We start from the raw sequence: 55687 nt of genomic DNA, 5'->3' as shown, positions 1-55687 counted from the left end.
CTGGTATTACTGGTTCCCGAAGATGAGCGGCTACATGTACTCCGAGTTCCTCGGCAAGCTGCATTTCTGGGTGATGTTCGTCGGCGTGAACCTCATCTTCTTCCCGCAGCACTTCCTGGGTCTCGCCGGCATGCCGCGCCGCTACATCGACTATCCGGATGCCTTTGCCGGCTGGAACATGGTATCGTCCTACGGCTCCTACATCGCCGCCGCCGGCGTGCTGATCTTCCTCTACGGCGTCGCCGAGGCCTTCGCGAAGAAGCGCGTTGCAGGCGACAATCCGTGGGGTGAGGGCGCCAATACGCTCGAATGGCAGCTGTCCTCGCCGCCGCCGTTCCACCAGTGGGAACAGCTCCCGCGGATCAAGTGACGGACAACGAACAGAAGCCGCCGGTCACGGCGGCTTCTCCCCGCCGGCCTTCCGGCATGATGCGGCTTATCCGGCCGCAGCAAGTTCAGGAAAGAGACATGACGCTCATAGACAATCACGAGGCAGTCGGCATGGAAGGCGCCCCGCGCCTGTCCGAAGCCTCTGCGCGCGATTACTTCGAGCTCCTGAAACCGCGCGTCATGTCTCTGGTCGTCTTCACGGCCTTTGCCGGGCTCGTCCTCGCGCCCGGTTCCATCAATCCCTTCATCGGCTTCATCGCCATTCTCTGCATCGCCATCGGCGCCGGCGCCTCCGGTGCGCTGAACATGTGGTATGACGCCGACATCGATGCGGTGATGAGCCGAACCGCCAAGCGTCCCATTCCCGCCGGCAAGATCCTGCCGCAGGAAGCGCTTGCCTTCGGGCTCACCTTGTCGGCCTTTTCCGTGATCATCCTCGGACTCGCCGTAAACTGGCTCGCAGCCGGGTTGCTCGCCTTCACGATCTTCTTCTACGTGGTCATCTACACGATGTGGCTGAAGCGCTCGACGCCGCAGAACATCGTCATCGGCGGCGCCGCCGGAGCGTTCCCGCCGATGATCGGCTGGGCCTGCGTGACCGGTGGCGTGTCGGTCGAGAGCATAGTGCTCTTCCTCATCATCTTCCTCTGGACGCCGGCCCATTTCTGGGCGCTGGCGCTTTTCAAGATGGGCGACTACGGTGCCGTCGGCGTACCGATGATGCCGAACGTCTGCGGCGAGGCGACCACCAAGCGCCAGATCGTCGTGTATGCGCTGCTGACGGCGCTGAGCGGCATCTGTCCCACGCTGCTCGGCTTTGCGAGCATTGGATATGGAGCCTTCGCGACCGCCCTTGGCTTGGGCTTCATCTGGTATTCGCTCGCCGTGTTGCGCATGCCAGACGCCGACAAGCGGATGCTGCCGGCCAAGAAGCTCTTCGCCTTTTCGATCGCCTATCTCTTCGCGATCTTCTCGGCGCTGCTCATGGACCACGTGATCGCCCATGTCTGGCTCAACGCCGGAGGTGTCATCTGATGGAAACCGTCAAACTCAGCGAAGCCCAGAAGAAGTCGCGCCGCGGCCGCAACATCGCGCTCGGCCTGGTGCTCGCCGGACTTGTCGCGCTGTTCTATGTCGTCACGCTGATCAAGTTCGGCGGCGGCATGGCCCACTGAAGGTACGGCGCATGACGAAAACCCCGCAAACGCCCCGGAACCAACGCGCCAACGGCGCCATCGTCGGTGCCTGCCTTGCCTTCGCGGCAGGCATGGCCGGCATGGCCTATGCGGCCGTTCCGCTCTACGACATGTTCTGCCGGGTGACGGGCTATAACGGCACGACGCAGCGGGTCGAGCAGGCGTCCGACGTCATTCTCGACGAGAAGATCAAGGTGACCTTCGATGCGAATGTCGGGCCCGGTCTGCCATGGGATTTCGGGCCGGTCCAGCGTGACATCGACGTCAGGATCGGCGAGACCGTGCAGGTGATGTACCGCGCGAAGAACCTTTCGTCGAAGCCGACGACCGGCCAGGCGACGTTCAATGTGACGCCGATGGCGGCGGGCGCCTATTTCAACAAGGTGCAGTGCTTCTGCTTCACCGAAACGACGCTGCAGCCGAGCGAGGAAATGGAGATGCCCGTCGTCTTCTTCGTCGATCCGGAGATCGTAAAGCCGGTCGAGACCAAGGACATCAAGACACTGACGCTATCCTACACCTTCTATCCGCGCGAGCCGTCCAAGCCGGTCGCCGCGGTGAAGGACGAGGAAACTGACAACAGACTTTGAAAGGAGCGCCGTTTCGGCTATGCCGGGCGGGCGACAAGAGAGGACTATCGGGGATTACTGACATGGCCGGAGCGCATCAGAAGAATCACGACTACCACATCATCGATCCGAGCCCGTGGCCGTTGCTCGCCTCCATCGGCGCCTTCGTCATGGCCTTCGGCGGCGTCGGCCTCATGCGCTACGCTGCCGGCGGCTCGTTCAAGCTGTTCGGCCTCGAACTCGCCAATCCGTGGATATTCGCGATTGGCCTTGCGATTATCCTCTACACGATGTTCGGCTGGTGGTCGGACACGATCAAGGAAGGCCGTGAGGGTCATCACACCCGCGTCGTGTCGCTGCACCTGCGCTACGGCATGATCATGTTCATCGCCTCCGAGGTCATGTTCTTCGCCGCCTGGTTCTGGGCGTTCTTCGATGCCAGCCTGTTTGCCGGCGAACCCATCCAGGCCGCCCGCGCCGCCTATACCGGCGGCGTCTGGCCGCCGAAGGGCATCGAGGTCCTCGACCCGTGGCACCTGCCGCTCTACAACACGGTCATCCTGCTGCTTTCCGGCACCACGGTTACCTGGGCGCATCACGCGCTGCTGCATGGCGACCGCAAGGGCCTCGTCTCCGGTCTGACGCTCACCGTGCTGCTCGGCGTGCTCTTCTCCTTCGTCCAGGGCTACGAATACGCGCACGCCCCGTTCGCCTTCCGCGACTCGATCTATGGCGCCACCTTCTTCATGGCGACCGGCTTCCACGGTTTCCACGTTCTCGTCGGCACCATCTTCCTGCTGGTCTGCCTGTTCCGGGCGCTGGGAGGCGGCTTCAGCCAGCAGCATCATTTCGGTTTCGAGGCGGCTGCCTGGTACTGGCACTTCGTTGACGTGGTCTGGCTGTTCCTCTTCTTCTCCATCTACATCTGGGGGGGATGGGGAGCGCCGATCGCCCACGGCTAATGCCGGCGCGGTGCGATGATAAGGGGCGGCTGCGGCGACGCGGCCGCCCTGTTTCGTTTGAGAGCGATGGTTGGGCGATGAAGAACGCGGGTGTGTGGCTACTTGCTGCAGCATTTTTCCTGGCCGCGCCGTTTCCTATGGCGGCTGCCGAAACGGCGGACAAGGTTGTCGTCTACAAGGAGCGTCGCGTCCTGCAACTGTTCAAGGGCGAGCGGCTGCTGCGCGAGTTTCCTGTCGCGCTCGGCGGCGATCCGGTGGGAGACAAGGTACAGGAAGGCGATCGGCGGACACCGGAGGGGCGCTATGTTCTGGACTGGCGCAACGACGCGAGCAGTTTCTACCGCTCGATACACATCTCCTATCCGGCCCACGAAGATGTTGAGGCCGCGGCGGCCAAGGGCGTGCAGCCCGGCGGCATGATTATGATCCACGGACAGCCCAATTATTTCGGCTGGCTGGCCTTTTTGACGCAGATGTTCGATTGGACGGACGGCTGCATTGCCGTTACCAATGCCGAGATGGACGAAATCTGGGACATGGTCCCGAACAACACGGCGATCGAGATCAATCCATGAATGATGACAAGGCGCTATATCCGCCGGTTGACCCGATCCTGACAGGGGTCAAGGGACTTTGCCCGCGCTGCGGCCAAGGCCGCGTCTTCGATGGTTTCCTGAAGGTTCGGCCGGCCTGCGAGAGTTGCGAACTCGATTATCGCTTTGCCGACGCCGGCGATGGCCCCGTCGTTTTCGTCATTCTGATTGTCGGCTTCATTGTCGTAGGGGCTGCGCTGTGGATGGAGGTCAACCTCAATCCGCCGCTATGGCTGCACTTCCTGCTCTGGATACCCTTGGCGACGGTGTTCAGCCTTGTCCTGACGAGGATGTTGAAGGGCGTGCTGATCAATCTGCAGTATCGCAACAATGCGCGTTCGGGCGAAATTGATCGTGGCTGAGGCGCATGAGTCGACTTCACGCGGCCGCTTCGGACCGATTGCCGGTCTCGTCCTTGTCGCGATCGCCTTCATCGTGCTCATCGCGCTCGGCACATGGCAGGTGGAGCGCCTGCAATGGAAGGAGGCGCTGATCGCGGCGATCGCCGAGCGGCGGTCGGCGCCGCCGGTCTCGGTTGAGGAGATCGAGGCCATGACTGCGGCTGGCGAGGACGTCGACTATCGCACCACGCGCGTGTCTGGCGTCTACGATCACGACAAGGAGCGGCACTTCTTTGCCACGCATGAGGGGCGTACCGGCTATTACGTATTCACGCCGCTGATGCTGGCGGACGGCCGCGCCCTGTTCATCAATCGCGGCTTCGTGCCGTTCGAGAAGAAGGACGCCGCGACGCGGCCCGAGGGCGAGGTTACTGGAAACGTGACCGTCGATGGCCTGGCGCGGCCGCGACTTTCGGGTAAGCCGTCATCGCTGGTGCCCGATAACGATGTCGCCAAAAACATCTTCTATTGGAAGGATCTCGACGCGATGGCCAGCGCGGCCGGCCTTGCCGCCGATCGCGTCCTGCCCTTCTTCGTCGATGCGGATGCTTCGGCAAATCCGGGCGGCCTGCCGATTGGCGGGGTGACGCAGTTCGACCTGCCGAACAACCACCTCCAATATGCGCTCACCTGGTACGGCCTCGCGGCGGCGCTCCTTGTCGTGAGCGGAGCATATCTTTATCGCCAGCGACACAGGGATACTTCCGAAAGGTGACATGGGGAACGAATGGGTATTCTCGCCGCCATCCTGATCGCGCTTACCGCTTTGCTGCACGTCGACTTTCTCGTGCTCGAAATGTTTCTTTGGACGAAGCCCCAAGGCAGGGCGGTCTTCCGGATGACGGCGGAGCGGGCCGAGACGACGCGGGTGCTCGCGGCCAATCAGGGGCTCTATAACGGGTTCCTGGCCGCGGGTTTGCTATGGTCGCTGCTCCAGCCCGAGCCACCCTTTGCCCTGCAGCTGAAGGTGTTCTTTCTTGTGTGCGTGATCGTTGCGGCTATATATGGCGCATGGTCGGTCAAGCCCCGCATTCTCCTCGTGCAGGGCGGCCCGGCAATGCTCGCGCTCCTGTTCGTACTACTGGCGTCCTGATCAATGGCCTCATCCACGGCAGCAAAATCCCCGATCACCATACGTCTGTGCGGGCCGCGCGGCTTCTGCGCCGGCGTCGACAGGGCCATCCAGATCGTCGTGCTCGCGCTCAAGGAATTCGGTGCTCCGGTCTATGTCCGCCACGAGATCGTACACAACCGCTATGTCGTCGAGGGGCTGGAAGCGAAAGGGGCAATCTTCGTCGAGGAGCTCGACGAAATCCCGCCGGAGCATCGCAAGCAGCCGGTCGTCTTCTCCGCCCATGGCGTGCCGAAGTCGGTGCCCGCCGATGCCGATCAACGCAATCTCTTCTATCTCGACGCGACCTGTCCGCTGGTCTCGAAAGTGCACAAGCAGGCGATGCGCCACCACCGGCTGGGCCGCCATGTGGTGTTGATCGGCCATGCCGGGCATCCCGAGGTCATCGGCACGATGGGGCAATTGCCGGAGGGGGCGGTCTCCCTCATCGAGACGGTGGAGGATGCCGATGCCTATGTGCCGCCGGACCCGGACAATCTCGGCTTCGTGACGCAGACGACGCTGTCCGTCGACGACACCGCGGGGGTCATCAAGCGCTTGCATGAGCGTTTCCCCAACCTGACGGCGCCGGCGGCCGATTCCATCTGCTACGCCACGACCAACCGGCAGGAGGCGGTCAAGCAGGCGGCCCCCGGCTGCGACCTGTTCCTGGTCGTCGGTGCCCCCAACTCGTCGAATTCCAAGCGGCTCGTCGAAGTGGCATTGCGGGCCGGGGCGAAGCATGCCGTCCTCGTGCAGCGCGCCTCGGAGATCGACTGGGATGGCCTCGGCGAGATCGCCACGGTCGGGCTGTCGGCCGGCGCGTCGGCGCCGGAAGTAATCGTCAACGAGATCATCGAGGCGTTCCGCGAACGCTATCACGCGGCCGTCGAGCTCGCCGACACGGTCGAGGAGAACGAGAATTTCCTGGTCAACCGCGAGCTCCGCCATGTCGAATTGACCGTCGCCGATATGGCCTTCGTCAACGGAGAATAGGGCGCGACGATAAAGCGTTCCGCTCCACCCCTTGGAATCCTTTTCCGGAAAGTAGCACGCCTTGGCAGTTTACACCGATATCACGGAAGACGAGTTGACCCGCTTTCTGGCCGCCTATGACGTGGGGGCGCTGACCTCCTACAAGGGCATCGCCGAAGGGGTGGAGAACTCGAACTTCCTTCTCCATACGACCAAGGGCTCCTACATCCTCACGCTTTACGAAAAGCGCGTGAATGCCGATGACCTGCCGTTCTTCCTGGGGCTGATGCACCATCTCGCGGAAAGGGGGCTTTCCTGCCCGCTTCCTCTGCCGCGCGCCGATGGCGCGCTCCTCGGCACGCTGTCCGGCCGGCCGGCGGCCGTTATCTCCTTCCTCGAAGGCATGTGGCTGAGGAAGCCCGAGGCGCAGCATTGCCGCGAGGTAGGCAGGGCGCTCGCGTCGATGCACGAAGCGGCCGAAGGTTTTCCCTTGAAGCGGGCCAACGCGCTCTCCGTCGGTGGCTGGCGGCCGCTCTGGCGGAATTCCGAGGCCCGCGCCGACGAGGTGCAAGACGGACTGAAGGAGGAGATCGCGGCGGAACTCGCCTATCTCGAAGAGCATTGGCCGAGGAGCCTGCCGGCCGGCGTGATCCATGCCGATCTCTTCCCGGACAACGTCTTCTTTCTCGGCGACCGCCTTTCAGGGCTCATCGACTTCTACTTCGCCTGCAACGATTTCCTCGCCTACGACATTGCTGTCTGCCTGAACTCCTGGTGCTTCGAGAAGAACGGCTCCTACAACATCACCAAAGGCATGGCCTTGCTTTCGGGCTACGAAAGCGTGCGACAGCTGACGGCGGACGAGGTCGCGACGCTGCCGCTGCTGGCGCGCGGCTCGGCGCTGCGCTTCTTCCTGACGCGCCTCTACGACTGGCTGATGACGCCGGCCGGCGCGCTGGTGGTCAAGAAGGACCCGCTCGAATATCTGACGAAGCTCCGCTTCCATCGTGCCGTCACCTCGAGCGTCGAATACGGCCTGAGACGCCAAGAGGCTTGGCAATGAAGCACGTCGACATCTTTACCGACGGGGCCTGCTCGGGAAATCCTGGGCCCGGCGGCTGGGGTGCGGTGCTGCGCTACGGCGAGGTGGAGAAGGAGATGTTCGGCGGCGAGGCGGATACCACCAACAACCGCATGGAACTGATGGCCGCAATCTCGGCCTTGAACGCGCTGAAGCAGCCCTGCGAGGTCGATCTGCACACTGACAGCAAATATGTCATGGACGGCATCTCGAAATGGATTCACGGCTGGAAACGCAACGGTTGGAAGACGGGGGACAGGAAGCCGGTGAAGAATGGCGAGCTCTGGCAGGCGCTCGACGAGGCGAGGGGCCGCCATCAGGTGACCTGGCACTGGGTCAAGGGGCACGCCGGCCATCCGGAGAACGAGCGCGCCGATGAACTGGCACGCAAGGGCATGGAGCCGTTCAAGAAGGTGCGCCCGACGGATGCGGTGAAGTAGCGCCGCACGGCCAGGATCACTTTTGCGAATACAGGATTGTTGGGCGATTGCCCCTCACCCTAACCCTCTCCCCGCAAGCGGGGAGAGGGGACTTGCAGCGGCGCCGCGTGTCCCTTCGCCCCGCTTGCGGGGAGAAGGTGCCGGCAGGCGGATGAGGGGCCGAGACGGCGCGATGCGCTATAACTCAGAGCTGCTCCAACATCGCCGCCGCGCCGGAAACCGTCGCCTGACCGGGCGCGTCCTCGACATTCAGCGCCTTGACGACGCCATCCTCGACCAGCATCGAATAGCGCTTCGAGCGGATGCCGAGCGTGCCGGCCGAGAGATCGATATCGAGGCCGAGCGCCTTGGTGAAGGCAGCGTTCCAGTCGGACAGAAAATGGATCTTGCCCATGCCGCCCGACGCCGTTGCCCAGGCACCCATCACATGCAGGTCGTTGACGGCGACCACGGCGATATCGTCGACGCCGCGGGCGAGGATCGCGTCGCGATTTTCGAGATAGCCGGGAAGATGATTGAGCGAGCAGGTCGGGGTGAACGCTCCAGGCACGGCGAAAAGAACGACGCGCTTGCCCTTGAAGAGCTGGTCGGTGGTTACCTCGACCGGGCCGTCGGCGGTCTTTTCCTTGAAGGTTGCGTTGGGCAGCTTGTCTCCGACAGCAATGGTCACGGGGTCTCTCCTCGATTTCACTTCGCGGTTCGGCAATGGGGTTGCCGAGCCTGCGAGCGACTATAGGAGCGCGTCAGTCAAAGGCAAGCGTGGTTTCCATGCTGCGATCGCCGGCGCGCACGGTGAGAGCAATTGGTTTTCCGGCAATCGTCCGGTCCTTGCCGGCGAGCTTAACCGGAATGTCCACACGGCGATCTGCGCCGGTCAGGTCTCCGACGACCGATGGTCCGAAGGAGACCCCCGCGGGGCCGGCGAGGAAGATCTCCGGCTTTCCCGCACCTTGCGGAAGCCGGAGATCGAGGTGAATGGTGCCGGCAGCCGCGTCGAAGACCGCCTTCGCAATCCTGAAGTCACCCGATGGCGGCTCCGGAAGCGCTGCGACGGCCTTCTCAATGCGGGCGCTGTCCAGCGGATTGTCGAAATCGCCGCTTTTCAGCGCCAGATCGAGCGTCCCCTGAACCGGGATACAGATGTCCTCGCAAACGCCGAGGAACACGGAAGCGCGGACCGCCAGATCCTTTTCGTCGCTCACCCGTTTCAGTACCAGCGGGAAGGCGACCGAACTGTCGTAACCCGCATAGCGCCCCGGTCCCTCGCCAAAGGTCTTCGGTGCGGGAAAGCGGATCGCCTCCAGGGCGATGCCGCCGGCCGGATCGAGCGTGACCTGCGGCGGTATTCCGCTCGCGCCCGGGTCGCGCCAGTAGGTCTTCCAGCCGGGCTCGAGCTTGATCTCGAGAATGGCGGGAATGGAGCCATCCGGTCTGGGCTGGGAGGCGACGATGCGGATTGCGCCGCCGGGAGAGGTTACCCATGCGCTGGCGGCCGCCTGGGCCTGGACCGGCAGAAAAATAGCGACGAGAAGACTTGCCTTCGCGAGGTGCTGAGCCATCTTCTTCCTGGTTCGGCGTCTGGTCATCACCTAGCACTAGCGCGTTTCGGCATCAGTCTCCAGCCGCCGCGAGAGGCTCGCGATCATATCTGCTTGATCGGCCCATGTTGGATGATGTGGTTCCGCCCGTTTCCGGGCTCTAACTTGCGTTTCGATTAGCTTCTTGATCGTTGGGGCTCGAAATCAACGCGAAAGAGCGTCGTGCGTGCAAATTTCGGCCCGCGCCACGTAGAGGCGCTTTTCATTTCGTGCCGAATTGGTAGGCTATCTTCATTATGGCAACAAGCGTGCAGCAGAAGATACGCGAACGTGGTTTCCTTGACGGTCAGTTCCTGATCGCCATGCCCAGCATGTTCGATGCCAATTTTGCCCGCACGGTCATCTTCGTCTGCGCTCATTCGGAAGACGGCGCGATGGGCTTCGTGTTGAACCGGCCTCAGCGGCTGACCTTTCCCGACGTGCTCCTGCACCTTCAGCTGCTTGACCCGGACGAAGCGATCCGGCTGCCTTCGGCGGCCCGTGAATTCCAGATCCAGGCCGGCGGGCCCGTCGAAACCGGCCGTGGCTTCGTGCTGCATTCGGACGATTACCTGAGCGATTCGAGCATCCCGGTCAGCGACGATATCTGCCTGACGGCGACGCTCGACATCGTCAAGGCGATTTCGCGCGGCGAGGGACCAATCAAGGCCACGATGCTGCTCGGCTATGCCGGCTGGGGACCGGGGCAGCTCGAAAACGAAATCTCCAGCAACGGCTGGTTGACGTGCCCGGCGCGCGAGGAGCTGATCTTCAGCCGTGACCTCGACGAGAAATACGATCGAGCGCTTGCGATGATGGGCATTTCTTCGGCTATGCTCTCCTCTGACGCCGGCCACGCCTGACAGGCATCCTGCCGCTTTCCGCCCTTACGCCCTCTTCATGAGCGGAAACCGCTCCTTAAGGAGCCGCAGGATCGATTCCGACCCGACGGGTGGTCCGAACAGGAAGCTCTGGCCGTAGTCGCAGCCCATCTGCGCGAGCTGGATCGCATCCTCCTCCGACTCGATGCCTTCGGCGACGACCCGCATGTCGAGTTCGCGCGCCATGGCGATCACCGATCGCAGCACAACGCCGCGCTTGTCGCTCGGATCGCGCACTAGCGCTTTGTCGATCTTGATCGTGTCGAAGGGGAAACGGGTCAGATAGGAAAGCGAGGAATGGCCGGTGCCGAAATCGTCGAGCGCGAGCCGCAGTCCCGCTTCCCTGAGCTTTTCGAGAACGAGACGGGCCTGTTCCGGATTTTCCATCACCAGCGATTCGGTTAGCTCCATCTTCACCTTGGCCGGGTCGCAGCGGTTCTTGTTGAGGATGGCGCGGACGTCGTCATAAAGGCCGCTGTTCAGGAGCTGCGCGCTCGACAGGTTGATCGAGACGAAGATCGGCAGATCGCCGGTCTGGATCTGCCATTCGGAAAGGTCGCTCGTCGCCCGGTCGAAGGCGAACATGCCGAGCTGGTTGATGATGTCGGAATTTTCGGCGATCGGGATGAATTCGGTCGGCGAAATATTGCCGCGCTTCGGATGGTCCCAACGCATCAGCGCCTCGAAACCGGCGACCTCGGCGTCGCTGAGACGCACGATCGGCTGGTAGACGAGCGACAGCTCCTTGCGTTCGATCGCCCGCTTCAGATCCGCTTCGAGCTGAAGGCGATCCGATCCGGATGTCCGGAAGGCTGGCCGGAAGGGTTCGACGCGGTTGCCGCCCTCCTTCTTGGCGCGGAACATTGCAAGCTCGGCATCGTCGAGCAGGCTTGCGGCGCTCTGCTCCTGATCGAGCCAGGATACGAGGCCGATCGAAGCGGTGAGGTTGATTTCGCGGTTGCCGTAGTTGAGCGGTACCATGATCGCCTTGCTGACCGCATCGGCGAAATCGGCGATCTTCGCCGGGTCGCGTTCGGACATGAGGATCAGCCCGAACTGGTCGCCGCCGAGGCGGGCGAGCGTGTCCTGCGGGCGCAGGAGCCGGCGCAGCCGCCGCGTCAGCGCGATCAGAATGTTGTCGCCGGCGGCAATCCCGAGCAGGTCGTTGACCTGCTTGTAGCGGTCGATGTCCATGGCGAGAACCGTCGGCCGCGTCGCCGCGGCGCCGTCGGACATCAACAGGATCGCCTGCAGGCGGTCGAGGAAAACCTGGCGGTTCGGCAGGCCGGTGAGGTTGTCGAGGAGCGCGTTCTGCAGGAGCCGCTCGACCGAATTGCGCTGTTCGGTGATGTCGACGATGGTGCCGACGCAGCGGATGATCTCGCCATTGGCGCCCAGTACCGGCCGGGCCCGGATCGACAGCCAGTGATAATGGCCGTCCTCGGCGCGCGCACGAAACTCATGGTTCAACCGGCCGCGCCTGTGTTCGAGAAGCACATCCAGCGTTGCCCGGAAACGGTCGCGGTCATCCGGATGCAGCCGCGGCACCCAATTGCGGACCGGTCCGCTCATCGTGCCGAGCGAGAGGCCGAGCTGGTGCGAAATATCCGGGATCGTGACGACCCGGTCGCGCGCGACGTCCCAGTCCCAGACGGTGTCTCCCGAACCGGTCAGCGCCAGCGCCTGCCGCTCGAGGTCCGAGAAGAGGCCCTGCTGGTAGGCGCCGCCGGCGAAGGCGTGCTGCATGACCGTGAAGCCGATTAGCAGGACGATCAGCACGAGGCCGCCGCCAAGCGCCGGCTGGACGATATCATTGGCGAGCTGGCCGGTAACCGCGAGCCACGCGCCGAACAGCCAGACGAGGATCAGGAGCCAGGCCGGAACGAGGAGGATGGCGCGGTCGTAACGGTTGAAGCCGAGATAGGCGATCAGCGCGATACCGGCGGTCGCGGTCAGCGCGAAGGAGAGGCGGGCGATGCCGGAGGCAATGGCCGGGTCATAGACGGCGACCCCGAAGAGCAGGCCGAGACCGAGAATCCAGGCGAGCGTCGCATAGCCGAGATGCTGGTGCCAACGGTTGAGGTTCAGATAGGTGAAAAGGAAGATCACCAGGCCGGCCGCCAGGAAGACCTCCGTTCCGGCTCGCCATATGCGCTCGTCATCCGCCGTTACGCTGATCAGCTTCGAGAGAAAGCCGAAGTCGACGCAGATATAGGCCAGAACGGCCCAGGCGAGCGCCGCCGTTGCCGGCAGCATCGAGGTGCCTTTGACGACGAAGAGAATGGTCAGGAACACTGCGAGCAGCCCGGCGATCCCCAGCACGATGCCGCGATAGAGCGTAAAGGCGTTGACCGTGTCCTTGTAGGCGTCCGGCTGCCAGAGATAGATCTGCGGCAGCTCCGGCGTCGCAAGCTCGGCGACGAAGGTGATGACGGCGCCGGGGTTGAGCGTGATGCGGAACACATCTGCCTCGTCGCTCGGCTGCCGGTCGAGGGCGAAACCTTCGCTCGGCGTGATCGACAGGATGCGTTGCGAGCCGAGATCCGGCCAGAACAGTTTCGAATTGACCAGCCGGAAATGCGGCGCGACGATCACCCGCTCGAGCTGCTCTTCGGAAACATTGGCAAGCGCGAAGACGGCCCAGTCGCCCTGGTGATGCTCCGTGCTCGATCTGACTTCGATGCGCCGCACGATGCCGTCCGTTCCGGGGGCGGTGGACACCTGGAAAGCCTCGCCGCGGCCCGAGTAGATTTCCGTCGTGGCGGTCAGGTCGAGCGCGGTGTCCTCGCGCGAGATCTTCACGGGCTCGAGCGCATGGGCGAGGCCGCCCGCGACGCCGAAGATGAAAACGGCGAATGCGACCAGAAACGCCGCCAGCCTTGCGGCTGGCCATGCGAACGGCTTGCGGGTCAGGGGCATCAAAGGGGCATATTCCTGTTCGGTACGGCATCCGCGGACAGAAGCGAAAACATCAAGTGATCGCGCCACTGGCCGTTTATCTTCAAGTACTGTCTCAAGTAGCCTTCGCGCTCAAAGCCGGCCTTTTCAAGGAGCCGAATGCTCCGTGTGTTTTCTGGAATACAGGCTGCTTCGATACGGTGCAACTCGAGGGTCGAAAAGATATAGGGGATCGTCAGCCGCAGCCCCTCGTGCATGTGCCCCCGACCGGCGAATTTCTGCCCCATCCAGTAGCCTATCATGCAGTTCTGCGCCGCGCCCCGACGAATATGGCCGATCGTCAGGCCGCCAAGCAGGGTCTCGTCGGATCGGCGGAACAGGAACAGCGGCACCGCCTGGCCGGAGGCATATTCCTGTTCGTTGCGGATGACGCGGCTGCGAAACGCTCCCTCGGTCATCTCGTCGGTCCGCCAGGTCGGCTCCCAAGGTTCCAGGAAGGCGCGGCTTTCGCTGCGCAATTGGTACCACTGCCGGTAGTCGGCGTAGCGGGGGAGGCGGAGAATGTAATCCTTGTTGGCGATCTCGACCGATTCGGGCTGCCGCGACAGGAACCGAAAAACCGATCGTGCCATATACGCCTCCGGGCCCATATTCGCATGCCGGCGGGTGGAGATCGGCTTAATGCTCTTTCCCATCCCGCTCAGGTCAACTTACGCAGCCGGGCCGAATGGCAGCCCGGAACACGCCATCATTCCCAAGGATCTCGAAGGCGCTGTCTCATTGCGAAGCGTTGCACAAGTCAGCGCCTAAATCGAATCCGATTTTAAGATTGTGCAAGAAAAACACGGTTCTCGCGGGGGCTCGGCACGCGATCCCGCGAACTACAGCGCCGTGCGTCTTATCAGACGCACAAAGGACGCTGTAGCACTTTGAATCGCTGCATGTTTTTTCCTTAAATCGGCTACGATTTAAGGAAACATGCAGTAGGATGTGCCGCTAACCGGCGAGGGCTTGGACGGCGGCGGGCTTGGTGTTGAGAGACGACAGAATGTCGCTCATCGGGGCGAGCTGATCGAGGGGGCCGATGGCCGAAAGGGTCGGGACCGTATCGAAGAAGAGCCGACCGGCAAGGTCGGTCAGCCGCTCTATCGTGATGCCGGACAGCCGTTCCATCAGTTCCTCATTGGGAATGGGACGGCCATAGAGCATCATCTGGCGGGCGATCTGGCCGGCGCGTGCCGCCGGGCTTTCCTGCCCCATCAGCAGTTGCGCCCGGATCTGCGCACGGGCACGCTCGATCTCCTGCTGGTCGATGCTCGTCGAGGACTTGCGCAACTCCTCGATGATCACCGGCATAAGTTCGGGCAGGTTCTCGCCGCCCGTTGCGGCGTGGATGCCGAAGATGCCGGTGTCGGAAAAGCCCCAATGGAAGGCGTAGACCGAATAACAGAGGCCGCGACGTTCGCGCACTTCCTGGAAGAGGCGCGAGGACATGCCGCCGCCGAGGATGTTGGCAAGGATCTGCGAGCAGTAAAAGTCCCGGGCGTGATAGGCCTTCCCTTCGAAGCCGAGCAGCACCTGCGCGTCCATCAGGTCCCGGCTCTCGCGGCTGTCGCCGCCGGTGTACTGCGCCGTATCGAGGACCGGAGGCGACAGCGGCGCGACGGGCAGGGCGGAAAAGCGCTCCTGCACCTGACGCACGATCGTATCGTGGTCGACGGCGCCGGCGGCAACGATGAACATTCTGTCGGTCGTATAGTTGCGGCCGAGATATTGGCGGATCTGGTCCGGTGTGAACGACATCACCGTTTCGGGCGTGCCGAGGATGGGGCGCCCGACGGTCTGGTCGCGATAGGCGGTCTCGGCGAAGCGGTCGAAGACGACATCATCCGGCGTGTCGTCGGCCGCGCCGATCTCCTGCAGGATGACGTGCTTCTCGCGCCTGAGCTCTTCCTCGTCGAAAGTGGATTCCGTGAGGATGTCCGCAAGAATGTCGATCGCCAGCGGCACGTGGTCCTTGAGCACCCGGGCGTAGTAGGAGGTCGTCTCGGTGGAGGTGGCGGCGTTCACCTCGCCGCCGACGTTTTCGATCTCTTCAGCGATCTGGCGGGCGCTGCGCCGCCTCGTCCCCTTGAAAGCCATGTGCTCCAGCAGATGCGCAATTCCGTGTTCATCCACGGTCTCGTTGCGCGAACCGGACTTGATCCAGACCCCGAGCGCCACGCTTTCCAGATGCGGCATTCGCTCGGTTACCACCGTCAGCCCGGAAGGGAGCCGGGTGCACTCAACTTTCATCATCCGTTTCTTTCGTTCTTCTAGTCCCGAACGCGGGTACGCTCGCCGATGAAGGTTTCGACGCTTTTCAGCTCCGCATCCAGGATATCGAAACGCTCCGCCCTGGTCATGAGATCAGCAAGCCACGTCGGAAGCGCGGGGTCAATACCACTTGCCGATTTTACCGCGTCCGGAAATTTCGCGGGGTGGGCGGTCCCGAGCGTCACCATCGGCGCCGACGATTTCTCGTGCTTGGCGGCGACTGAGACGCCGATTGCCGTATGCGGATCAAGCAGATAGCCCGTCTTCTCGAAGGTCTTCCGGATCGTCGCCGCCACCTGCTTCTCCGAGGCGCGGCCGGCGCGGAATTCCTTGCGGATTTTTTTTAGTGCGCCCTCATCGATCGCGAAGGAACCGGATTGCTTCAGGCTTGCCATTGCGGCGCGCACCCCTGCCGCCTCGCGCCCAAAGGCTTCGAACAGGAGCCGCTCGAAGTTGGATGAGATCTGGATATCCATCGAGGGTGAGGTTGTCGCCTTGACCTCGCGCATCTCGTAGCGGCCGGTCTTCAGCGTGCGCGCCAGAATGTCGTTTTCGTTGGTGGCGATGACCAGCTTGTCGATCGGCAGGCCCATACGCTTGGCGACATAGCCGGCGAAAATGTCGCCGAAGTTGCCGGTCGGCACGGTGAAGGAGATCTTCCGGTCCGGGCCGCCGAGCGCGATCGCCGTCGTGAAATAATAGACGATCTGCGCCATGATGCGCGCCCAGTTGATCGAGTTGACGCCCGAGAGCTTCACGCGGTCACGGAAAGCCGTGTCGTTGAACATGGCTTTGACGAGATTCTGGCAGTCGTCGAAATTGCCCTTGATGGCGATCGCATGGACGTTCGCCGCACTGGCGGTCGTCATCTGCCTCTGCTGCACCGGCGAAACCTTGCCGTGGGGGAACAGGATGAAGATGTCGGTCCGTTCGCGGCCTGCAAAGGCGTCGATCGCAGCACCCCCCGTATCGCCCGAGGTTGCCCCGACGATCGTCGCCCGTTCGCTGCGCTCGGCGAGCACATGGTCCATGAGGCGGGCCAGCAATTGCATGGCGACGTCCTTGAAGGCCAATGTCGAACCGTGGAAGAGTTCCATGACGAAGGAGTTGGGGCCGGTCTGGACGAGGGGCGCGATGGCCGGATGGCGGAAAGTGGCATAGGCCTCGTCGATCATCTCGCGGAATTTCGCCGCCGGGATTTCGCCGTTCGTGAACGGTTCGAGAACGGCGAAGGCGACTTCCTGATAGGACTTGCCGCGCAACGCCCGGATTTCCTTTTTCGGAAAGGTCGGCCATTCCTTCGGCAGGTACAGGCCACCGTCACGAGCAAGTCCCGCCAGGAGAGCGTCGCAGAAACCGAGGGGCGCCGCTTCCCCGCGCGTCGAAATATACTTCACCTTCTTCATCCTTCGTTACCGCATCTCAAAGTTACAGCAGGCAGGTGGGCGGACGATCCGCACCCTCACCGCGCTATCACGCCGGCGTTGCATATCCTTTAAGGGAGAGCCGCCGCCCAGCCACCTATTTGTTCCAGCTCGCCGAATATCGCGCGGACATTCTTGTCACCATGGCAAATTTCCGAGCCTCTTCGGAATTTGGGGCTGACAACGGCCGACCGGTCGATTTTTCGTTTTGCCGCTGCTATAGACGATGCCCGGTGGCCAAGAAAGGCCTTCATCGAGTGTCGGTCTGGAGGAGGAGGGGGTTGCGCATGGGTTCCTGCTCCGGCCGTGGAAGGGATCGCGACAGCTTCGGCCTCTCAGGCCACAACTGCCGTGATCTGGAAGTTTCACCAGTTCAGTAGGGGTTGTGCAACGTGTCTGGCAATGTGTCTCGCCATCTTCTCGCAATGTCTATCCTTTTGGTCGTCGCCGGCTGTAACAAGACGCAAGACGGCGGCTCCATCGAAGCGGGCGGCAATGCGAACGCGCCGACGCCGGCCGTGATCCAGGCGGCCTGCCCGCCGGTGACGCTGAGAGACGGCACCGCCTCCTATCGCACCTATGCGAAGGGCGGCAAGGACGACCCGACCAAGGTCGTCTACCAGGCGTCCCTTGCCGATACCACGCGGCAATGCGTGCAGAGCGCAGACTCCCTGACCGTGACGGTCGTCGCCCAGGGCCGCGTCGTGGCCGGCCCCGCCGGCGGTCCGGGCAAGCTGACCATGCCGATCCGCGTGGCGGCGACCGACGGAGAAAAGACGCTCTATTCCGAACTGACGCAATATCCGGTCGAGGTCCCGCCGGGCAGCACGAACACGCAATTCGTCTTCACCAAGGCGGATGTCACGCTCCCGGCCGGCGCCGGATCGGACGCCAAGATCTTCATCGGCTTCGACGAGGGACCGCAGAAGGCGAAGCAGTAGCCGGTTCGGGGCCCTGCGAAATCAAATCGCAGGTTTCTGCTCATCCCACGCTTGATGCGCAACGCCGGAGCACAGCCCCGGCGCTGCATTTTCCGTTGACGCTCGCTCACTCCGCCGCGACGCTCTTGCCGGCTTCCCACTTGTAGAGCGAGAAGCTCGGAGAGGTGAGGTCGCCGGCTTCGCCGTAGGTCAGCTTGCCGATGGCGGTGTCGATCGCCTCGCCGGATTTGATCGCAGTCGCAACGGCTGTCGCGTCCTCGGCGGAGCCCGCCTTCTCGATGCCAGCCTTGATGACCTGAACGGCGGCGTAGGCATTGAGCGTGAAGGCTTCGGCGGGAATATTCTTGGCATTCAGGGCCTCGATCACCGGGGCTGCGGCCGGGTGGCGGGTCGCGTCGCTGGCATTCGTGTAGATCGTCCCCTCGGCAGCGTTTCCGCCGATCGCCCAGAACTCGGTATTGGAAAGGCCGTCGCCGCCGATCAGCTGCGCATTGACGCCCTGGTCGCGCATCTGGCGGATCATCAGGCCGGCCTCGGCGTGATAGCCGCCGAAATAGACGACGTCGACATTCTCGGCCTTGAGGCGTGTGACGATGGCGCTGAAGTCCTTCTCGCCGGGGTTCAAGCCTTCGTAAACGACTTCCGTGATGCCGCCTGAATTGATTGCCGCCTTGAAGCCGTCGGCAAGGCCCTTGCCATAGGCACCCTTGTCGTGCAGCACGGCGATGCGCTTGTCCTTGAGGTTCTTGACGACATAATCGGCGGCGACGACGGCCTGCTGGTCGTCGCGGCCGCAGGTCCGCAGCACGTTCCACAGCCCCCGTGTGGTCAGGTCCGGCGTGGTCGCCGTCGGCGTGACCATCAGGATGCCGTTCTCGGCGAGCACGTCGGATGCCGGCATGGCGGTGCCGGAGAGCACCGGCCCGACGACATAGCGCACCCCTTCGCCGGCAAGCTGGTTCGAGACGGAGACGGATTGCTTGGGCTCACCGGCATCGTCGACGATCTTGATGACGATCTTCTCGCCCTTGATGCCGCCGGCGTTGTTGATGGCTTCGACGGCTGCTTCGGCACCGTTCTTCACCTGCTCGCCAAAGGCCGCGACCGGGCCGGTGAGCGGCGTGATCACGCCGAGCGTGATGTCGGCATGGGCGAGGGGCGCGAAGGCGACACCGGCAGCCAGGGTCATTCCGGTCCATAGTGAAAGGCGCATGGTGCTTCCTCCTTTGAAAATTGGCTTCGATGATAGTCTTGATATAGCCCGCGCGAGCCGTCCGAAAAGTCGCTGATTTTTGGAGAACGCCATACGTCTTCGACGCGGCATGCCCGTCGTTTCGCGCGCCGAATCTTTGACTGGCGTTCACGGTCGTTCGAACGCTCTTGGCGCTGGCGATCGCCGGAGCAAAACGCGATGGGGCAGGTGATCGGTGAGGATCAGGCCGTCAGGGACTCGGCCCATTCGGCAAGCGCGGCAATGACGCCCGGCAGAGCGGCCATCCGCGAGATGACGGTCTCGGCGCCGGCCTCCGTCAGCTTGTCGGCATGCGCCGGATAGGTGTGCGCGCCGCCCGTGAAGCCGACGACGCGCATGCCGGCGGCGCGGGCCCCATGGACGCCATGCACCGAATCCTCGATGACGAGAACGCGTGCCGGATCGGCGCCCAACTGGACGGCACCATGCAGGAAGATATCCGGTTTCGGCTTGACCCGGTCGGGGCCCAGATCACGCGCCGAATAGATGTGTTTGCCGAAATGATCCTTGATACCGACCTTCCCGAGCATCGTCGCCAGCCGTGCGGAGGTCGAGTTCGAGCAGATGCAGTGCGGCAGCGTCAGCTGCAACAGCATGGGTTTGACGCCGTCGATGATCTTGACGTCGCGGGCGAGCCGTTTGTCGAGGATGGTGTCGACGCGGTCGATCAATGAGGCGGAAAGCGGGATACTGGCTTCCTTCTCGATTGCCAGCAGGGTGTCGCGCCAGGTCATGCCGGCAAAGCGCTCGCTCATCTCTTCGACGCTGATCGGGTAACCGGCCTCGGTCAGAAGTGCGGCCTCGACTTCCGAGGCGATGATTTCCGAATCGACGAGAACGCCGTCGCAATCGAAGATGATGAGGTCGAAACCGGTCATTTTGCATCCTTGGGAGAGGCGCCGCCGGCAGGGGAGGAGGCTGAATGCGGCGCGGAAATAGGGTTCCGGCAGATTTATATGATGGCGGATCAAAGCTCAACCTTTGGAAATCGCCCTGCGGAAGTTGTGCCTTGCTCGACAGGCCCCGGCTGCGCCTCTATCTGTAGCGCATGACAAACGAACGCGACGACACGATTGCAAGCCGGATCAGCCGGGCGCTCGCCGAGAGGATCATCTCCGGGACGCTATCTCCGGGCGAGCGGTTGCGTCAGGACCATGTTGCCGAGGAGTTCGGCGCCAGCCATGTGCCCGTGCGCGAGGCCTTCCGACGCCTGGAGGCGCAAGGGCTTGCCGTCAGCGAGCCGCGCCGCGGCGTGCGTGTCGCTTCCTTCGATCTCAAGGAGGTGCGCGAGGTGGCCGAGATGCGCGCGGCGCTGGAGGTGCTGGCGCTCCGGCATGCCATACCCCACCTGGCGCCGGTCATTCTCGATCGCGCCGAGGCGGCCACCGCCGCGGCGGACAGATCCCGCGACGTGCGCAGCTGGGAGGCGGCAAACCGCGCTTTTCACCGCCTGATCCTCGAGCCCTGCGCCATGCCGCGGCTGCTTGCCGCGATCGACGACCTTCATGCGGCAAGCGCCCGTTTCCTCTTCTCCGCCTGGCGCTCCAGCTGGGAGGCGCGCACCGATCACGACCACCGCGCCATACTCGCGGCCCTGCGCCAGGGCAGGGGCGAGGAGGCTGCCTCGATCCTCGAGCGCCATGTCGGCTGGATCGGCAAGACGCCGGTCAAGACCGCAGGCGGGGAAGTCCGTGAAGCCTTTTCTATCGTCGGATAGCCCCGACCTGCCGTAGACTGCGAGTTTGGATATCGGTTCGAGGTGCGACATTCCATGGTTCGCTTGCGCGGCCATCATCTCCTGTGCCTGCTGACCTTCGTCGGCGAGGGCTACACCCCCGCGTTCACCCGCAACTATCTTAGGATCGCCGGCCGCATATCGTCCGGTGAGGCGATCGAAATCGTCGAAGGACCGGACGATATCTGCGCTCCTATGCTGGATGTGCCCGAGGCCCATTGCCGGAACGACAGCACCCTTGATCGCGACGAGAAGGCCCTGGCCGCCGTCGCCGACTTGCTTGGCCTGTCGCTCACACCCGGCTCGATACTTCGTCTAGACAGCGAGCGCTTGGAGCGCTTGCGTGCCGCGTTCGCTGCAGGCTCGGTCCGCGCTGCCTGCGAGGAATGCGAATGGGCGCAGTTTTGCACACGGATCGCGCGCGACGGCTTCGCCGACGCGCTCGTCAAGGCCAAGCGGTTATAGCGGAAAGAGCTCCAGGAAGGCTTTTTCGCCCCTATCCGTGAAGCGGATGGCGCGGCTGTTCTGCTCCCGCTTGGCCCAGCCCTTGTCGATGAAAAGCCTGAGCAGCGCCTCGCCGAGCGAGCCGGCGAGATGCGAACGGCGTTCACTCCAGTCAAGGCAGGTTCGGCAGATCGGCCGGCGGGATTTTTGAAGCGCGGGATAGTCGATGCCGAGCGCCTCGATCCGATCCCGGCCTGCATCGGTCAAAGCGAGGTCCTCTCCGGTTACTTCGATCTGACGGGCGGCGATCAGGCTGTCCAGCAGGCGCACGCCATAATCGCCGGCGAGATGATTGTAGCAGACGCGCGCCTTGCGCAGCGCCGGGTCCTTCGGCCCCGGCCGATGCCGCGTCAGACCGCGGCTCGCCGCGAAACCCATGAGGCTTTCGAGCATCAGCCCGACCTCGTCTTCCGCCAAGGCGTAGTAGCGATGCCGTCCCTGCTTGCGCTGCGTCAGCAATCCACCGGCCTCGAGCTTGGCAAGATGCGAGCTTGCGGTCTGTAGCGTGATGCCGGCATGAGCGGCAAGCTCGGTCGGCGTCAGCGCCTGGCCGCCCATCAGCGCGGTCAGCATGTTGGCGCGCGCCGGATCGCCGATCAGCGATCCGATGAGGGCAATGTCAGGACCTTCCTTCATGCTTCGATCGTAGTCGAAGCATCCGGGCGCGACAAGCGGGCATGATGCTACTGCATGTTTCCTTAAATCGTAGCCGATTTAAGGATAAAAACATGCAGCAAATCAAAGTGCTACAGCGACCTTTGCGCGTCTGAAAAGACGCGCGGCGCTGTAGTCATCAAGAAGGAGAAAACCATGCTCACCTGCTTCATCCGCTACGAGATCGACCCGTTCCGAAAGGATGATTTCGCCACCTATGCCCGCAACTGGGGCGAGGCCATCCCACGCTGCGGCGCCGATCTCATCGGCTATTTCGGTCCGCACGAAGGCTCGGCGACCACCGCCTACGGCGCGTACAACATCGAAAGCCTCGCCGCCTACGAGGCCTACCGGGCGCGTCTTGCCGCCGATCCGCTCGGTCGCGAGAATTACGAGTTCGCCCGGCGTGAGCGCTTCATCCTCAAGGAGGATCGCATCTTCCTGAAGAACGTCTCGCTGCCGCATGGAAAGGAATGACGCGATGATCGCAGTGATTTTCGAGGTCCTGCCCGCCGAGGAGAAGCGCGACACCTATCTCGGCCTTGCCGCCGACCTGCGACCGCTTCTGGACGATATCGACGGCTTCATCTCGATCGAGCGGTTCCAGAGCCTTGCCGATCCGAACAAGCTGCTGTCGCTCTCCTTCTGGAGGGATGAAGAGGCGGTGAAGGCCTGGCGAAACGGCGCCGAGCATCGCGCGGCGCAGGCGGCGGGGAGGGCCGGCGTCTTTGCCGACTATCGGTTGAGGATCGCCGCGGTCGTCCGCGACTATGGCCTCAATGAGCGCCACGAGGCGCCGGAGGACAGCCGGCAATGGCATGAGGGGAACGCGGCTTGAACGAAGAGGCGTGGGCAGCGCCGCAAATTTTCCCGGACGGCCTTCAGGCTTTGGTAACCATCTTCGGTAACCATAAGTGCTATAGTCAGTCCCGAGTAAGCGTATTTGCGAGTTGCCCATGTCTTCAGTTGTTTCGCTTGCCGAAATCTCCCGCACCGCCCGTCCGTTGAGCTGGCTGGACAGCATCATCAAGGGCGATTGCGTGGCCGCGCTGAACGCGCTTCCCGACAATTCGGTCGACGTCGTCTTCGCCGACCCGCCTTACAACCTGCAGCTCGGCGGCATGCTGCACCGGCCCGACCAGTCGCTGGTCGATGCCGTTGACGACGAATGGGATCAGTTCGCTTCCTTCGAGGCCTATGATGCCTTCACCCGCGCCTGGCTGCTTGCCTGCCGCCGCGTGCTGAAACCGACCGGGACGCTATGGGTGATCGGCTCCTACCACAATATCTTCCGGGTCGGCGCGATCCTGCAGGACCTGCATTTCTGGATCCTGAACGACATCATCTGGCGCAAGACCAATCCGATGCCGAACTTCAAGGGCCGCCGCTTCCAGAACGCCCATGAGACCCTGATCTGGGCGACGCCGAATGCCAAGGCCAAGGGCTACACCTTTAATTACGAAGCAATGAAGGCCGCGAACGACGACGTGCAGATGCGTTCCGACTGGCTGTTCCCGATCTGCTCCGGGTCCGAGCGGCTGAAGGGCGATGACGGCAAGAAGGTGCATCCGACCCAGAAGCCGGAAGCTCTGCTTGCCCGGATCCTGATGGCCTCGACCAAGCCTGGCGACGTTGTGCTCGACCCGTTCTTCGGCTCCGGCACCACAGGCGCCGTCGCCAAGCGCCTCGGCCGCCATTTCGTCGGCATCGAGCGCGAGCAGGATTATATCGATGCTGCCGCCGAACGCATCGCCGCTGTCGAGCCGCTCGGCAAGGCGACGCTCTCGGTCATGACCGGCAAGAAGGCAGAACCGCGCGTCGCCTTCAATACGCTTGTCGAGAGCGGGCTGATCAAGCCGGGCACGGTTCTGACCGACGCCAAGCGCCGCTACAGCGCGATCGTGCGCGCCGACGGTACGCTTGCCTCCGGCGGCGAGGCCGGTTCGATCCACCGCCTCGGCGCCAAGGTGCAGGGCCTCGATGCCTGCAACGGATGGACGTTCTGGCATTTCGAAGAGGGGAACACCCTGAAGCCCATCGACGAACTCAGATCCGTCATTCGAAATGACCTGGCAAAACTGAACTGATCAACCAGTTCCGCTCAGGTCCTTCGAAAAGCGCTCCTTCCGGTTTTGTGCCTTCAGTCCCGGTCGGAGAGCTTTAAACGCCCGGAATCCGAGGAGGATTCCGGGCGTTTGTATATGATGTGCCGCGAGGATTTGCCCCTCATCCGGCCTGCCGGCCACCTTCTCCCCGCAGGCGGGGAGAAGGGGCATGCCGCGCCGCCTCGTCCCCTCTCCCGCCTGCGGTAAGAGGGCTAGTCCTCGGGTTAAACCCGAGGAGAGGGGCAATCGCACACGCGTCGGCTACAATCAAAGGAAGAAATCGTCGACCCGCAGGCTGGTGACGCCGTTCACCTTGATCTGGAAGTCGGCATAGCCGTCGCCGTTGACGTCGCCGGACAGGATGCCGGAGCGGAAGTTCAGCTGGCCGGCGTCTCCCGAAAAGGCGCTGCCGCCGATGAAGGTGAATTGCTGGTTGCCGCTCCAGGTCGTGTCGGCGTCGATCGTCGACAGGTCGATCACGTCAAATTCCGAACGGTGGAAGTCGCTGATCACGTCGCGCCTGGTGCCGACCACCGATTCGCCGATCGAATTGAAATCGAAGCTGTCGGTGCCGGTCCCGCCGACCAGGTAGTCGAAGCCCGTGCCGCCGCGCAGAATATCGGCGCCGGAGCCGCCGTAGAGGTCGTCGTCGCCGCTGCCGCCGTCGAGGAAATCGTCGCCGGCGAGGCCCTCGAGAATGTCGTGGCCACCGAGGCCGCGCAGCGTGTTGGCAACAGAGCTGCCGGTGATGTCGTCATGGCCGTAGTTCGTGCCCGTGGCGTTCTCGATGCTGATCAGGTCCTCGCGCCGGCCGCTGCCGGTGGTGGCGTATTTATAGCCGAGGTCGATCGTGACACCCTTGCCGCGCTCCGAGCTCCAGTCGTCCTGGAACTGATAGCTGATCGCGTCGATGCCGGTGCCGCCGTTGAAGTAGTTGTTGAAGCCGGCCGAGAGGAAGGTGTCGTTGCCGCTCTCGCCGTAATAGTCGCTGGCATAGCCGTCGATCTCGAAGCGGTCGTTGCCGCTGCCGCCATAGACGACGTCGTAGGAGCTGGTGTCGCGGGCCCGGATGTCGGCGACATAGATATCGTTGCCGGCACCCATGTAAATATCGTTGCCGCCTTCGTAGGAGTTCACCACCAGGTCGTGGCCGTAGCCAGCATCGACATAGTTGTATCCGCCGTAGCTGTCGGTCCTGTTCAGGTAGATGTCGTCGTCACCGTCATACCCGTAGATTTCGACCTCGATATAGCTGTTCTGCTTGAGGATATCGGCGTAGTTCGTACCGTAGATGCGCGTGACCATTGCTCGACCTTTCTAGTGAAGGCGTTGAAATCTAACGCGGATCATGGAGCAATGAAGCTGAATGGTGGGTGAACCGATTGCGGCGTTTTCGTGAATTGGCCGGGGCCTTTCCGTGGCGGAAGCCTACGGCTGGGCCACGGAAGCCTCCGCCGTGGCCATGCCATGAAGACCAGCCAGGGGTTGCACGCCATAGGCCGCCAGATCGGCCCTCAGCCTCTGTGCATCGGTGAAATGGATGGCATGCCAGCCGGCGGCCCGGGCGCCTTCGACATTGGCCAGGCTGTCGTCGATGAAGACCGTCGCGGCGGGCTCCAGGCCGAAGCTTCGGGCGTGTGTCCTGTAGATTTCGATGTCCGGCTTGATCAGCCCGACATCGCCCGAAACGGTGACGCCGCGCGGCAGCGTGAGGAAGGGGAAGCGCTTCTGCGCCTCGCGAAACGTATCGGAAGCGAAATTGGTCAGCATCGTCACGTCACGACCTTCGGCAATCAGGCGTTCCATCAGCTCGACCGTTTCCAGATAGGCATGCGGCACCATTTCGTGCCAGTGGCGGCGGAAGGCGCGGATCTGCTCCTCCCGCTCCGGATGATCCTGGATCAACAGCGCCTCGGCCTCTTCCCAGGAACGGCCGCGGTCCTGCTCGATGTTCCAGTCATGGGTGCAGACATTCGCGAAGAACCAGCTGCGTTCCGCCTCGTCCGGGATGATCCGGGAGTAGGGGATATGCGGGTCGTAGTGGATCAGCACCTTGCCGATGTCGAATACGATGTGGCGGATGTCGACGATGCTCATTGGGAATTCCTGAAGTGTTATCCGTAGAGTGGGACACGGAGCGTAACGAACTTGCTTTACACAGGTTTGAACGCGTGCGGTATAGCCTGCGCGATTGCTTTTTTCATGACGGTCGGCAGCGCCTGCCGCTTCAGCGACGCGATCGGCTCCCACCAGCCCTCGGCACACGCGACGGCCTGCGCGACTTTCGCCCGGTAGACCGAGAGGTGCAGCTCGAAATGCGTGAAGACATGGGTGATCGTGCCGCAGGCCTCCCAGGCCGCGGCGAAGGGCTGCGCGTCGATCGAGGTGTCGCCGTCGCGACGTGCGGTCCAGCCCGTGCCTGGCACTTCCGTCATGCCGCCAAGGAGTCCGGAAGCGGCCCGCTTGCGCAGATAGACGGCGTCGGAACTATCGATCGCGACGAAGGCGGCGCCGAGGCGCAGCGGCTTTTCCTTCCTTCCCGCCTTGCGGGGAAATGTCTCGGGGTCGGCGATCGTGAGCGCGCGACAGCTGCCGCCGAAGGGACAGAGCGCGCAGGCGGGGCGCTTCGGCGTGCAGATCTTCGCGCCGAGGTCCATCATCGCCTGGGCGAAGTCGCCCGGCCGGTTGGAGGGCGTCAGTTCCGAGACGAGCCGTCGCATTTCAGGCTTGGCTGCGGGCAGCGGCGTCTCGATCGCATGGAGGCGGGAAATCACCCGCTCGACATTGCCGTCGAGCACGGCGCTCTTGCGGTTGAAGGCGATGGCCGCGATCGCGGCCGCCGTATAGTCGCCGACGCCGGGAAGGGCCTTCAGTCCTTCCTCGGTTTCCGGGAAGCGGCCGCCATGCTCGCGCGCCACCGCCTCTGCGCATTTCTTCAGGTTGCGCGCCCGGGCGTAGTAGCCGAGCCCGGCCCAGGCCCTCATCACGTCTTCGGTCTCGGCGGCGGCGAGATTTTCCACCGTCGGCCACAGCGTCAGAAACTTGTCGAAATAGGCCTTCACCGCCTGCACCGTGGTCTGTTGCAGCATGACTTCGGAGAGCCAGACATGATAGGGGTCGGCAAGGGCGCCGCGCGCCGCCATCGGCGGCGAGACACGCCAGGGCAGATCGCGGTGGTGGCGGTCGTACCAGTCGAGCAGAAGGGTGGCGGCTTCGGTCGCCTTCAGGGTATTGAGCGTCATTTGCCGGGGAGTCCTTTTCCGGCCTATACTTGGCCGACACCCGCTCGGGCTTCAAGGCTCGATCAAGGGTCAGGACCTATTAAATTCATCCGTTCTGCGCGGCGGCTTTCGTGTCTGACTAGGAGGGAAGATGCAGGAAATGCCAAACATTTTCAAATCTTCCCGACGCGGTCAGGCGCGAAATCCGCCCTTCGGGTTCAGGTCCATGGGCCGCCTGATCGAAAACAATGCTCGACAAGACCTCCGGGTCTTGCCTTGCGCTTGTTTTCTTCCATCCAATCCCATGGACCTGAACAGAACGGATGAATTTAATAGGTCCTGACCCTAAGTTGCGAACAGAAAGGCGTTCCGGTGAGTGAAGCGAAATCCCGCAAGGGCGTCGTCCAGATCAGCGAGGTCGCGAACGGCCTGATCGATCCGGTGCTGGCCAAGCGGGCCGGCATCAGCACGATGCTGCTCGGCTCCTGGGACGAGATCGCCGGCGCCGAATTTGCCGATTGCACGCGGCCGGAAAAGATCGCCTGGCCACGCCGCGCCTCCGAGATCGGCGGCGAAGGCGGCCACCAGCCCGGCGTGCTGACGGTCGCCTGCGAAGGCGCGAGGGCACTGTTTCTCACCCATGCGCAGGGCGAACTGATCCAGCGCATCAACGGCTTCTTCGGCTTTTATGCGATTGGCCAGCTGCGCATCGTCCAGAAGCCGGTCGCCGCTCCGCCCAAGCCCTACCGCCGGCCGCGACCGCTGACCGGCGAACGGGCCCGCCGGCTCGATACCCTGGTGGAGGGCATCGAGAGCCAGGCGCTGAAGACGGCGCTGAAACGGCTCGGCACGGCCGTGTTCTCGCAGCGACGAAAATAGCAATCATCAAGGGGTCACAATTGTTTGAATTCAGTTGAGGCGCCACCCCTTGTCGCCTCGCATTGAGCAAGTTATCGAAATCACACTTCAATTCTCCCCTCGTAGAACACAGGTCCTGTCCATGTCCGCTTCGAAAAAAAGCCTTCCGAACCGCCTGCTGAGTGGTGTCGCCGTCGCGGCGATATCCCTGGTGCTCGCGGCCTGCAGCGATGAGATGAAGGAGGCTTCCAAGGCGCCGGCCGAAACATCTGCGAGCGCGGATGCGACGACCACCGCCTCCACTGCGCAACCGGCCGCTTCGAGCCAGGCAAAGCCGGCCGGCACCGAGGTCGCACAGGCTTCCGCCCCGGCCGCCAAGGCCGAGCTGCCGCAGTCGGAAGGCAGTGTCGACGTGCAGAAGCTGATGGAGCCCGGCGCGCTGCCGGAAATGGCACTGGGGGAGGCGAATGCGCCGGTGACGATCGTCGAATACATGTCGATGACCTGCCCGCACTGCGCCAACTTCCACAACAAGACCTTCGACGCCATCAAGGCGAAATACATCGATAGCGGCAAGGTGCGCTTCATCGTCCGCGAGTTCCCCTTCGACCCGCGCGCCGCGGCAGCCTTCATGCTGGCGCGATGCGCACCGGAGGGACAGTATTTCCCGATGATCTCCATGCTGTTCAAGCAGCAGGAACAATGGGCCGCCGCGGAAAACGGCCGCGATGCACTGCTGCAGATGTCGAAACTCGCCGGTTTTACACAGGAGAGCTTCGAGGCCTGCTTGACGAACCAAAAACTTCTGGATGATGTGAACGCAGTCATGCAGCGCGGCGCCAACGAGTTCGGGGTGAAATCGACGCCGACCTTTTTCGTGAACGGCGAGCACTATTCGGGGGACATGTCGGTTGACGTTCTGTCGGCCCTCATCGACAGCAAGCTCTGATCCTTCGCTTTTTCGGAATGCGGGCGACGGCGGCAGCCGTGCGCCCGTTTTTCTTGTTGGGAGCTTGCAGCAGGAGAGGTTGATGCATGCCTCACGCTGATGTCCCGCAAAAAGCTCGTGCCAATGCTCGCCGCATGCGCGCAACTCTGACGGACGCCGAGCTGAAGCTCTGGAACGAGTTGCGCGCGCATCGATTGATGGGCCTAGCTTTTCGCCGGCAGGTTCCGATTGCGCGTTACATTGTCGATTTTGCTTGCCCGGCACATCGGCTGATCGTCGAAGTCGATGGTTCGCAGCATGCGAGACCAGACGATGCCGATTACGATAGGGACCGTACTCTGCGTCTGGAGGCGGCTGGCTGGACTGTCCTGCGTTTCTGGAACGACGACGTGCTGCGCGACATCGACAATGTGTGCGAGCATATCGTTCGGGTAATCGGGAAGGGGACTTTCGAGTGATGAGCTCGTGGCCCACCCCCCTCTGCCCTGCCGGGCATCTCCCCCGCAAGGGGGGAGATCGGCAAGCGGCAATGTCCCGCTCAACCAAATACCTCCCGCTTGGATCGATCACTCCAGTTTCGGTCTCTTCGATCTTGATGTGGCGGAAAACCATGCGTCTTGCCAATCTCCCCCCTTGCGGGGGAGATGCCCGGCAGGGCAGAGGGGGGTGCAGCGCGGTCGCGGCACAGGACAGAGGGGGGTATTGCCCCCGATGAAGTTCAACAAGCTGCGCCTGCTCGGCTTCAAGTCCTTCGTCGAGCCGACGGAATTCATCATCGAGCGTGGGTTGACCGGCGTCGTCGGGCCGAACGGCTGCGGCAAGTCGAATCTCGTCGAGGCGCTCCGCTGGGTCATGGGCGAGAACTCCTACAAGAACATGCGTGCCTCCGGCATGGACGACGTGATCTTTTCCGGGTCGGGCAACCGGCCGGCGCGCAACACGGCGGAAGTCGGGCTCTATCTCGACAATAGCGACCGCACGGCGCCCGCCGCCTTCAATGACAGCGACGAGATCCAGGTGACGCGCCGTATCGAACGCGAGCAGGGATCGGTCTACCGCATCAACGGCAAGGAGGCGCGGGCGAAGGACGTCCAGCTGCTCTTCGCCGACGCTTCGACGGGCGCCCGTTCGCCGTCGATGGTCGGGCAGGGGCGGATCGGCGAGCTGATCGCCGCGAAGCCCCAGGCGCGCCGGCAATTGCTCGAAGAGGCCGCCGGTATTTCCGGCCTGCATTCGCGCCGCCACGAGGCGGAATTGCGCCTCAAGGCGGCGGAGACGAATCTCGAACGGCTCGACGACGTTACCTCGCAGCTCGAAAGCCAGATCGAAAGCCTGAAGCGCCAGTCGCGGCAGGCCAACCGCTTCAAGATGCTGTCGGCGGAAATCCGCCGGCACGAGGCGATCCTGTTCCACATCCGCTGGGTACAGGCCAAGGAGGCGGAAGCCGAGGCGACCAGCCAGTTGAACCAGATCACCGCGCTCGTCGCCGAGAAGGCCCAGGCGCAGATGGAGGCGGCCAAGGACCAGGCGATCGCCAGCCTCAAGCTGCCGGAGCTGCGCGAGAACGAGGCGAAGCTTGCTGCGGCGCTGCAGCGCCTGCAGATCGCCCGTGCGCAGCTCGAGGAGGATGCCGGGCGGATCCTGCGCCGTCGCGACGAATTGCAGCGGCGGCTCTCGCAGCTTGCCGAGGACATCGCCCGCGAGGAACGGCTTATCGCCGACAATGCCGGCATTCTCGCCCGCCTTGATCAGGAGGAAGAAGAACTCAGGGAGGTGCTGGCCGAGGCGGACGACCGCGCCGCGGAAGCCCGAGAACGGCTGGAAGAAGCCAATGACAAGCTTTCCGGCAGTGAGGCGGAACTCGCCCGGCTGACCGCCGAGCGCGCCGAAGCGCAAGCGGCGCGCAATCAGCTCGACAGGACGCTGCGCGATCTTTCCGAGCGGCAGGCGCGGCTTGCCCGCCAGCTTTCCGATCAGATGCGGGACCTCGAAGGCCTCGACCGCCAGATGGCGGCACTTCCCGACCCGCACGAGAAGCAGGGGCAGGTGGAGGCCGCGGAGGCGGCACTGGAAGAGGCCGAGGCGGTGGTCGTCGCCGTTGAGGAGAGCCTTGCCGAAGCGCGAGCCGAAGAAGCGGCCGCCCGCCCGCCCGTGGACCAGGCGCGGGCACGGCAGAACGGCATCGAGACGGAGGCCCGTACGATCCGCCGTATGCTGGAAGCTTCCGGCGCCAGCGCATATCCGGCGGTCGTCGAGGACATGAGGGTCGAGCGCGGCTTCGAGACGGCGCTCGGCGCCGCACTGGGCGACGATCTCGATTCGCCGCTGGAGCAGGCGGCGGCCTCACATTGGCGCATGCCCGGCGACCACGCGGAGGACCCTGCCTTGCCCGCGGGCACCCTGCCGTTGAGCGAGTACGTCCGCGCCCCGGACGCGCTCGGGCGCGCGCTTCGCCAGATCGGCATCGTCGAAAGCGAGGCCGACGCGGAACGCCTGATGCCGCTCTTGAGGACCGGCCAGCGGCTTGTGACGAAGGAAGGCGCGGTCTGGCGTTGGGATGGCCACGTCACCGGATCTGAGGCGCCGAGCGCCGCCGCTCTCCGTCTTGCCCAGAAGAACCGCCTTTCCGAGCTCGAGGCGGAGGCCGAGGAAGCGGCTGAAGCCCTGCGCCAGGCGGAGGCGGATCTCGCCGCTGCCGGCGCCCGCATCCGCGCCGAGGACGAGCGTCTGCGCCTTTCGCGCGATGCCCAGCGGATGATGTCCCGGCAGCTGGCCGCGGCGCGCGACGCTCTCGCCGCCGCCGAACGCGCCTCCGGCGACCTTGCCCGCCGCCGTGCCGTGCTCTCCGAAACGAAGCTGCAGCTTGAGGGCCAGGTCGAAGAGGCGGCCGAGCAGACCGAGGCGGCGAACGACGCGCTGGCCGAGGCGCCCGACCTTGCGGAACTGGAGTTGCAACTGCGCGCCCGGACGGCGGACGTCGCGGCGGACCGTGCCGCGGTTGCCGAAGCGCGTGCGACGCACGACGGTCTTGCCCGCGAAAACGAGGCGCGTCTGCGCCGCCTGAGCGCGATCGCCGGCGAGCGCGAGACCTGGGGGGCGCGCGCGGCGAGCGCCGAGGAGCACATCGCCACGCTCCGCGACCGCGAGGCGGAGGCGCGCGAGGAGGTCGAGGAACTTATCGACGCGCCCGATGAGTTCGAGGACAAGCGCCGCGCCCTGATGAACGAATTGCAGAAGGCGGAGGCGGCGCGCCGGCAGGCGGCCGACATTCTCGCCGACGCGGAGACCCGCCAGCGTGAAGCCGATCGCCTCGCGGCAACCGCACTATCGGAACTGGCGGAAGCGCGCGAAAAACGCGGCCGGGCCGAGGAGCGGCTCGTCTCGGCCCGCGAGCGGCGCGTCGAGATCGAGGCGCGTATCCAGGAGGCGCTTTCCTGCGCACCGCACGAGGCGATGCGGCTGACGGGGCTGGCCGCCGACGCGGCGCTTCCCGACATGCGCGCCGTCGAGCGCGAGCTCGAGCGTCTGAAGATCGAGCGGGAGCGTCTCGGCGCCGTCAACCTGCGCGCCGACGAGGAACAGAAGGAGCTTTCCGAACGGCTGGCGGCGCTTCTCAAGGAGCGCGACGACGTCATCGAGGCGATCCGCAAGCTCCGGAGCGCCATCCAGAACCTCAACCGCGAGGGGCGCGAGCGTCTGATTGCCGCCTTCGACGTGGTCAATGTTCAGTTCCAGCGGCTCTTCACACATCTCTTCGGCGGCGGCACGGCCGAACTGCAATTGATCGAGAGCGACGATCCCCTGGAGGCCGGCCTCGAAATCCTCGCCCGCCCGCCGGGCAAGAAGCCGCAGACGATGACGCTGCTTTCCGGCGGCGAGCAGGCGTTGACGGCAATGGCGCTGATCTTCGCCGTCTTCCTTACCAACCCGGCGCCGATCTGCGTACTCGACGAAGTCGACGCACCGCTCGACGACCACAATGTCGAGCGCTACTGCAACCTCATGGACGAGATGGCGGCCTCGACCGAGACGCGCTTCATCATCATCACCCATAACCCGATCACCATGGCCCGCATGAATCGGCTGTTCGGTGTCACCATGGCCGAGCAGGGCGTTTCGCAGCTCGTCTCCGTCGATCTGCAGACGGCCGAGCGCATGCGCGAAGCGGTCTGATCCTTCGTAGATTCCACACAACGATGCGTTGCTGCATTTTTGATGCACTGCAGCAAAAATCTTCGCCGAGTGCATTTTCAGCCTGAAACATATACTGTAGATCGTCATCAAAACTGTTTCTGGGTGGAGAACAGGCATGACGAAATGGGTTTACACCTTCGGTGGAGGCAAGGCCGAAGGGAGTGCGGGGGATCGCAACAGGCTCGGCGGCAAGGGCGCGAACCTTGCCGAAATGTGCAATCTCGGCCTGCCGGTTCCTCCTGGCCTGACGATCGTCACGGATGCCTGCAACAGCTATTTCGACAACGGCCGGACGATGCCCGAAGGTTTGCGCGAGCAGGTGCGCGAGGGCATTGCCCGCATGGAAGAGATCACCGGCCGCACCTTCGGCGATACCACCCATCCATTGCTTCTGTCGGTCCGTTCGGGCGCACGCGCCTCCATGCCCGGCATGATGGACACGGTCCTCAATCTCGGCCTCAACGACCAGTCGGTGCATGCGCTCGGCCATGATGCCGGCGACGCGCGCTTTGCCTGGGACAGCTACCGCCGCTTCATCCAGATGTATGGCGACGTCGTGCTCGGCGTCGATCACGAGATCTTCGAGGAGATACTGGAGGAAGAAAAGGCGCGGCTCGGCCACGAGCAGGATCCGGAGCTATCGGCCGTCGAGTGGCAGCACGTCATCTCGCGCTACAAGGAGGCGATCGAGGAGGTGCTCGGCGAGCCCTTTCCGCAGGATCCGGAGGTCCAGCTCTGGGGCGCGATCGGCGCGGTCTTCTCGAGCTGGATGAACCCGCGCGCCATCACCTACCGCCATCTCCACGCCATTCCTGCCGCCTGGGGCACCGCCGTCAATGTCCAGGCGATGGTGTTCGGCAATCTCGGCAATTCGTCCGCAACCGGCGTCGCCTTCACGCGCAACCCGTCGACCGGCGCAAAGGAACTCTACGGCGAGTTCCTGGTCAATGCACAAGGGGAGGACGTGGTCGCCGGCATCCGCACGCCGCAGAACATCACCGAGGCCGCCCGTATCGCGTCCGGCTCCGACAGGCCGTCGCTGGAAAAGCTGATGCCTGAGGGCTTCGCCGAGTTCGAGACGATCTGCCAGACCCTCGAGCGCCACTACCGCGACATGCAGGATCTCGAATTCACGATCGAGCGCGGCAAGCTCTGGATGCTGCAGACCCGGTCCGGCAAGCGCACCGCCAAGGCCGCGCTGAAGATCGCCGTCGACATGGCCGAGGAGGGGCTGATCTCGAAGGAAGAGGCGGTGGCGCGCATCGATCCGGCATCGCTCGACCAGCTCCTGCATCCGACCATCGACCCGCATGCCCGCCGCGATATCATCGGATCGGGGCTGCCGGCTTCGCCGGGTGCGGCGACGGGCGAGATCGTCTTCACCTCCGAGGAAGCGGTGCAGGCCGTCAAGGAAGGGCGCAAGGTCATCCTGGTTCGCGTCGAGACGAGTCCGGAGGATATCCACGGCATGCATGCGGCTCAGGGCATCCTGACGACGCGCGGCGGCATGACGAGTCACGCCGCGGTCGTCGCCCGCGGCATGGGCACGCCCTGCGTCTCCGGCGCCGGCAACATCCGCGTCGATCAGCGCAATGAACTGTTGATCACTCAAAGCGTGACCTTGAAGAAGGGCGACGTGATCACCATCGATGGATCGTCGGGCCAAGTGCTGAAGGGCGAGATCGCCATGCTGCAGCCGGAGCTTTCGGGCGATTTCGGCAAGATCATGCAATGGGCCGATCAGAGCCGCCGCATGACCGTGCGCACCAATGCCGAGACGCCCGCCGACGCGCGCGCCGCCCGCTCCTTCGGCGCGGAAGGGATCGGGCTGTGCCGCACCGAGCACATGTTCTTCGAAGACGACCGCATCAATGTGATGCGCGAGATGATCCTCGCCGAGGACGAGGATGGCCGGCGCGCCGCCCTTGCGAAGCTCCTGCCGATGCAGCGCTCCGACTTCGTCGAATTGTTCTCGATCATGCACGGGCTGCCGGTGACGATCCGACTTCTCGATCCGCCGCTGCACGAATTCCTGCCGAAGACCGACGAGGAAATCGCCGAAGTCGCCGGCGGTCTGTCGCTCGATCCGACGCATCTGCGCCAGCGCGTCGATGCGCTGCACGAGTTCAATCCGATGCTCGGCCATCGCGGTTGCCGCCTTGCCATCTCTCATCCGGAAATCGCCGAAATGCAGGCGCGCGCCATATTCGAAGCGGCCGTCGAGGCGGCGCGCGTGACCGGCGCGCCGGTGGTTCCCGAGATCATGGTGCCGCTCGTCGGACTGCGCTCCGAACTGGACTATGTCAAAGAGCGGATCGATGCCGTCGCCAAGGAGGTGATCGCCGAGTCGGGCATCGGCATCGACTATCTTGTCGGAACGATGATCGAGCTGCCGCGGGCGGCCTTGCGCGCCGACGTCATTGCCGAAGCGGCCGATTTCTTCTCCTTCGGTACCAACGACCTCACGCAGACCACCTTCGGCATTTCGCGCGACGATGCGGCCCAGTTCCTTGCTACCTACCAGCAGAAGGGCATCATCGAGCAGGATCCCTTCGTCTCGCTCGACTTCGACGGGGTGGGCGAACTGATCCAACTCGCCGCCGAACGCGGCCGCCGCACCAAGAACCGCCTGAAGCTCGGCATATGCGGCGAGCATGGCGGCGATCCCGCTTCGATCCGCTTCTGCGAGGAGGCTGGCCTGGACTACGTTTCCTGCTCGCCGTTCCGCGTACCGATCGCCCGGCTGGCCGCCGCCCAGGCGGCGATCAACGGCAACAGCAAGGCGGAGGTGCTGGCGGCGGCGGCAAGTTGACGGCTGTCTACGCCCGCCTCTGCCTCCGACCTTGGGCGCTCCGTCCTCGTCAATACCAATACGGTCTTCGCAAAAGGATGTCGCTTTCGTAGCGGAAGGCGCGCGCTTCGGCGCGACGGTCGAGTTCAATGCGCTGCAGGCAGGTGGCAAACGCATCCGTGCCGCGGCGAAAGCCGTAGGAGGCGCAGGTTGTTTCGTCCCGTGCGCGCCGCTCCTGCGGCGTCATTGTCTGGCACCCGGCAAGCACCAAGCCCGCGGCGGCGAGTGTCAGCAGTCTCGTTGTCATCACAGTCATTCCTGCCTCCTGATCGGCGCTCGCTCGCGGAACAGAAATCGGCGGGGTGTCGGTTCGTCCACTGCGCAACGAAGTTGCAGCAGGAAGGGACGCATGGGTAAGGGTCCGCAGGCGCGATTCAACGGAAGCAAGAATAGCATGCGTTCGCCGCGCGATGGACGTTCAATCTCGGCTTGCTTCAGATGCGCTCGAGCACGCCGACGAAGGCTTCGGCGAAGCTCACGAGGCCGGTTGTGCGCTCGCCCGGTTGCTCGACACGGATCGAGCTTCCATCCTCCTCGAGGCATACGAAGAGAATCGTCGGCGTCTCGCCATCGATCTGGCCATGGCGAAGGACGGCGATCGTGAGGCAATTATCCACGAGACCCGAGGCCGGCAGGACGAAAAGGAACTCGCCGCCGATATCGTCCGCCACGGTGCGGACAAAGGCCGAAAAATCGTCCTTGTTGCCGGAAAAACGGTCGAGGGAAAGCTCAAGCTCGAGCAGCGCCATAGGAAGGCCAGCGTCTCCGCCGGGAGGCGGCGGGGCAGCGACGGCGATTTGCGAGCGTGTCTCCGATGCAGTCATCTCTCTCTCTCCGTTGTAACCGCGCCTCAAATCCCTTGGGCGCTGGTCCGTGCCGGCAAATACGGCACGCCCGGTCAAATGCTTTGCTGAAATAACTGGTTAACGAGAATGGCGAATTTGCGGCAGAAGTACAACTGCTGCGCTCATACCCTATTCGGACGAATTCAATGCGTGCGAAGGCTGGTGGTTCCCACGGAAACGGCCATGGTCTAAGAAGACGGGTCTGTTCGCCGCGGGGATTGATTCCGTTTTATGATGGTCCGGTACGAGCGTCCCTATTCCCATGCCGCCCACTGGGCACGACGGTTCGCCCGCATAGGCTTCGTGATCTTCGTGCTGTCGCTTGCCGCGCACCGCTTCGGCCCACTGACAACCCCACATTTTCTGGCGCTCGCCGCCTTCGCCGTGGCCTTCGCCCTGCTGGCCGTTCTGCTTGCTGCCGTCGGTCTGACGCGCCTCTGGCAGGTCGCGGCAATCGGCGGGACAGCTTCCGTCTCGGCGCTGTTCCATGCGGCGCTGCCGCTCGGTTTCTTCGGCTACGGGGCCGTGCAATATCTGACGCGGCCGGCGATCTACGATGTCAGCACCGATACGCTGACGCCACCACCCTGGATCAATGCCCCAGTCGCCGAAGAGAGCTGGATGAAGCGAAAGCCGATCGTGACGCCCGAGGATCGCGAGGCGCAGATCGCAGCCTATCCAGGGCTTACAGGGCGACGCTACGACGGCGCTCTCGACCGCGTTTTCCAGGGCGTCCGCAAGGTCGTCGAGGAGACCCGCATCGCCACGACCGCGGAGCTCGGCGTCGAGAACGCGCGCGCCGATCTCGAGGATCTCGCCGTAGGGGCCGGGGCAGGGGCAGATACCAACAGGGAACCGGAGGTCGTTCCCGTTCCGGCGACGCGCCCGGCGCCCGATATCGATGGCGGCATGCCTGGGCGGCGCTCCAGCGATATCGTGCTGCAGGGCGAATGGCGCACGCTGATCGTCGGCTTTCGTTTCGACGTGCTGATCCGGCTGCGCGAGGAGGCGGAGACGACGCTCGTGGACCTGCGCGTCGCCTCGCGCGACGGCCAGCACGATCTCGGCATCAGCGCCAAGTTCGCCGAAGAGTTCCTGCGCGCGCTGGACGCGGAACTCCTGGGGATCGCCGGGGATTAGAGGTCGCTCAGGCGGCCAGCCGGTATTCGCCGAGGAGCGACGGCGGACCGTCGGTCTCGACGCGGCCCTGCTCGATCAGATCCTCGATATGGGCGAGCACCGAAAGCGCCGCTGCGCCGTGGAGCCGCGGATCGGTCGAGGCGTAGATCACCTTCACCATGTCCGGGATCGTCCGGTCCCCGGCCCGCAGCCGTTCCAGCACGGCGCGTTCGCGCATCTTGCGATGCGCCTTGAGCGCCCGCAGGAAGGAAGGAGGCTCGCCGACCGGGCCGCCGTGGCCGGGCAGGTAAAGCCGGTCGTCGCGCAGGAGCAGCTTGTCGAGGGAAGCCATGTAGTCGGCCATGGCGCCGTCCGGCGGTGCGACAATGGTCGTCGCCCAGGCCATCACGTGGTCGGCCGAGAAGAGAATGCCGGTGCCGTCGAGCCCGAAGGCCATGTGATTGGCGGTGTGTCCCGGCGTGGCGATCGCCGTCAGGCTCCAGCCGTCTCCCTCGATCCGCGCGCCGTCATGAAGCGCGATGTCGGGCACGAATTCCATGTCCGAGCTTTCGGCGAAGGGATTGGTCTCGCCGGCGTGCAAGGGCCGGGCGGCCCGATGCGGCCCTTCGCCGACGATGATGGCGCCGGTCGCTTGCTTGAGCCGGCGGGCGAGTGGCGAGTGGTCGCGATGCGTATGGCTGACGGCGATATGCGTCACCTCGCGCCCTTCAAGCGCCGCCATCAGCGCCTGAAAGTGCGCCTCGTCCGCCGGCCCCGGGTCGATCACCACGACCGAGCGGCGGCCGACGATGTAGGTGTTCGTGCCATGAAAGGTGAAGGGACCAGGATTGTTGACGGTGATCCGCTCGACGCCTTCCGCCACCGTCACCGCCTCGCCATGGGCGGGTTTGAAGTCGAGGTCGAATTCCGGTCCCTGCATTGCGCTTACCTTCACTTCTACCCGATCTCGATGAAGGGAGCTGCCCCTCACCCTAGCCCTACCCTAGCCCTCTCCCCGCTCGCGGGGAGAGGGGACTGGGAGGGCGCGGCTTCTCCCTTCTCCCCGCCCGCGGGGAGAAGGTGCCGGCAGGCGGATGAGGGGCGAGTCGATCCCGACGAGCGGTATTGGTTCGATATTCACTCGCCGGCGACAATAGGCCAAAGGGTGGCAGGAGGAAACGGGTACGCTCGTCGGAATCTACGCGATCACGATCTTGCCTTCTCAACCGCGGATGTTTCGGACGGAGGGCAGGAACGACCAACAAAATATGCGCGCAAGGCGAAGTTAAGCATTGTGAGCACGCACGAGCTTTGCTAATCAGGCGCTCGATTTGGCGAGCGGATGTCTCGCCATTGGTGGGGCGTAGCCAAGCGGTAAGGCAGCGGTTTTTGGTACCGCCATTCCCTGGTTCGAATCCAGGCGCCCCAGCCACCGCCAACTGACTTCCCTAAGATCATAAGAAAACCCGCCGACTTTCGTCAGCGGGCCTCCCAGATGAAAGCTGTGCGCGGCCTCACTCCGCCTTGGCGCCACCCAAAAACTCCTCGCACCAGCTCGGGCCGGTCGGGCGCTTGCGGTCGCCGGCGATGCGGATCGAGCGGATCACGTAGTCGGAGGAGACGGTGAGCTGGACGGCGCAGCTCAGATATTCGGTGCGGGCGGCTGCGATCCTCTTGCCGCGCTTGCCGTCGGCGGTCTTTTCGTATTCGGCCGGGATCCTGCGGGTCTTGTAGCCGCCCTTCCAGCTATAGACGGTATCGCTGCCGGCTTCGACGTCGGAAATCGGCGGCCCGAACTGGGCGAAGAAGGCGCCGGCCGGCTGGCCGAGCCAGCGCTTCTCGACCTCGTTTCTCGCCACCCCGGTCGTCGTCGTGCAGCCGGCGAGAACCAGCGCAATGCCGGCCGCCGTCATCATGCGGAAATTCATGTTTCTACCCCTATGGTCTGTGCCCGAATTCTGCGGCGCGGAAAGGCCGGAGCCCCCCGGATTTCCCTGCGTTCAGGCGAGGCTCTAGCGCCAAAAACGACGAAAGAAAATCGTTGTGCGACCTTGCGGTCGAGGAAAATCCGGAGCGTTGCAGAAACGCCCTATTGCCACGCATGGGCGAGAGCGTGACGGGCGTTTCACCCGCCCAATTTTTTTGGACGAGGCGGCGTTCTTTTTTGAGATAGGCGCTTGTGAAAACGAAAATGCTGTTCTATAGAGGCGCCGCTGGTCACGGAGTGTAGCGCAGTCTGGTAGCGCACCACGTTCGGGACGTGGGGGTCGCAAGTTCGAATCTTGCCACTCCGACCAGCCAAATCAATCACTTAGTAGGCTGTATTTGCGGCATCCGGTGCCGCCGGAGACGACCGCGCTCGACGCGAAGTTCGTCGCGGCGTGCTCAAACTTCCGGACGCCCGTCACGCCTTGCCGCCCTCAGCAGATCCAGTTCACGCACCAGCCTGCGCATGAAAAAGGGGCCGCTTGGCCCCTTTTCACGTCTCGGGATTTTCCGCTCACTCATCGATCGCATCGACGATTTCGATCGCCTTGGCGGCGGTGACGCGGCGGACCTCCGCGTCTTCGCGGCGGTTCGCGAAGATTTCGGTTGCCATCAGCTGGTCGGCAAGATCGGCCGGCAGCGACAGGATCACGCGGCTGTCCTCGGTGTGGATGCCGCCGATGGCGGCGCGCTTGGCGGTGATCATGCCGCCCGCCACCGTGTTGTTGGTGTCCGGATCGATCAGGATGAAGGCGCCGGTCGTGCGGTTCTGTTCATAGGCGTCGAAGATCGCCTGCTCGTCGAAGGCAAGATGCACCTTGCCGATGGCGTTCATCGGCAGCTCGTCGGCATGGTTCCACTTGCCGGACTTCAGGTCGAGCTGGCTGATCGGCTGGACCTGAACGCGCTGGCGGCGGCTGCCGGACTTCAGCCAATAGCGCTTGCCCGGCTGGATGCCTTCGGCCTGCAGCGCCACGAGCTGCGCGTCGAAGGCAAGCCCGGTCATCGGCTGGCTGTCGATCGCCGCGATCATGTCGCCGCGCGAAACGTCCACCTGGCGGTCGAGCACGAGGGTGATCGCGTCGCCGGCAACGGCAGCGTTGCGCACCAGGTCGAAGGTGACGATCTTCGTCACGTTGGCGACCATGCCGGAGGGCAGGATGACGACGGAGTCGCCGGGCTTCACCGAACCGCCGGCCACCGTGCCCTGATAGCCGCGGAAGCTTTCGCCCGGGCGCGAGACGCGCTGCACCGGCAGGCGGAAACCGACGGTCTGGGCCGAGCGGGTCGTTGCGAGTTCCAGCACCTCGATCAGCGTCGGGCCTTCGTACCAGGGCATCGAAGCGCGGCCGTCATAGACGACGTTCTCGCCCTTCAGCGCCGAGACCGGGATGGCGGTCACCTGGCGGACGCCGAGCGACAGGGCGAGTTCCTTGAACTCGTGCGAGATCTGCTCGAAGCGGCTGCGGTCGTAGTCCGTCAGGTCGATCTTGTTGACGGCGAGCACGAACTGCTTGATGCCCATCAGCGTCGCGATCGTCGCGTGCCGGCGGGTCTGCTCCAGCAGGCCGACGCGGGCATCGACGAGCAGCACGGCGAGGTCGGCTGTCGAGGCGCCGGTCGCCATGTTGCGGGTATATTGCTCGTGGCCGGGCGTGTCGGCGACGATGAAGGAGCGCTTGTCGGTCGAGAAATAGCGATAGGCGACATCGATGGTGATGCCCTGTTCGCGCTCGGCCTGCAGCCCGTCGAGCAGCAGCGCGAAATCGGGCAGGCCGAGATCGTTCTGCTTGCCCTTGGAATCGCGCTGAAGGCTCGCGGCCTGATCTTCCTTGACCGCCTTGGTATCCCAGAGCAGCCGGCCGATCAGCGTCGACTTGCCGTCATCGACGCTGCCGCAGGTGATGAGGCGAAGCGGGCGGGAATCGCGCGCGACCCGAGCCGGTTCCTGCGACGGGAGGGCAACGGCCGTTTCGTCCAGGGCTGCGTTCGCTAGTGCCGGTGCGGTCATCAGAAGTATCCTTCGCGTTTTTTCTTTTCCATCGAGCCGGCCTGGTCGCGGTCGATGGCGCGGCCCTGGCGTTCGGAGACGGTCGCGGTTTCAAGTTCGGAAATGATGTCGTCGAGCGTCGTCGCATTGGAGCGGATCGCGCCCGTCAGCGGGAAGCAGCCGAGCGTGCGGAAGCGGATGACTTCCTCGCGCTTCGCTTCACCTGGAAGCAGCTCGAGGCGCGGATCCTCGGCAAGGATCATCATGCCGTCGCGCTCGACGATCGGGCGCTTCTTGGCGAAGTAAAGCGGCACGATCGGGATCTCTTCCGCCTGGATGTAGCGCCAGATGTCGACCTCGGTCCAGTTGGAAAGCGGGAAGGCGCGCACGCTTTCGCCCTTGCGGATCATGCCGTTATAGACGTTCCAGAGTTCTGGGCGCTGGTTGCGCGGGTCCCAACGATGATCCGGCGTGCGGAACGAGTAGATGCGCTCCTTGGCGCGGCTCGCTTCCTCGTCGCGCCGCGCGCCGCCGAAGGCGGCGTCGTATTGGCCGGCATCGAGCGCCTGGCGCAGCGCTTCCGTCTTCATGATGTCGGTATAGAGCGCCGAGCCGTGCGAGAACGGCGTGACGTTCTCGGCCGCGCCGCGCGGGTTGGTGTGGGCGACGAGGTCGAGGTCGTATTTTTCGACCATCTCGTCGCGGAACGCGATCATCTCGCGGAACTTCCAGCCGGTATCGACGTGCAGGAGCGGGAAGGGCACGCGACCGGGATAGAAGGCCTTGCGCGCCAGGTGCAGGAGCACGGAGGAGTCCTTGCCGATCGAATAGAGCATCACCGGGCGCTCGAATTCGGCGGCGACCTCACGGAAGATGTGGATCGCTTCGTTTTCGAGGGCCTTCAGATGCGGATCAAGCGGTGGTTTCGTGCTCTGCGGGTTATGCAATTCCGTTTCCGGATGGATGTGGGGCATTTCGAACTCCGGGGAGGATACTTGTCTCTTGGCTGCGGCGTGCCCTCAGGCGGCGCTGCTGGCATTGGGGATAATGGAGGAAGCCGCTTCGGCCACGTGCAGGCCGCATTCGCGCTTCTCGTCATTCTCCCACCACCAGCGGCCGGCGCGTTCGGGCTCGCCCGGCTTGATGGCGCGCGTGCAGGGCTCGCAGCCGATCGACGGATAGCCGCGGCTGTGCAGCGGGTTGACGGGAATGGCCTCCGCGGCGACATGGGCGCGGATCGTCTCGATGTCCCAATCCGCCAGCGGATTGATCTTGATGAGGTCGCGCTCGGGGTCGGCTTCGGCAAAGGGCGTCGTGGCACGATTGCCGGACTGGCCGCGGCGCAGGCCGGTGATCCAGTAGCTTGCCCCTTCGAGCGCGCGCGCAAGCGGCTTCAGCTTGCGCACGCCGCAACAGGCATGCCTGGCCTCGACGCTCTCGTAGAAGCCGTTCATGCCGAATTGCGCCACATAGGTCTCGATATCGGCCTTTTCAGGGTGGTAGCGCTTGATCAGGATGCCGTAGGTTTCCTCGGTCTCGTCGATGAGGGCGACCGTTTCGTTGAACAGCCGACCGGTTTTCAGCGTCGCGACCTCGATGTCGAGGCGATTGGTGCCGATCGCGGCGGTGATCACCTGATCCTCGATGCCGAGCGACGTCGTGAAGACCGCCCGGCCTTCGAGACCGGCGACCATGGCCAGGCGCCCGGCAAGATCGAGGCTTTCGAGCTTGTCGTTCAGGGCCTTTGCTTCGGCTTCGAGGGATCGCGTCGTCATGGCTGCATCCTGTTGCAATTTGCACGGAATATCGCAGCCGTTTGTGACAAAGGACAGAAAAACGGATTTCTATTGCTCAAGGATCAGAGCAAATATCTCTCTGATCCATAAAGTTCTAAGAAAACCTAGTAATTTAGTAGATTATCTCTGCCCGGAAGCAAGGGTGCGAAGATGCATTCCTCCCAGGGCCAAGAGGCGCCGGCCGTTCAAGAATTGTTGAAGGCCCTGTCCTTTCGCGCCATCTGCTCCAGCTTGTGCTTGATCAATGCGGGAGAAAGAAGGGAGACGGAGAATGATCCAATCCTTATCCAGGCGCGCCATCCTTGGAAGCGTCCTCGGATTGCTTCTGGTGACGGCCGCCTATGGTCACCACGGCTGGTCCTGGGCGGAGGCCGACCAGATCGAGCTTTCGGGCACCATCCGCGAGATCTCGATGGCGCCGCCGCATCCGACGCTCAGGGTCGAAACGAAGAATGACGGCCTCTGGCTGGTCGAACTCGGCAATCCGCGGCTGACCGAACGCTCCGGCTTCGTGGAGGGCGCTGCGAAGGTCGGCGACCCGATCGTCGCGCTCGGCAACCGCTCGCTGGATCGAAGCGAGAAACGGATGAAGGCAGTCCGGATCACGGTGGCGGGAAAGGTCTATGACATCTATCCGGAGCGCATACGGACGAACTGATGGAGGATGTGCTGGCCTGGATCGGGACGCTGCCCTTCGCCCTCGCGATACGGCGCTCCGCGACCCTCTACATCTTCGTCAATGCCGCGCATATCCTGTCGATCGGGATAATCATCGGCGCGATCCTGCCGCTTGACCTCAGGCTTGTCGGCCTCGTCCCGGCGGTGCCGGTCGAGATAGTCGGGCCGTTCCTCTCGCACGCCGCAGCCGCCGGCGTTGCGCTGGCGGTCGCCACCGGCTTCTGTCTCTTCAGCGTCAATCCGCTTGAATACGCCGGGAATCCAGCCTTCCTGACGAAAATCACTCTGCTCGCCCTCGGGGTCACCAATGCGGTGCTGTTGCATCTGACGCCGCAGTGGCGCGCCGCCGTCAAAGGCGGTCCGATTTCCTTGAGGATCCGCTTGTCGGCGCTGCTGTCCATGATGATCTGGACCAGTGCCGTCGTCGCCGGCCGCTGGATCGGGTTTTTGCTGGAGTAATTGGGATCGAGAGTTGAACGCGACGTCGCGTTTCCGGCTACCCCTCCCCACCCCCTCCCCACAAGGGGGAGGGGCAAGGTGCCCGTTGCGAGCGCCTCCCGTCTAATCTGGTAAGGCAGCTCGAGCTGAAGATAGACAGGGCGCGGCGAAGAAGCCCCTCCCCCTTGTGGGCCCTTGTGGGGAGGGGTTGGGGAGGGGACTTCCTACCGGTCGCTGATCGCCCAGCGCGGGTTGATCCAGGGCTCCTGGTTGGAGCGGGGAAGCGGCTGCTTGCCGAGGATATGGTCGGCGGCCTTCTCGCCGGTCATGATCGACGGGCCGTTGAGATTGCCGTAGGTGACATGCGGGAAGATCGAAGAATCGGCAACGCGCAGGCCTTCGACGCCGATCACCCGGGTTTCCGGATCGACCACGGCCATCGGATCGTCCTTCGAACCCATCTTGCAGGTGCCGCAGGGGTGGTAGGCGCTTTCCAGGTGCTCGCGCAAGAAGGCGTCGATCTCCTCGTCCGTCTGGACCTTTTCGCCTGGCTGGATTTCCGGCCCGCGATATTGGTCGAAGGCCTTCTGGCCGAAGATCTCGCGCGTTAGCCGCACGCAATGGCGGAACTTCTCCCAATCCTCCGGGTGGCTCATATAGTTGAAGCGGATCACCGGATCGGCCTTCGGGTCGGAGGCGCGCAGCGTGACGCTGCCGCGCGACTTCGACAGGTTGTAGCCGACATGCACCTGGAAGCCGTGCGTGTTCGCCGCCGCCTTGCCGTCATAGCTGATCGCCACCGGCAGGAAATGGTACTGGATGTCGGGCTGCTTGACACCGGCCGCCGAGCGAAGGAAAGCGCAGGCCTCGAACTGGTTGGAAATGCCGAGGCCGGATTTGAAGAACAGCCACTGGGCGCCCGCGACGCCCTGCCAGAACCACGGCAGCCAGGAATAGAGCGAGACCGGCTTGGTGCTGATCTGCTGGAAATAGAACTCCATGTGGTCCTGCAGGTTCTGGCCGACGCCCGGGCGGTCGACCTTCACCTCGATCCCCATGTCCTTGAGGTGCGCCGCCGGGCCGATGCCCGAGAGCATCAAAAGTTTCGGCGAATTGAAGGAGGACGCCGAGACGATCACCCCGCTGTTAGCCCTCACCACCTCGATGCGGCCGCCGCGCTCGATCTCGACGCCGGTGGCGCGGCCGTTCTCGATGACGACCTTGCGGGCGAAGCAACGAATGAGCTCCACATTGGGGCGCTTCAGCGCCGGCTTCAGATAGGCGGAAGCCGCCGACCAGCGCCGGCCACGCCAGGTCGTCTGCTCCATGAGCCCGAAGCCTTCCTGCTTCCAGCCGTTATAGTCCTCGGTCATCTCGAAGCCGGCCTGCTTTCCCGCTTCGACGAAGGCGTGGAAGAGCGGGTTCTTGACCGGGCCACGCTGGACATGCAGCGGCCCATCGGTGCCGCGCCAGCCGTCTTCGCCGCCGTGCGAGCGTTCCATCCGCTTGAAATAGGGAAGCACGTCGGCATAGGCCCAGCCCTGGGCGCCGAGCTCCTCCCAGCGGTTGAAGTCCTCCGCATGGCCACGCACGTAGACCATGCCGTTGATCGAGGAGGAGCCGCCGATCACCTTGCCGCGCGGCGCGGTGATGCGCCGGTTGTTGAGGTTCGGCTCCGGCTCGGAGAGATAGCCCCAATTGTAGCGGTTCATGCTCATCGGCCAGGCGAGCGCCGCCGGCATCTGGATGAAGGGGCCGATGTCGGTGCCGCCGAACTCCAGCACGATGACCGAATTCCTGCCGTCCTCCGACAGGCGGTAGGCGAGCGCCGAGCCTGCCGAACCCGAACCGATGATGATGTAGTCTGCCTGCATAAGCGTGGTCTTTCTTCTAACTACGTGCGGTATGCCCCTCATCCGGCTGCCGCCACCTTCTCCCCGCTTGCGGGGAGAAGGGACTCGCGGTTGCCCTCTCCGCTCCCCTCTGCCGCCGCCTATTTCTCTGCAAGGCGAGCGTCTACGGCCGGGTATTCCCTCTCCCCGCGTGCGGGGAGAGGGTTAGTCCTCGGGTTAAACCCGAGGAGAGGGGCAATCGAAAACGATCAATACGGCGCCTCTACCTTGCCCATGCCGACATAGACGGTCTTGAGCTCGGTATAGTGGTTGAGCGCCGCGACCGAATTTTCCCGCCCGAAGCCGGATTGCTTCGATCCGCCGAAGGGGATCTCGACCGGCGCGAGATTATAGGCGTTGATCCATAGCGTACCCGCCTCGAGCTGGTCGGCAACGCGGTGGGCTCGGGCGAGGTCGGCGGTGAAGACCCCGGCCGACAGCCCGAACTCGGTGGCGTTCGCCCGGGCGACGACCTCCGGCTCGTCGTCGAAGTCGAGCACGCACATGACCGGCCCGAAGATTTCCTCCCGCGCGATCGTCATCTCGTCGGTGACGTCGGCAAAGACGGTCGGCTGGATGTAGGTGCCTTCGCCGCTCACATGGTTGGGGATGCCGCCGCCGGTGAGGAGCCGCGCGCCTTCCGACTTGCCCGTTTCGATATAGGACAGCACCTTGTCGCGTTGCGCTCTCGATACCATTGGCCCGAGCTGCGTCGCCTCGTCCATCGGGTCGCCGATGACGATCGCCTCGGTGCGTTCCTTCAGGCGCATGAGGAAGGCTTCCTTGATTTTTTTCTGTACGAAGACGCGGGTGCCATTCGAGCAGACCTGGCCGGTCGAATAGAAATTGCCGAGCATGGCGCCGCCGATGGCGCTTTCAAGATCGGCGTCGTCGAAGACGATCAGCGGCGACTTGCCGCCGAGTTCCATCGTGACGTGCTTGAGTTCGGCTGCGGCGGCGGCCGCCACCTTCTTGCCCGTCGGCACCGAGCCGGTCAGCGACACCTTGGCGACGTCCGGGTGGTTGACGAGCAGCGGGCCGGTCGACCGGTCGCCCTGGATGACGTTGTAGAGCCCCTTCGGCAGTCCCGCTTCCACCAGGATCTCGGCGATCTTCAGCGCGCCGAGCGGCGTGTTCTCCGAAGGCTTGAAGACCATGGCGTTGCCGGCGGCGAGCGCCGGCGCACCCTTCCAACAGGCGATCTGCTGCGGGTAGTTCCAGGCGCCGATGCCGACGCAGACGCCGAGCGGCACCCGCTTCGTATAGGCGAAGTCGCCGCCAAGCGGGATGTAGTCGCCATTGAGCGCCGCCGCGGCGATACCGCCGAAGAATTCGAAGCTGTCGGCGCCCGAGGTCGGGTCGGCGACGATGGTCTCCTGGATCGGCTTGCCGGTATCGAGCGTTTCGAGTTCGGAGAGCTCGCGATTGCGCTCGCGCATGATTTCGGCGGCACGCTTCAGGATGCGGCCGCGCGCCGTCGGGCTCATCGCCGCCCATTCCGGCTGCGCCCGCTTGGCGGCGGCGATCGCCTTCTCGACGATAGCCGGCGTCGCCGCATGCAGCCGGGCGATCACCTCGCCGGTCGCCGGATAAATGCTCTCGATCACCGTGCCGGCGGTATCCTCGACATATTCCCCGTCGATGAAGTGCGAGGCTTTCGGTTGGGCTTTCATGTCATTCTCCTCGCGGATAGCGTTTGGATTCCTCGAGATTGTCGAGATTCATGTGGTTGCGCATGTAGCGCTCGGATGCCTTCTGCAGTGGCTGGTGGTCCCAGGGATAATAGGCCCCGTTCCTGAGCGCCTCGTACACCACCCAGCGCCGCGCCTGGCTTTCGCGCACCGCGGCGTCGAAAGCCTCCATGTCCCAGTGCGCCGCGCGCATATCGCGGAAAGCAGTGAGCGTGGCGTGATCGACGGGCCCACGCGGGTCTTCCGCAAGATTGGTGAGTTCCAGCGGATCGGACTCGAGGTCGTAGAGCTGGTCGGGATCGAGCGCGCAGTGGACGTATTTCCACTTGCCTTCGCGGACAGCGACAAGCGGCGCGTAGGACGCTTCGGCCGCATATTCCATCAGCACCGGCTCCGTGCGTTCCGCACCGTCGATCATCGGCACAAGGCTGACGCCGTCCGTCCAGGGCTGCACTTCCGCCATCGAGATGCCGGCGAGATCGGCAAGCGTCGGCGTCACGTCGAGGTTCGACGTCGGCGTCAGGTGCAGTCCCGCTGCGACACCGGGCCCGGCAATCATCAGCGGCACGCGCGCCGAGCCTTCGAAGAAATTCATCTTGAACCACAGGCCGCGCTCGCCGAGCATGTCGCCATGGTCGGAGCAGAAAAGGATGAGTGTATTGTCGAGCATCCTGGTCCGCGTAAGCGTATTGACGAGTTCGCCGACCTTCTGGTCGAGATAGGAAATGTTGGCAAAATAGGCGCGGCGCGAGCGGCGGATGTTTTCTTCCGTCAGCTCGAAATTCTTGTAGTCGCAGGAGTGCATGATGCGCTGCGAGTGCGGATCCTGCCGGTCGAAGGGGAGGGTGCCTACTTCCGGCAGCAGGTGTTCGCAATCCTCGTAGAGGTCCCAGAATTTCCGGCGCGCCACATAGGGGTCGTGCGGGTGGGTGAAGGAGACGGTGAGGCACCAGGGGCGGCGGCCTTCGTCGTCGTTCTCGCGGGCGAGCTGGTAGAGTTTCTGGTTCGCCAGGAACGCCACCTCGTCGTCATATTCCATCTGGTTGGTGATTTCCGCGACGCCTGCGCCGGTGACCGAGCCGAGATTGTGATACCACCAGTCGATCCGCTCGCCTGGCTTGCGATAGTCCGGCGTCCAGCCGAAATCGGCGGGGTAGATGTCGGTCGTCAGCCGCTCTTCGAAGCCGTGCAACTGGTCCGGCCCGACGAAGTGCATCTTGCCGGAGAGCGCCGTGTAGTAGCCGGCGCGGCGCAGGTGGTGCGCATAGGTCGGGATCGAGGACTGGTATTCCGCCGCATTGTCGTAGACGCGCGTGCGGCTCGGCAACTGCCCGGCCATGAAGGACGCGCGGGCGGGAGCACACAATGGCGAGGACGTATAGTTGTTGCGGAAGCGTGCCGACCGCCCCGCCAGCGCCTTGAGATTGGGCGCATGCAGGAAATCGGCGGGACCGTCGGGAAAGAGTTTCCCGTTCAGCTGATCCACCATGAGGATCAGGATATTCGGCTTCCTGGTAGTCACGTCGTCGGTTCCTTGATGGTTCGAATTCTAGATCGACTTACTCACTTAGTTCGCGATTTGCCCCTCATCCGGCTGCCGCCACCTTCTCCCCGCTCGCGGGGAGAAGGGACCTGCCGCGCTGCCTCAGTCCCCTCTCCCCGCGTGCGGGGAGAGGGTTAGGGTGAGGGGCAATTGCCACCATCTCCACCCCCCATCCGCAAATGCGCGTTCACATAATCTTCCGTCAGCGAAATCGAAGCCTCGATGCTGATCGGCGCCGATTTCAGACTTTGCCGGATGTAAAGTCCATCGATCATCGCAGCCGCGCCCTCGGCGATGCGCTCCGCGTCATCGGCCGGGCAGAGCGCCTTCAGGCTGGCGAGCAGATTGGAGCGCAGCCGCCGCGCATAGACGACAAGCAGGCGTCGCACATCCTCGGAGCGCTGCGCTTCCGAATAGAAGGCGAGCCATGCGGCGACCGTCTCCGGCGCGAACTGGTCGGCCCGGAAGCTGACGCGGATCATCGCGCTCACCTTTTCCCGCGGCGTCTTGGCCGCCCTGAGCGCGGCGACGGCATCGCGGCGCAATTGCCCCAAAAGGCTGCGGATCGTCGCGATCAGCAGTTGCTCCTTGCTGCCGAAATAATGATGCGCGAGCGCCGCCGAAACACCGGCGGTGCGGGCGATGTCCGACATAGTGACGGCAAGCGTCCCCTGATCGCCGATCACACGCAGCGCCGCGTCCACCAGCGCCTTTCGGCGCACCGGCTCCATTCCGATTTTCGGCATCTCCCAAGCTCCTTCGCCGAACAGTCTATTTTTGATTGACTCGTCAATCAATAAAAAATGGCACGTTTTCCCTTTCTTTTTACTTGGAAATCCGGCTCAATCACGAGGTAGCGCTTGTGCCCATCGCCGGGACTGGAGGTTGAAATGAGCAACACGTTCGATCCCAGCGGAAGACACACCGTGGAAGGGAAATGGGGATGGTTCGTAGCGCTCGGTGTGCTGCTGATCATGGCCGGCGGTATCGCCTTCGGAAACCTGCTGATGGCGACGGTCGCCTCCGTCTACTACGTCGGTCTCATCATGCTGATCGGCGGTCTGCTCAATCTCGCTCAGGCCTATCAGGTCAAGGATTGGGGAGGCTTTCTCTTTTGGGTGCTGAGTGGCGGTCTCTATGCGGCGGCGGGCCTCTTCGCCTTCATCAATCCGCTGCTCGCTTCGTCGATCCTCACGATTCTCATGGCGATCGCGCTGATCGTCGCCGGCGCCTTCCGGATCTGGGTCGGCTTCAGGCTCAGCCCGCTCGGCGGCTGGGGCTGGATCGTCATCGGCGGTCTTGTGACGCTGATTGCCGGGCTCGTCATCGCCGCCGGCTGGCCGGTTGACAGCCTTTGGATCCTCGGCCTGTTCCTTGCGGTAGACCTCGTCATGCAGGGCCTGGCGCTGATCGCCTTCGGCGTACTTGTGAAGAGTTAGTCGTAATCAGCGAAGCAAGATATTCACCCTGAAACGACCTTCATAAAACTTTCACATTCACGAAAGCTTTCGTTGACGCTTGCCCCCGATGCTGCCGCCGGTCCTTCCTATCCTGGAGTCCGGCATGGCCGCCGCCCCCGCAGAACTTCTGTCGCTTCGCCGCTTCGGCGACGACCAGATCATAAGCCTCGCCAAGCTCGTCATCGAAAACGCCTTCCAGCCAATCGTCGAGGCGACCACCGGAGCCGTGTTCGGATACGAGTCCCTGCTACGCGGTTTCGACCGCCTGGGCTTCGCCTCGCCGCTCGAACTGCTCGACAAGGCGGAGGGCGCCGGGCAATTGCTTGCGCTCGAACATCTGATCAATAGCCGCGCTGTAGCCGCCTTCGCTACGCTCCCGGATTTTGCGGCCCGTACGCTCTTCCTGAATTTCGACTCGCGGCTGGTCGGCGGGGAAGGGGATATTGTCGAGCGGCTCGTCAATCATCTGAAGCGCGCCAACATCGCCCCCTCGTCGCTCTGCTTCGAACTCTCGGAACGTTTCGACAGCGGCAAGATGCCGGACTTCTCGGCGCTGATTCGGCAATTGCGGCTTGCCGGCTTCAAGCTGGCGATCGACGATTTCGGTGCCGGTTTCAATGGGTTGAAGTTGCTTTGCGATCAGCCGGTCGACTACGTGAAGATCGATCGCCATTTCGTTTCGGGGATCGAGCGGGATTCGCGCAAGCGCCACCTTTTGCGCCACACCATCAACATGGCGCATGTGCTCGGCACGCGCGTGATTGCCGAAGGTGTCGAAACGGAAGCGGAGTTTCTCGTCTGCCGTGAACTCGGCTGCGATCTGATGCAGGGCTATTTCGTCGCGCGCCCGACGACGCACTTGAATGAGCTGCAGCCGGCCTATCCGCATCTCGAGCCAGGCGTCCGCCGGCTTTCGTCGACGCTGGACAGTATCCTGATCCGCAAGGAGATCGAGCAACTGCCGACGGTCAGGGAAAGCGATGATCTCGATTCCGTCTTCGATCTTTTCCGGCGCAATCCGCGCCAGGCCTTCTTCCCCGTGCTGAATGCAAATGGCGAGCCGCGCGGTATTCTGCACGAGTATCATGTGAAGGAGATGATCTATCACCCCTTCGGCCGTGATCTTCTGAAGAACCGAATCTATCAGCGCCGGATCTCGCACTTCGTCACTCCGGCGCCGATCGCCGATCTCGATACACCTGCGGACGAGATGCTGAAGATCTTTGCCGGCATGGACGGCAGCGACTGCGTCATCCTGACGGAGAACATGCGATATGCCGGCATTCTCTCGGCTTCGTCGCTTCTGAAGATCATCAACGAGAAGCAGTTGAAACTGGCGCAGGAGCAGAATCCGCTGACCGGCCTGCCGGGCAATCGGGCGATCCGCGACCACGTCCAGCACGCGATTCTCGACGCCGATGAGACGCGCCATTTCTGCTATTGCGATTTTGACGACTTCAAGCCCTTCAACGACACCTACGGCTTCCAGAAAGGTGACCTGGCGATTACCCTGTTCGCAGCGCTCTTGCGGCGCCACTTCATTGGCGAGGAGAAGTTCCTGGGGCATGTTGGCGGCGACGACTTCTTCATTGGTTTGAGCGGCTTCGCCGAAGCGGAGCTTCGCGCCCAGCTGATGCGCCTCATCGACGATTTTCGTTCAGATGTCCGCCAGCTCTATTCCCCCGAGCATCAGGCAGCGGGTTGCATCAGCGGATATGGCCGCGACGGCGGAGCGAAGGATTTCCCGCTGATGCGCTGTTCGATCGCGGTGCTCGTCCTGCCGGAAGGTTTCATCCTCTCCGACAGTCAGACGGTGAGCAAGAGGATCGCGGAGATCAAGGCGCGTGCCAAGGCAAGCGAAGCAGGCCTGGTGCTGGAACTGATCACCCGCGAATGAACCTTGGCAAGGCATGGCCTTTCCCGAGCCGCGGGCGGGCTATAGGTAAAGGTGCTACAATCGCTTCGCGAGGATGGGGCCATGACTGTTCCGACCGAGATGACCTATATCGACCTGCCGAGCCCGGGGGGCGCCGAAAACATGGTTCTGGCGCGTGGCCGGCTGCCGGAGCTTGGGGCCGGCGAGCTTTTGATCCGTGTCGAGGCATTCGGCGTCAACCGGCCGGACGTGCTGCAACGCAAGGGCGACTATCCGCCGCCGCCCGGTGCGAGTCCCATTCTCGGACTTGAGGTCGCCGGCGAAGTCGTCGAACTCGGCGAGGGTGCGACGGGCTTCGCGGTCGGCGACAAGGTCTGTGCGCTTGCCAATGGCGGCGGCTATGCCGAATATTGCGCCGTGCCCGCGACGCAGGCGCTTGCTTGGCCGAAGGGCTATGACGCGGTCAAGGCCGCCGCCCTGCCGGAGACTTTCTTTACCGTATGGGCCAACGTCTTCGACATGGCCGGCCTGAAGGCCGGAGAGACCATCCTCGTCCACGGCGGCTCGAGCGGCATCGGCACGACGGCAATCCAACTCGCCAAGGCCCTGGGGGCGGAGGTCTTCGCGACGGCCGGCAGCGCCGCCAAATGCACGGCCTGCGAGACGCTCGGGGCCAAGCGGGCGATCAACTACCGCGAGGAGGACTTCAAGGCCGCTGTGCTCGAAGCGACGGGCGGCCGCGGCGTGGACGTCATCCTCGACATGGTCGGCGGACGCTATTTCGGGCGCAATCTCGCGTCGCTTGCCAAGGACGGGCGCCTGTCGATCATTGGGTTTCTCGGCGGCGCGCGCGTCGAGGACGCCAATATCACGGCGATCCTGACCAAGCGGCTAAATGTCATGGGGTCCGCATTGAGACCACGCACGGCAGAGGAGAAGCGGGCCATCCGCGACGGACTCGCCTTACGGGTGTGGCCGCTTCTGGAAGCGGGCGACGTGGCGCCGGTCATTCACGCGGTCTTGCCAATCGAAGAGATCGCCGACGCGCATCGCCTGATGGAAGAGGGCAACCACATCGGCAAGATCGTGATGAGCATCGCCAGAGATTAGACAATGGTAGCCCTTGTATTGGCGCAAAGACAGCTTACCTTGGGTGTATCGGCAACAACAGAAAGGAAGGTGATCCAATGTCTAGTGAGATTTCGGACCTCGTGACAGGCATCGGAGAGGTGAAGGAGTCGAGGCAGCCCTCGGCTTGATCCCCACCTTCCTTGGGCCCGCCCGGCCCAGCCATTTCACAGGGCCAAACTCATGGAAGGGTCGCTAACGCGGCCCTTTTCCTTTTCTGGCGCCACGATTAGAGTCCGAGCCGGCCGATCGCCGGTATCTTAATGCCGGGCCTGGCAATATCGAAGCCGGCCACCAGCCCCATGAAATGCACTTCCAGGCCGCTCCGCCAGCCGGCCGAAATGCCGGCAAGGCCATAGAGCGTCGCATGGACGTCGCGACCGTCCGCATCGATCAGGAAGAGCTTGCCCTCTGGCAGATAGTCACGTCCGACCGCATCCGGCGGCAATACCACATCGAGTTCGGGTACGGAGCGCAGCACATGGGCGACGAAGGTATTGGAGTTCGGCCCCGGCCAGAGCCGGTAGGCGCCGGGCGAGGAATAGGGATAGGCGACAATCGCCTGCTCGACCTTCGGGATCAGCCGCTTCGCTTCCACGCCGGTAGCGGCTGCGACGATCCGCGGCTCGTTCGAATACCAGCGGCCATCGGCCGCATAGGCGTTCTTGCGGATCGGCTTGCCCCATCCGACTTTTTCATACCGGTTGTATACGGACGCGCCTTCATCCTTCGTCACGATCCAGGCGTGGCTCGCCACGGAGCCCTTCATTCCGCCGGTCGTTGCCGACAAGACATAGATCGCCGCCTCCGGATTGGCGGTTGCCTTGGGCAGAATCCCCGCCGACGACCAGTCCGCGTCACGCCAGCTCTGCGGCCGTTCCTTGAAATACCATAGCCCTGCCGACGCAAGGGCCGGAAGCAGGTAGATGATGGCGAAGACGAGCAGCAGCTTGCGGAGGATTTTCATCGACGATGTCTTTTCTGCCGGTGGAATCCTGATAGATGCATAGCCCAATCTTGGAAAATTGAGGGCAAGGCATGTCGAATCCCGTTCTGGTCGAAGTGACACGCGGAAACCTGGTCGAAAGCCGCCATCGCGGCACGGTGATTGCCGTTGACGGCGACGGCAAGACGCTGTTCGCGCTCGGCGACACGGACGCGGCCGTG

General features: G+C 63.6%; 55 protein-coding genes and 2 tRNA genes (2 of these 57 cut by a window edge). 33 read left to right on the top strand and 24 right to left on the bottom strand.

Features of this window, described 5'->3' with window-relative positions; genetic code table 11:
* The 12 genes from ctaD to rnhA form a co-directional block, all read left to right on the top strand.
* Positions 1-370, top strand: the end of a protein-coding gene (ctaD, locus tag AU381_RS07620; RefSeq protein ID WP_064241142.1) for a cytochrome c oxidase subunit I. The gene continues 1322 nt to the left of window position 1, outside the view; the window shows 370 of its 1692 coding nt (coding positions 1323-1692); its start codon lies off the left edge, out of view; it ends in the stop codon at positions 368-370.
* 98 nt (positions 371-468) lie between these two features.
* Positions 469-1425, top strand: coding sequence for a heme o synthase (locus AU381_RS07615; RefSeq protein WP_064241141.1), 957 nt, complete (start codon positions 469-471; stop codon positions 1423-1425).
* Positions 1425-1565: a hypothetical protein gene (locus AU381_RS30250; RefSeq protein ID WP_082909704.1), complete on the top strand. Its 141-nt coding sequence runs from the start codon at positions 1425-1427 to the stop codon at positions 1563-1565. The genes AU381_RS07615 and AU381_RS30250 overlap by 1 nt, the downstream gene beginning before the upstream one ends.
* Positions 1566-1576: 11 nt before the next feature.
* Positions 1577-2176, top strand: coding sequence for a cytochrome c oxidase assembly protein (locus AU381_RS07610; RefSeq protein WP_064241140.1), 600 nt, complete (start codon positions 1577-1579; stop codon positions 2174-2176).
* 62 nt (positions 2177-2238) lie between these two features.
* Positions 2239-3117 carry a cytochrome c oxidase subunit 3 gene (locus tag AU381_RS07605; RefSeq protein WP_064241139.1) on the top strand — a complete coding sequence of 293 codons (879 nt, stop codon included), beginning with the start codon at positions 2239-2241 and terminating at the stop codon, positions 3115-3117.
* Positions 3118-3194: 77 nt separating this feature from the next.
* Positions 3195-3692 carry a L,D-transpeptidase family protein gene (locus AU381_RS07600; RefSeq protein ID WP_425288612.1) on the top strand — a complete coding sequence of 166 codons (498 nt, stop codon included), beginning with the start codon at positions 3195-3197 and terminating at the stop codon, positions 3690-3692.
* On the top strand, positions 3689-4072 hold the full coding sequence (locus tag AU381_RS07595; RefSeq protein ID WP_064241137.1) for a DUF983 domain-containing protein: 384 nt from the start codon (positions 3689-3691) through the stop codon (positions 4070-4072). The genes AU381_RS07600 and AU381_RS07595 overlap by 4 nt, the downstream gene beginning before the upstream one ends.
* Positions 4041-4826: an SURF1 family protein gene (locus tag AU381_RS07590; RefSeq protein ID WP_064241136.1), complete on the top strand. Its 786-nt coding sequence runs from the start codon at positions 4041-4043 to the stop codon at positions 4824-4826. Before AU381_RS07595 ends, AU381_RS07590 begins: the two co-directional genes overlap by 32 nt.
* Before the next feature lie 12 nt (positions 4827-4838).
* Positions 4839-5204, top strand: coding sequence for a DUF1304 domain-containing protein (locus AU381_RS07585; RefSeq protein ID WP_064241135.1), 366 nt, complete (start codon positions 4839-4841; stop codon positions 5202-5204).
* A 3-nt stretch (positions 5205-5207) separates the two neighbouring features.
* Positions 5208-6218, top strand: coding sequence for a 4-hydroxy-3-methylbut-2-enyl diphosphate reductase (gene ispH, locus AU381_RS07580; RefSeq protein WP_064241134.1), 1011 nt, complete (start codon positions 5208-5210; stop codon positions 6216-6218).
* Between the two features lie 61 nt (positions 6219-6279).
* Entirely contained in the window at positions 6280-7260 is a 981-nt protein-coding gene (locus tag AU381_RS07575) for a homoserine kinase (protein ID WP_064241133.1), read from the top strand.
* Positions 7257-7718, top strand: coding sequence for a ribonuclease HI (gene rnhA / locus AU381_RS07570; RefSeq protein ID WP_064241132.1), 462 nt, complete (start codon positions 7257-7259; stop codon positions 7716-7718). The genes AU381_RS07575 and rnhA overlap by 4 nt, the downstream gene beginning before the upstream one ends.
* Before the next feature lie 184 nt (positions 7719-7902).
* On the opposite strand, the gene AU381_RS07565 is transcribed toward rnhA, so the two are convergent.
* Entirely contained in the window at positions 7903-8388 is a 486-nt protein-coding gene (locus AU381_RS07565; protein ID WP_064241131.1) for a peroxiredoxin, read from the bottom strand.
* Between the two features lie 73 nt (positions 8389-8461).
* Positions 8462-9304: a protein-disulfide reductase DsbD domain-containing protein gene (locus AU381_RS07560; RefSeq protein ID WP_064241130.1), complete on the bottom strand. Its 843-nt coding sequence runs from the start codon at positions 9302-9304 to the stop codon at positions 8462-8464.
* Positions 9305-9552: 248 nt separating this feature from the next.
* On the opposite strand from AU381_RS07560, the gene AU381_RS07555 reads away from it, so the two are divergent.
* Entirely contained in the window at positions 9553-10158 is a 606-nt protein-coding gene (locus tag AU381_RS07555; protein ID WP_064241129.1) for a YqgE/AlgH family protein, read from the top strand.
* Positions 10159-10182: 24 nt separating this feature from the next.
* On the opposite strand, the gene AU381_RS07550 is transcribed toward AU381_RS07555, so the two are convergent.
* The 4 genes from AU381_RS07550 to thrC form a co-directional block, all read right to left on the bottom strand.
* Positions 10183-13095: an EAL domain-containing protein gene (locus AU381_RS07550; RefSeq protein ID WP_064241128.1), complete on the bottom strand. Its 2913-nt coding sequence runs from the start codon at positions 13093-13095 to the stop codon at positions 10183-10185.
* Positions 13095-13706 (bottom strand): GNAT family N-acetyltransferase, encoded by a 612-nt coding sequence (locus AU381_RS07545; RefSeq protein ID WP_064241127.1) that lies wholly within the window; start codon positions 13704-13706, stop codon positions 13095-13097. Before AU381_RS07545 ends, AU381_RS07550 begins: the two co-directional genes overlap by 1 nt.
* Before the next feature lie 364 nt (positions 13707-14070).
* Positions 14071-15372 (bottom strand): M16 family metallopeptidase, encoded by a 1302-nt coding sequence (locus tag AU381_RS07540; RefSeq protein WP_082909701.1) that lies wholly within the window; start codon positions 15370-15372, stop codon positions 14071-14073.
* Between the two features lie 17 nt (positions 15373-15389).
* Positions 15390-16796, bottom strand: a complete 1407-nt coding sequence (thrC, locus tag AU381_RS07535) for a threonine synthase (RefSeq protein WP_174552522.1) — start codon at positions 16794-16796, stop codon at positions 15390-15392.
* A gap of 410 nt (positions 16797-17206) precedes the next feature.
* Between thrC and AU381_RS07530 the strand changes: the two genes are divergently transcribed.
* Positions 17207-17755 (top strand): hypothetical protein, encoded by a 549-nt coding sequence (locus tag AU381_RS07530; RefSeq protein ID WP_064241849.1) that lies wholly within the window; start codon positions 17207-17209, stop codon positions 17753-17755.
* 106 nt (positions 17756-17861) lie between these two features.
* Here the strand turns inward: AU381_RS07530 and AU381_RS07525 are convergent, their stop codons facing one another.
* The gene (locus AU381_RS07525; RefSeq protein ID WP_064241126.1) at positions 17862-18968 is read right to left on the bottom strand and encodes an ABC transporter substrate-binding protein; all 1107 of its coding nucleotides are present in this window, start codon (positions 18966-18968) and stop codon (positions 17862-17864) included.
* Positions 18969-19189: 221 nt separating this feature from the next.
* Positions 19190-19885 carry an HAD family hydrolase gene (locus tag AU381_RS07520; RefSeq protein WP_064241125.1) on the bottom strand — a complete coding sequence of 232 codons (696 nt, stop codon included), beginning with the start codon at positions 19883-19885 and terminating at the stop codon, positions 19190-19192.
* A 170-nt stretch (positions 19886-20055) separates the two neighbouring features.
* Between AU381_RS07520 and AU381_RS07515 the strand changes: the two genes are divergently transcribed.
* A complete protein-coding gene (locus tag AU381_RS07515; RefSeq protein ID WP_064241124.1) occupies positions 20056-20724 on the top strand; it encodes a GntR family transcriptional regulator in 669 nt (222 codons plus the stop codon).
* 54 nt (positions 20725-20778) lie between these two features.
* Entirely contained in the window at positions 20779-21207 is a 429-nt protein-coding gene (locus tag AU381_RS07510) for a DUF1284 domain-containing protein (RefSeq protein ID WP_064241123.1), read from the top strand.
* Here AU381_RS07510 and AU381_RS07505 read toward each other — a convergent pair.
* Complete coding sequence (locus AU381_RS07505) at positions 21202-21882, bottom strand: winged helix-turn-helix domain-containing protein (RefSeq protein ID WP_064241122.1); 681 nt, start codon at positions 21880-21882, stop codon at positions 21202-21204. The genes AU381_RS07510 and AU381_RS07505 overlap by 6 nt on opposite strands.
* A 174-nt stretch (positions 21883-22056) precedes the next feature.
* Between AU381_RS07505 and AU381_RS07500 the strand changes: the two genes are divergently transcribed.
* The 3 genes from AU381_RS07500 (at position 22057) to AU381_RS07490 (ending at position 23987) form a co-directional block, all read left to right on the top strand.
* Positions 22057-22377: an NIPSNAP family protein gene (locus tag AU381_RS07500; RefSeq protein WP_064241121.1), complete on the top strand. Its 321-nt coding sequence runs from the start codon at positions 22057-22059 to the stop codon at positions 22375-22377.
* Between the two features lie 4 nt (positions 22378-22381).
* A complete protein-coding gene (locus tag AU381_RS07495; RefSeq protein WP_064241120.1) occupies positions 22382-22738 on the top strand; it encodes an antibiotic biosynthesis monooxygenase family protein in 357 nt (118 codons plus the stop codon).
* 118 nt (positions 22739-22856) lie between these two features.
* The gene (locus AU381_RS07490; protein WP_064241119.1) at positions 22857-23987 is read left to right on the top strand and encodes a site-specific DNA-methyltransferase; all 1131 of its coding nucleotides are present in this window, start codon (positions 22857-22859) and stop codon (positions 23985-23987) included.
* A 285-nt stretch (positions 23988-24272) separates the two neighbouring features.
* Here AU381_RS07490 and AU381_RS07480 read toward each other — a convergent pair whose 3' ends face one another.
* The 3 genes from AU381_RS07480 to mutY form a co-directional block, all read right to left on the bottom strand.
* Positions 24273-25310 (bottom strand): calcium-binding protein, encoded by a 1038-nt coding sequence (locus AU381_RS07480; RefSeq protein WP_064241117.1) that lies wholly within the window; start codon positions 25308-25310, stop codon positions 24273-24275.
* A gap of 123 nt (positions 25311-25433) precedes the next feature.
* Positions 25434-26102, bottom strand: coding sequence for an HAD family hydrolase (locus AU381_RS07475; RefSeq protein WP_064241116.1), 669 nt, complete (start codon positions 26100-26102; stop codon positions 25434-25436).
* A gap of 56 nt (positions 26103-26158) precedes the next feature.
* Positions 26159-27247, bottom strand: coding sequence for an A/G-specific adenine glycosylase (gene mutY, locus AU381_RS07470; protein WP_064241115.1), 1089 nt, complete (start codon positions 27245-27247; stop codon positions 26159-26161).
* A gap of 351 nt (positions 27248-27598) precedes the next feature.
* Between mutY and AU381_RS07465 the strand changes: the two genes are divergently transcribed.
* From AU381_RS07465 to ppdK, 5 genes are all read left to right on the top strand, one after another.
* Positions 27599-28105 (top strand): DUF721 domain-containing protein, encoded by a 507-nt coding sequence (locus AU381_RS07465; protein ID WP_064241114.1) that lies wholly within the window; start codon positions 27599-27601, stop codon positions 28103-28105.
* A 121-nt stretch (positions 28106-28226) separates the two neighbouring features.
* Positions 28227-29033, top strand: a complete 807-nt coding sequence (locus AU381_RS07460; RefSeq protein WP_064241113.1) for a DsbA family protein — start codon at positions 28227-28229, stop codon at positions 29031-29033.
* Positions 29034-29119: 86 nt separating this feature from the next.
* The gene (locus AU381_RS07455; protein ID WP_064241112.1) at positions 29120-29491 is read left to right on the top strand and encodes an endonuclease domain-containing protein; all 372 of its coding nucleotides are present in this window, start codon (positions 29120-29122) and stop codon (positions 29489-29491) included.
* A 253-nt stretch (positions 29492-29744) separates the two neighbouring features.
* A complete protein-coding gene (gene smc, locus AU381_RS07450; RefSeq protein ID WP_064241111.1) occupies positions 29745-33206 on the top strand; it encodes a chromosome segregation protein SMC in 3462 nt (1153 codons plus the stop codon).
* A 136-nt stretch (positions 33207-33342) separates the two neighbouring features.
* On the top strand, positions 33343-36039 hold the full coding sequence (gene ppdK / locus AU381_RS07445; RefSeq protein WP_064241110.1) for a pyruvate, phosphate dikinase: 2697 nt from the start codon (positions 33343-33345) through the stop codon (positions 36037-36039).
* Between the two features lie 49 nt (positions 36040-36088).
* Here ppdK and AU381_RS07440 read toward each other — a convergent pair whose 3' ends face one another.
* Together AU381_RS07440 and AU381_RS07435 are read right to left on the bottom strand one after the other, a co-directional pair.
* Positions 36089-36334, bottom strand: coding sequence for a hypothetical protein (locus tag AU381_RS07440; RefSeq protein WP_064241109.1), 246 nt, complete (start codon positions 36332-36334; stop codon positions 36089-36091).
* A gap of 178 nt (positions 36335-36512) precedes the next feature.
* Entirely contained in the window at positions 36513-36902 is a 390-nt protein-coding gene (locus AU381_RS07435) for a hypothetical protein (RefSeq protein ID WP_064241108.1), read from the bottom strand.
* Positions 36903-37154: 252 nt separating this feature from the next.
* Between AU381_RS07435 and AU381_RS07430 the strand changes: the two genes are divergently transcribed.
* Positions 37155-38063, top strand: coding sequence for a DUF1499 domain-containing protein (locus AU381_RS07430; RefSeq protein WP_064241107.1), 909 nt, complete (start codon positions 37155-37157; stop codon positions 38061-38063).
* A 7-nt stretch (positions 38064-38070) separates the two neighbouring features.
* On the opposite strand, the gene AU381_RS07425 is transcribed toward AU381_RS07430, so the two are convergent.
* Positions 38071-38982 carry an MBL fold metallo-hydrolase gene (locus tag AU381_RS07425; RefSeq protein WP_064241106.1) on the bottom strand — a complete coding sequence of 304 codons (912 nt, stop codon included), beginning with the start codon at positions 38980-38982 and terminating at the stop codon, positions 38071-38073.
* Between the two features lie 417 nt (positions 38983-39399).
* Here AU381_RS07425 and AU381_RS07420 point away from each other — a divergent pair.
* Positions 39400-39474 (top strand) — tRNA-Gln (locus AU381_RS07420).
* An 82-nt stretch (positions 39475-39556) separates the two neighbouring features.
* Here AU381_RS07420 and AU381_RS07415 read toward each other — a convergent pair.
* Positions 39557-39970: a hypothetical protein gene (locus AU381_RS07415; protein WP_064241105.1), complete on the bottom strand. Its 414-nt coding sequence runs from the start codon at positions 39968-39970 to the stop codon at positions 39557-39559.
* Between the two features lie 292 nt (positions 39971-40262).
* Between AU381_RS07415 and AU381_RS07410 the strand changes: the two genes are divergently transcribed.
* Positions 40263-40339, top strand: a tRNA-Pro gene (locus AU381_RS07410).
* Between the two features lie 203 nt (positions 40340-40542).
* Here the strand turns inward: AU381_RS07410 and cysN are convergent.
* From cysN to AU381_RS07395, 3 genes are read right to left on the bottom strand one after another with little or no spacing between them, the layout of a single operon-like run.
* Positions 40543-42039 carry a sulfate adenylyltransferase subunit CysN gene (gene cysN / locus AU381_RS07405; protein WP_064241104.1) on the bottom strand — a complete coding sequence of 499 codons (1497 nt, stop codon included), beginning with the start codon at positions 42037-42039 and terminating at the stop codon, positions 40543-40545.
* A complete protein-coding gene (gene cysD, locus AU381_RS07400; RefSeq protein WP_064241103.1) occupies positions 42039-42992 on the bottom strand; it encodes a sulfate adenylyltransferase subunit CysD in 954 nt (317 codons plus the stop codon). Before cysD ends, cysN begins: the two co-directional genes overlap by 1 nt.
* Positions 42993-43037: 45 nt before the next feature.
* Positions 43038-43850, bottom strand: coding sequence for a phosphoadenylyl-sulfate reductase (locus tag AU381_RS07395; protein WP_425288616.1), 813 nt, complete (start codon positions 43848-43850; stop codon positions 43038-43040).
* 235 nt (positions 43851-44085) lie between these two features.
* On the opposite strand from AU381_RS07395, the gene AU381_RS07390 reads away from it, so the two are divergent.
* Together AU381_RS07390 and AU381_RS07385 are read left to right on the top strand one after the other, a co-directional pair.
* Positions 44086-44472 (top strand): DUF6152 family protein, encoded by a 387-nt coding sequence (locus AU381_RS07390; RefSeq protein WP_064241101.1) that lies wholly within the window; start codon positions 44086-44088, stop codon positions 44470-44472.
* Entirely contained in the window at positions 44472-44951 is a 480-nt protein-coding gene (locus AU381_RS07385; protein WP_064241100.1) for a DUF6644 family protein, read from the top strand. The genes AU381_RS07390 and AU381_RS07385 overlap by 1 nt, the downstream gene beginning before the upstream one ends.
* Positions 44952-45154: 203 nt before the next feature.
* Here the strand turns inward: AU381_RS07385 and betA are convergent, their stop codons facing one another.
* The 4 genes from betA to betI all read right to left on the bottom strand — a co-directional run bounded on the left by betA (position 45155) and on the right by betI (position 50802).
* A complete protein-coding gene (gene betA / locus AU381_RS07380; protein ID WP_064241099.1) occupies positions 45155-46804 on the bottom strand; it encodes a choline dehydrogenase in 1650 nt (549 codons plus the stop codon).
* A 227-nt stretch (positions 46805-47031) separates the two neighbouring features.
* Positions 47032-48495: a betaine-aldehyde dehydrogenase gene (gene betB, locus AU381_RS07375; RefSeq protein ID WP_064241098.1), complete on the bottom strand. Its 1464-nt coding sequence runs from the start codon at positions 48493-48495 to the stop codon at positions 47032-47034.
* A gap of 1 nt (position 48496) precedes the next feature.
* Entirely contained in the window at positions 48497-50035 is a 1539-nt protein-coding gene (betC, locus tag AU381_RS07370; RefSeq protein WP_064241097.1) for a choline-sulfatase, read from the bottom strand.
* Positions 50036-50190: 155 nt separating this feature from the next.
* The gene (betI, locus tag AU381_RS07365; RefSeq protein ID WP_064241096.1) at positions 50191-50802 is read right to left on the bottom strand and encodes a transcriptional regulator BetI; all 612 of its coding nucleotides are present in this window, start codon (positions 50800-50802) and stop codon (positions 50191-50193) included.
* Between the two features lie 144 nt (positions 50803-50946).
* Between betI and AU381_RS07360 the strand changes: the two genes are divergently transcribed.
* The 3 genes from AU381_RS07360 to AU381_RS07350 all read left to right on the top strand — a co-directional run bounded on the left by AU381_RS07360 (position 50947) and on the right by AU381_RS07350 (position 54502).
* Positions 50947-51495, top strand: coding sequence for an HdeD family acid-resistance protein (locus AU381_RS07360; RefSeq protein WP_064241095.1), 549 nt, complete (start codon positions 50947-50949; stop codon positions 51493-51495).
* A 124-nt stretch (positions 51496-51619) separates the two neighbouring features.
* Positions 51620-53413 carry a GGDEF domain-containing protein gene (locus AU381_RS07355; RefSeq protein ID WP_064241848.1) on the top strand — a complete coding sequence of 598 codons (1794 nt, stop codon included), beginning with the start codon at positions 51620-51622 and terminating at the stop codon, positions 53411-53413.
* 81 nt (positions 53414-53494) lie between these two features.
* Positions 53495-54502, top strand: a complete 1008-nt coding sequence (locus AU381_RS07350; protein WP_064241094.1) for an NAD(P)H-quinone oxidoreductase — start codon at positions 53495-53497, stop codon at positions 54500-54502.
* 247 nt (positions 54503-54749) lie between these two features.
* Here the strand turns inward: AU381_RS07350 and AU381_RS07345 are convergent, their stop codons facing one another.
* Positions 54750-55487 carry a DUF3750 domain-containing protein gene (locus AU381_RS07345; RefSeq protein WP_064241093.1) on the bottom strand — a complete coding sequence of 246 codons (738 nt, stop codon included), beginning with the start codon at positions 55485-55487 and terminating at the stop codon, positions 54750-54752.
* 71 nt (positions 55488-55558) lie between these two features.
* On the opposite strand from AU381_RS07345, the gene AU381_RS07340 reads away from it, so the two are divergent.
* Positions 55559-55687 carry the 5' end (the start) of an asparaginase gene (locus AU381_RS07340; protein WP_064241092.1) on the top strand. The gene runs 879 nt beyond the window's last position, so the window shows 129 of its 1008 coding nt (coding positions 1-129); its start codon is at positions 55559-55561; the stop codon falls past the right edge of the window.

The sequence above is a fragment of the Sinorhizobium glycinis genome (assembly GCF_001651865.1).
Lineage (GTDB): Bacteria > Pseudomonadota > Alphaproteobacteria > Rhizobiales > Rhizobiaceae > Sinorhizobium > Sinorhizobium glycinis.
The sequence above is the reverse complement of the archived record's forward strand: the minus strand, read 5'-3'. Positions and strand labels throughout refer to the sequence as shown.

Bases quoted from the DNA above. Each gene is read 5' to 3' on its own strand.
- AU381_RS07615 (WP_064241141.1), top strand. From the start codon at position 469: ATGACGCTCATAGACAATCACGAGGCAGTCGGCATGGAAGGCGCCCCG.
- AU381_RS30250 (WP_082909704.1), top strand. From the start codon at position 1,425: ATGGAAACCGTCAAACTCAGCGAAGCCCAGAAGAAGTCGCGCCGCGGC.
- AU381_RS07610 (WP_064241140.1), top strand. From the start codon at position 1,577: ATGACGAAAACCCCGCAAACGCCCCGGAACCAACGCGCCAACGGCGCC.
- AU381_RS07605 (WP_064241139.1), top strand. From the start codon at position 2,239: ATGGCCGGAGCGCATCAGAAGAATCACGACTACCACATCATCGATCCG.
- AU381_RS07600 (WP_425288612.1), top strand. From the start codon at position 3,195: ATGAAGAACGCGGGTGTGTGGCTACTTGCTGCAGCATTTTTCCTGGCC.
- AU381_RS07595 (WP_064241137.1), top strand. From the start codon at position 3,689: ATGAATGATGACAAGGCGCTATATCCGCCGGTTGACCCGATCCTGACA.
- AU381_RS07590 (WP_064241136.1), top strand. From the start codon at position 4,041: ATGCGCGTTCGGGCGAAATTGATCGTGGCTGAGGCGCATGAGTCGACT.
- AU381_RS07585 (WP_064241135.1), top strand. From the start codon at position 4,839: ATGGGTATTCTCGCCGCCATCCTGATCGCGCTTACCGCTTTGCTGCAC.
- ispH (WP_064241134.1), top strand. From the start codon at position 5,208: ATGGCCTCATCCACGGCAGCAAAATCCCCGATCACCATACGTCTGTGC.
- rnhA (WP_064241132.1), top strand. From the start codon at position 7,257: ATGAAGCACGTCGACATCTTTACCGACGGGGCCTGCTCGGGAAATCCT.
- AU381_RS07560 (WP_064241130.1), bottom strand. From the start codon at position 9,304: ATGACCAGACGCCGAACCAGGAAGAAGATGGCTCAGCACCTCGCGAAG.
- AU381_RS07555 (WP_064241129.1), top strand. From the start codon at position 9,553: ATGGCAACAAGCGTGCAGCAGAAGATACGCGAACGTGGTTTCCTTGAC.
- AU381_RS07550 (WP_064241128.1), bottom strand. From the start codon at position 13,095: ATGCCCCTGACCCGCAAGCCGTTCGCATGGCCAGCCGCAAGGCTGGCG.
- AU381_RS07545 (WP_064241127.1), bottom strand. From the start codon at position 13,706: ATGGCACGATCGGTTTTTCGGTTCCTGTCGCGGCAGCCCGAATCGGTC.
- AU381_RS07540 (WP_082909701.1), bottom strand. From the start codon at position 15,372: ATGATGAAAGTTGAGTGCACCCGGCTCCCTTCCGGGCTGACGGTGGTA.
- thrC (WP_174552522.1), bottom strand. From the start codon at position 16,796: ATGAAGAAGGTGAAGTATATTTCGACGCGCGGGGAAGCGGCGCCCCTC.
- AU381_RS07525 (WP_064241126.1), bottom strand. From the start codon at position 18,968: ATGCGCCTTTCACTATGGACCGGAATGACCCTGGCTGCCGGTGTCGCC.
- AU381_RS07520 (WP_064241125.1), bottom strand. From the start codon at position 19,885: ATGACCGGTTTCGACCTCATCATCTTCGATTGCGACGGCGTTCTCGTC.
- AU381_RS07515 (WP_064241124.1), top strand. From the start codon at position 20,056: ATGACAAACGAACGCGACGACACGATTGCAAGCCGGATCAGCCGGGCG.
- AU381_RS07510 (WP_064241123.1), top strand. From the start codon at position 20,779: ATGGTTCGCTTGCGCGGCCATCATCTCCTGTGCCTGCTGACCTTCGTC.
- AU381_RS07505 (WP_064241122.1), bottom strand. From the start codon at position 21,882: ATGAAGGAAGGTCCTGACATTGCCCTCATCGGATCGCTGATCGGCGAT.
- AU381_RS07500 (WP_064241121.1), top strand. From the start codon at position 22,057: ATGCTCACCTGCTTCATCCGCTACGAGATCGACCCGTTCCGAAAGGAT.
- AU381_RS07495 (WP_064241120.1), top strand. From the start codon at position 22,382: ATGATCGCAGTGATTTTCGAGGTCCTGCCCGCCGAGGAGAAGCGCGAC.
- AU381_RS07490 (WP_064241119.1), top strand. From the start codon at position 22,857: ATGTCTTCAGTTGTTTCGCTTGCCGAAATCTCCCGCACCGCCCGTCCG.
- AU381_RS07480 (WP_064241117.1), bottom strand. From the start codon at position 25,310: ATGGTCACGCGCATCTACGGTACGAACTACGCCGATATCCTCAAGCAG.
- AU381_RS07475 (WP_064241116.1), bottom strand. From the start codon at position 26,102: ATGAGCATCGTCGACATCCGCCACATCGTATTCGACATCGGCAAGGTG.
- mutY (WP_064241115.1), bottom strand. From the start codon at position 27,247: ATGACGCTCAATACCCTGAAGGCGACCGAAGCCGCCACCCTTCTGCTC.
- AU381_RS07460 (WP_064241113.1), top strand. From the start codon at position 28,227: ATGTCCGCTTCGAAAAAAAGCCTTCCGAACCGCCTGCTGAGTGGTGTC.
- AU381_RS07455 (WP_064241112.1), top strand. From the start codon at position 29,120: ATGCCTCACGCTGATGTCCCGCAAAAAGCTCGTGCCAATGCTCGCCGC.
- smc (WP_064241111.1), top strand. From the start codon at position 29,745: ATGAAGTTCAACAAGCTGCGCCTGCTCGGCTTCAAGTCCTTCGTCGAG.
- ppdK (WP_064241110.1), top strand. From the start codon at position 33,343: ATGACGAAATGGGTTTACACCTTCGGTGGAGGCAAGGCCGAAGGGAGT.
- AU381_RS07440 (WP_064241109.1), bottom strand. From the start codon at position 36,334: ATGACTGTGATGACAACGAGACTGCTGACACTCGCCGCCGCGGGCTTG.
- AU381_RS07435 (WP_064241108.1), bottom strand. From the start codon at position 36,902: ATGACTGCATCGGAGACACGCTCGCAAATCGCCGTCGCTGCCCCGCCG.
- AU381_RS07430 (WP_064241107.1), top strand. From the start codon at position 37,155: ATGATGGTCCGGTACGAGCGTCCCTATTCCCATGCCGCCCACTGGGCA.
- AU381_RS07425 (WP_064241106.1), bottom strand. From the start codon at position 38,982: ATGCAGGGACCGGAATTCGACCTCGACTTCAAACCCGCCCATGGCGAG.
- AU381_RS07415 (WP_064241105.1), bottom strand. From the start codon at position 39,970: ATGAATTTCCGCATGATGACGGCGGCCGGCATTGCGCTGGTTCTCGCC.
- cysN (WP_064241104.1), bottom strand. From the start codon at position 42,039: ATGACCGCACCGGCACTAGCGAACGCAGCCCTGGACGAAACGGCCGTT.
- cysD (WP_064241103.1), bottom strand. From the start codon at position 42,992: ATGCCCCACATCCATCCGGAAACGGAATTGCATAACCCGCAGAGCACG.
- AU381_RS07390 (WP_064241101.1), top strand. From the start codon at position 44,086: ATGATCCAATCCTTATCCAGGCGCGCCATCCTTGGAAGCGTCCTCGGA.
- AU381_RS07385 (WP_064241100.1), top strand. From the start codon at position 44,472: ATGGAGGATGTGCTGGCCTGGATCGGGACGCTGCCCTTCGCCCTCGCG.
- betA (WP_064241099.1), bottom strand. From the start codon at position 46,804: ATGCAGGCAGACTACATCATCATCGGTTCGGGTTCGGCAGGCTCGGCG.
- betB (WP_064241098.1), bottom strand. From the start codon at position 48,495: ATGAAAGCCCAACCGAAAGCCTCGCACTTCATCGACGGGGAATATGTC.
- betI (WP_064241096.1), bottom strand. From the start codon at position 50,802: ATGCCGAAAATCGGAATGGAGCCGGTGCGCCGAAAGGCGCTGGTGGAC.
- AU381_RS07360 (WP_064241095.1), top strand. From the start codon at position 50,947: ATGAGCAACACGTTCGATCCCAGCGGAAGACACACCGTGGAAGGGAAA.
- AU381_RS07355 (WP_064241848.1), top strand. From the start codon at position 51,620: ATGGCCGCCGCCCCCGCAGAACTTCTGTCGCTTCGCCGCTTCGGCGAC.
- AU381_RS07350 (WP_064241094.1), top strand. From the start codon at position 53,495: ATGACTGTTCCGACCGAGATGACCTATATCGACCTGCCGAGCCCGGGG.
- AU381_RS07345 (WP_064241093.1), bottom strand. From the start codon at position 55,487: ATGAAAATCCTCCGCAAGCTGCTGCTCGTCTTCGCCATCATCTACCTG.